This window comes from Algoriphagus faecimaris (assembly GCF_900101705.1).
In the GTDB taxonomy this organism is placed as follows: Bacteria; Bacteroidota; Bacteroidia; order Cytophagales; family Cyclobacteriaceae; genus Algoriphagus; species Algoriphagus faecimaris.
On sequence record NZ_FNAC01000030.1, the window covers coordinates 1 to 57671 of the forward strand.

Consider the following 57671-nt stretch of genomic DNA (forward strand, 5'->3'; position numbering starts at 1 on the left):
AGAACTTGGAGGCGAAAACCGCACAGCATTTAATCAAGGATTACATTGATTCAAACGCTGTGCTTCAAACAGATAAAAGTACCACCTTCTCAGACCTGAGTGATTGTATTGATGTTCATGTCAGAGAAATCTCTGGTACACAAGAAGGCAATTTTAACCTCAAATGGGTTCATATTGCCATCAGTAACTTAAAGAAACACCTGCAGACATACCATATGATCAGCGAACGAATGATGCAGAACTATCTGGATGAGTTTTGTTACAAGCTAAACAGAAGATACTTCGGTCAAAAACTCTTTGACAGACTCATTATTGCTTCAATTTACCCATACTGGCATGATTGCGGATAATCATAAAAAGGAATATGTGAATTCAATTTCATCCTTCTTTCCATTGAGTGAGGATGAGATTTTATTTTTTACTCAAGGCACATCAGGATATAAATTTATTCATTTAAAAGTTTCTTCTGGAGTGTTTGAATTCAAGGTTCCTATTGAAAAAGAGCTCCAAGGGTTGGATTTTGGAAATGATAAATCAATGTCAGTTTTTAATGATCGTGTAACTATTATTTATCCTGTTAGCCAGAAGTTGGAACGCTTTAATTTCTCTTTAGATATAATAGATGATGTCTTTTTGGATTTTGATCAGTTTTCCATTCTTGATTCTGAAGTAAAAGCTTTGCAAAATGATCAAAATAGAATGTTTGAAATGATTCAAAATGACGAAGAAAAAAAAGCTCATTCTTTTTCGGTTGTAGAAATTGAGGATTATTATTTTTTGGACTATTACTTAGGTTCGTTTCGGCAGGGTGATTTCATGAAAACGCTAATCAATAAGAGTACAGGAGAAAATTTGTCATGGAAGTCTTTAACAATCGATGGGGTAGAGGCTGACTTGAATCTACTTGGGACGAATGAGAAAAATGACTTCGTCTTTTTGTTCAACCCAGAAGAATTGGAAAAATTTACAAGTAGGCAGGTTGAATTACTTTCTGAGAGCTTAGGTATCTCAATAGATCAAAACCTCCCACTAATTTTGATAATGTCTCCCAAATAATAAATTGAAGCTTTAATTATTGGCTCTTTTCCAATCAATTCATCCACCGACTCATAAACTCCAAAAAAGCTTCTTTGTGATTGTCGCTGACACTTACCTGATGATTGCCGATATGGATGATGTTTTTCGAAACGGAGTCGATATGGTCCAAGGCCACAATGTAGGAGCGATGTACTCGCATAAATCGACTGGAGGGCAGGAGTTCTTCCATGCTTTTTAAGCTAGTCAGCGAAAGCAGGGGAGAGACTTTGGATTTGAGATGAATTTTCACATAATCCTTGTAGGCCTCGACATGGGTAATGTCGGAGAGCATGACCTTGACCAACTGATATTCTACTTTTAAAAAAATATAATCCGGCGCATTGGCAGCATCATTTTCAACTTCGTTTTTCTTCTCCTTTTGCCGTTCAAAATAATTATAAGCCTTGGTGGAGGCATTTAAAAATTCCTCATAACTGTAAGGCTTGAGAAGGTAATCCAAGGCATCCACTTTATAACCCTCTATGGCAAACTGATGATAGGCTGTCGCGAAAATAATCCGGGTTTGTTCAGCGTTTTTCTTTCCATCCAAGACCCGGGCAAGCTCCATTCCAGAAAGGTCGGGCATTTGGATGTCCATAAAAATCAATTGCACCTCATGCTGATTGATAAATCCCAAGGCTTCGATTGCACTGCTAAATTTTCCCACCAGATCCAAAAATGCAGTCTGCGCGATGTATTTGCATACCAAGTCTAGGGCTAATGGTTCGTCATCTACGGCAATGCATTTGAGCTTCATGAAAGATTCAGCGTAAGGTTAACATAATATTGGTTCTTACTTTCGTCTTTCCCAAATTTGAGCTTGTGTTTTTCAGGATAAAGTAGACTTAGTCTCCGCTGCGTATTAACTAGTCCTATACCACTTTCCTTAGCCTCAGGACTATCGGGATTGATAGGGAAAATAGTGTTTTTAGTCTCGAAGAAGACAGTGTCCCCCATCACCTCTAGTTTGATGTGGATTTCAGATTCTTTCTGGGAACTGATGCCGTGTTTAAAGCAATTTTCCAGAAAAGGAAGTATCAGCATAGGAGCGATACTTTGGTTGTTTTTAGGTTCGTCTATGTGTATGGACAGTTTCACTTTTTCGGTGAACCTCATTTTCATCAGCTCAATGTAATCTCTGATAAAATCTACCTCTTTGCTGAGTAGTGTGGTTTCTTTTTGATTTTCATAGAGCACATAGCGCATCATGCGAGAAAGCTTCAAAAGCGCTTCCTGAGCTTTTTTGATATCAAGATTGGTAAGTGAATAGATGTTATTTAAGGTATTGAAGAAAAAGTGGGGGTTGATCTGAGCCTTGAGATAAGAAAGCTCTGTATTGATTCGCTGCTTTTCCAGTTCCTGCCGATTCACTTCATCTTTTTGCCACTTTTGTACCAAAGCCAAAGAAGTACTGAGTCCTATAGATACGGTGTAAAGCAAAAGCTGAAAAACATCGCCGGGCAACCATCTTTTGTGAGGTACAAATGGTTTGTTAGGATTGAATACCTGATGCATAGCCCGTGGATATTGAATCAACTGCTCAAAGTACACAACCGCAAAGTAAAAAAGTACAGCTCCGATGAGCACCCACATGATGTAGAGGTAATTTTTACCCTTCAAAAGGATATTAGGAACGATTAGCTGTGCATTGGAGTAAAAGACAGCTACCAGAACTACGACCAAAAAGACCTGCTTCCACCAAAAGGCTAGGGGAAGCTCGATTTCTCCCATTCGCCAGGATAGAGGAGAGAGGAGCAATAGAACGATACAAAGCATGATCCATCCAAGGACGTGGACTACTATCGAAAGATTTTTTCTTGAGGTGATCGTGGGCATACGCTTGATTTACAGATGTAAACTAACACAAAGAATGTGCTTCTATCAAGATAAATCTACGAGTACCCTTGATTTGACTGCCAATTCCTGTTTTCATCAGACCAAATCAAGATTTTGCAGATTTCAGCTTTTGAAGGGGGATTTCAAGGGATTTGTCGATGAATCTAGGGTATTCGTCTATTAGAAAAAATAAGCTGAAACAAAGCCTCTTTCTTTGGGGTATCGATAGGGTGAATGCCCAACATATTTGAAAACAAACCCATGAAAAAACTACTCAATCTATTCATTTTAATTTTTGTGCTTACGGCTCCGATGGCCTTGGCTCAAGAGGAAGATCAGCCGGCACGTATCGTAGGCGTGGCTATGGATGCCAAGACAGGAGAGCCTGTAGGTTACGCCACAGCCGCTTTATATAAGAAAGGAGCTGACCTCAGCCTGGCAGGTGCTGTAGCAGATGGCGAAGGTAAATTCTTCATCACCGGTTTTGAGCCTGGAGAATACAAACTCGAACTCACCTTTTTGGGATACGAGACGTTGGTCGTAGATAATATAAAAATCACCTCAACCAAGGGCGACACCAATCTCGGTAACCTTCAAATGTCTGATGAAGGTCTGGCGCTGGAAGAAGTCACTGTACAAGGGCAGCGTGAACTCATCGAGGAGCGCGTAGATCGCACAATCTACAAAGCCGAAAATGATCGTACCACAGCTGGAGGCGATGCCACAGATGTGTTGAGAAGAGTTCCCATGCTTTCTGTAGATCTTGAAGGGAATGTATCCATGCGTGGAAGTAGTAACATCACCGTACTGATAGATAATCGGCCATCGGCAATCGCTGCAAGTAGTATCACCGATGCGCTTCGTCAAATTCCTGCTGATGAAATCAAAGAAGTGGAAGTAATTACTTCTCCTTCTGCTCGATTTGATGCGGAAGGGACCTCCGGTGTGATCAATATCGTAACCAAGAAAAACAACCTACAAGGAATGACCTTGAGCGTCAATAGCGGAGTGGGACTTCGAGGTTCAAACCTCGGTTTGAACGGAAGTGCACGTAAAGGAAAATTTGGATTTTCATTAGGCGGATTTGGTCGCTCTGGATACAATATTCTGGGAAGTTTTGACAATCAGCAGCAGCTCATCGATCCTAACGGAAACCGCTCAACCATTGCTCAATCTGCTGACACCGAGCGGAGAGATCTTTTTGGTAGATATAATTTTGGAGTGGATTATGAAATCGATAAGTTTAATTTCATTACCGGTGCAGTGAATTTTGGTATCAGAAACTCCAGAAACTGGCAGAATGATTTCTTGACACAGACATTTGTAAACGATGACTTAGTCAGAAGTGCTCTTCGTGAGACTAACACCCGAGACGAGTCCAATTCCATCGATGTCAGCTTAAACTACACCAAGACCTTTGAGAAGAAAGGAAAAGAAGTGAGCTTGTTGACTTTGTATAGCCGAAACAATCGAGAGAATTCTTTTGTCAACTCCTTGTTCAATGATGACTTGGAGACCATAGACTCACGATTGAGAAACGACAATCCCAGCCGTAACGAAGAATTTACTGTTCAGTTGGACTTTGTAAATCCCCTAGGTGAAAAAGGTGATCAAATCTTGGAATATGGTGCCAAGAACATCTTAAGAAAAGCGTACTCTGACTTTGCGTATTTTCAAGCAGAGGGAGCTGACGGACCTTATGTGGAGTTGTTGGATCCTACCCTGAGCAATGAGTTTAGCTATGATCAGAATGTAACGGCGGGATACTTATCTTATACCTTCACTTTCTTGGAAAATTACACCTTAAAGCCAGGAGTACGCTATGAGTATACGACGATTGCGGCGGACTTTAAGACAGAAAGAGAAGCAGATATTCCTAGCTACGGTACCCTTGTTCCGAGTTTTAATGCCAGCCGAAGACTAAAAAATGGTAATTTGATCAAGGCTGCTTACAACAGAAGAATTCAACGTCCTTCGCTTCGATTCTTGAATCCAAATATAGAAGCTTCCAATCCGCTTCAGATTTCTCAAGGTAACCCACTTTTGGATCCTGAGATGACTGATAATTATGAATTGGGTTACTCTACCTTTATCAAAGGAACGATGTTAAACTTCACAGGTTTCTATAGAAACACGACAGGTTCTATTCAGGCAGTGAGAAATGTGCTAGAGGATGGCATCATCTCTACTACTTTTGAGAATATCGGGCAGGAGCAAGCGATTGGTACTAATATCTTCGCCAATATCAATATTAACAATAAGTTTTCATTGAATGGTGGATTTGATCTTTACTACGCGATTTTGGACAATGGTCTAACTGACCCACTATTTGCTGCGCAAAATGAAGGCTGGGTAGTCAGTGGACGGATGTTTGGTAATTATACCTTGCCAAAGAATTGGCAAGTGCAGCTCTTCACCTTTGCGAGAGGTCGTAGAGTTCAGCTACAGGGAACTAGTGGCGGTTTTGCAGCCTATGGCTTGAGTATGAACAAGCAATTCAAAGAAAAAAGAGGAAGTATAGGGTTCGGAGTGGAAAACTTCCTAGCTAAAGAATTTATCATTCGAAATGAGACGGTCACTCCAACCATTATTCAGAACAGTACGAATGCGATTCGAAACATGAACTTCAAGATCAACTTTAGTTACCGAATCGGAAAGCTAAGCATGGATGATCGTCCTAGAAAGCGACGCTCTGTCACCAACGATGACTTGAAAGAAGGCGGCGGAGGCGGCATGGAAAACATGCAGAATAACCGTTAATATTTCTGAAAAAATAAAGGCGCTGGAAAAACCAGCGCCTTTTTATGAACCAAAACCATTGATTGATACTTTTTACAGTAAATAGATAGATTGGGTAACAAAAAACCCTGGCTTGATAAGTCAGGGCTTTTTTTGGTCTTGATTCTATTCTTTATATGTCACTTTTTTGATAGCAGCGACTGTTCTTTTCACATTTGGGATAGTAGCCTCGATGTAAGTCGGAGCGTAGCTTAGAGGCACATCCATGGAGTTGACTCTGATCACAGGCGCATCCAAATAGTCAAAGGCATAGCGCTGGAAATGATAAGTCAATTCGGATGATATTGCTGCCAATGGATTGGCTTCTTCGACGATGACTGCACGGTTAGTCTTTTTCAATGACTCCACACAGGTAGCGTAGTCGATAGGCCGAACAGTTCTCAAATCAATTACTTCACAGTCGACACCTTCTTTGGCCATTTCTTCGGCAGCTTCCAAGGCTACTTTCATCATTTTACCGAATGAGATCAAAGTGACATCTTTACCTTTTCGTTTGATATCTGCTACTCCGATAGGCAAGAGGTATTCAGACTCTGGTACTTCTCCTTTATCGCTGTACATCAGTTCGGATTCCATGAAAATTACTGGATCAGGATCTCTGATGGAGGCTTTGAGCAAGCCTTTGGCATCGTAAGGATTGGATGGAACGACAACCTTTAGACCTGGAGTATTGGCAAACCAGTTTTCAAAGTTGGAAGAGTGAGTCGCTCCCAATTGTCCGGCATTACCAGTCGGTCCTCGAAATACAATCGGAACAGAATAAGCCCCACCTGACATGGCTAGCATTTTAGCGGCAGAGTTGATGATCTGATCGATGGCGACTAGGGAAAAGTTGAAGGTCATAAATTCGATAATCGGAATCAATCCATTCATCGCTGCACCTACTCCAAGACCTGCAAAACCGAGCTCGGAGATCGGAGTGTCATACACTCGCTCCGGTCCAAACTCATCCAGCATTCCTTGGGATACTTTATAAGCTCCATTATATTCAGCTACTTCCTCACCCATCAAAAAGACATTGGGATCACGTCTCATTTCTTCAGACATGGCCTCTCTGAGGGCTTCTCGAAATTGTATTTCTCTCATTAGTTTAAGACAAAATTTTGGCTCGTAAAAATAGAAAGGAATCGGGCAATTGCAAAGCTCCTTGGATTGTTTATATGGGAGATGTTTAGCCTAGATAGACGGTTTTGGAATTGACAAACTCTAAAATACCATTTCGACTCAGCTCTCTACCATAGCCGGATTTCTTGATTCCTCCAAAAGGCAGGTGAGGGTGCGAGGCCACCATGGCATTGATAAACACGGCACCAGTTTCGATTTGATTGGCAAGTTTTTCTGCCTTTTCGATATCACTACTCCACAAAGAGGCCCCAAGACCAAACTCAGAGTCATTGGCCAATTGGAGGGCTTCCTCAATACTATTTACACGGAAAACAGAGGCTACAGGCCCAAATAGCTCTTCTTCATAAGCGGGACAACCTTCGGGGATATCAACCAATATGGTAGGTTCAAAAAAAGCGCTACCTTTTTCCGGCTTGTTGCCTCCGAGGTGAATTTTTGCGCCAGCTTTGACAGAATCTTGGATTTGTTCGTAGAGTTCCTCTGCCAAATCAGGTCTTGCCATAGAGCCATAGTCGCTGTCTTCCTCCATCGGATTGCCGAATTTGAGCGATTTGATATGTTCTGAGAATTTTTCTAGAAATTCATCATAAACCTTATCCATGACAATAAATCGTTTGGCAGCAATACAGCTTTGCCCAAAATTAATCATTCGCGCCTTAGCAGCGGTTTCGCTGGCTTTTTCCAGATCGGCGTCATCCAAAATGATAAATGGATCACTTCCGCCAAGTTCAAGGAGCGATTTTTTGATGTGTTGTCCTGCAGTAGAGGCGACTGCCGCTCCGGCTTTTTCGCTACCGGTCAATGTGACCGCTTGGATTCGTGGGTCGGAAATGATCTCATTGGTAGCTTCGGAGCCAATTAATAAGGTCTGAAAGATGCCGTCAGGAAAACCCGCCAAAGTAAATACTTCCTCTATCGCCAAAGCGCATTGGGGCACATTGGAAGCATGTTTAAGAAGTCCTGTATTTCCTGCCATCAGCGTCGGGGCTGCAAATCGAAATACTTGCCAAAAAGGAAAATTCCAAGGCATCACAGCCAATACTGCTCCGATGGGCTGATGGACAATTTTGGCCTTGGCCCCGTCCGGTAAAGTAAGGGACTCAGGCTGGAGAAACTCAGAGGCATTTTCCGCATAGTAATCACATACCCAAGCGCATTTTTCTATTTCTGCACGAGATTCGGTGATGACTTTTCCCATTTCTTGGGAAATGATTGTTGCAAAATAATCTTTCTTGTCTCTCAGTACTTTTGCCGCCTTTCGCATTAAATGGCCACGCTGCTCAAATGTGCTTGACTTCCAAGAGCTGTAGGCTTCATGGCTGAGACTGATTTTTGCTTCTAACTCGCGGTCTGAAAGCGTTTCGAATTCTTTTAAAAGTTTACCGGAAAAAGGGTTAATTGATTTGATTTTAGTCATTTTTGATAGGTTTTCCTTGTTCTTGCCAAGCAGTCAGACCTCCGTCAAGCATGTAGACTTTTTTGAAGCCTGCAGCTTTCATGGCGGCACCTGCTTTAGCTGTTCTTTTGCCTGTTCTACAATATAATAGGTAAGTTTTTGACTTATCCAACTGTTCTATTTTTTGGCTAAAGCTTTCGTCTAGAAAATCAATATTTCCTGCACCCGCTATTTGGCCTTCTGCGATTTCCTCAGGAGTACGGATGTCAAGCAGGACATTTTTCTTTTTGGATTTCATTTTGTCAAATTTTTCTACCGAGACCACTTTGGCCGAGTCGGCTTGAGCAAATGCTTGACTTCCTAATAAACTAGTCAATACGATAAAGGCGGAAAGGAAAATGAGTTTTTTCATGTGTTTATAATTGTTTTTAAATGGTCACTTGGAATCTTTGACGATTAAAATCATCATTGCCCTGTGTGTTTAATGATGATTTTAATCGTGTCGATTTCATGTTTTGTTTTTTGATTTGAGATGAATCCCTACATATTGAAGCAAAATTTAAAACCTTTCGTTTCAAATGGCTACTAAAATCGCGCTGATTTCTGATTCACACAGTTACATTGATCACAAAACGCTGGATTATCTTCAAGAGGTGGATGAAATTTGGCATGCGGGGGATATAGGGGATTTGAAAGTAATGGAGGCGCTACCGGTGGGTAAAAAAGTGAGAGCAGTTTTTGGCAATATAGATGATGCTGAAGCGCAAGAGAAATATCCGGAGTGGCAGGATTTTGAGTTGGAAAATATACGAATTTTGATGTGCCATATAGGCGGCAAACCACCACGCTATGCCAAAGGAGTCAAACCCAAAATCAAATCAGTAAAAGCTCAACTATTTATCTGTGGGCATTCTCACATCTGTAAGGTGGAGTATGACCCTGAACTCAATTGTCTCTACCTGAATCCCGGTGCGATTGGTCAGCAAGGCTTCCATCAAATGAGGACGCTCCTTCTTTTTGATTTGCATCAGGGTAAGGTGGTGGATCTACGTGTGGTGGAGTTGGGTAAAAGAGGGAAGCTTTAAAAAATTGGGCAAAAAAAAAGCGATCATTTGATCGCTAATTTTGATTTGAAGAGATTTATTTCTTCTCAAAAGACTTTTTCAATTCCTCAACATCCACGTTTTTGATCACTGGCTGAGCGCTCAATTGCTTGATTTTGATCACGCGGGTGTTCTGGCCTTGTCTTTTTCTTCTTAGTTTTCTTTTCAGAGTAGTAACTGCCATGACTATATGATTTAATGTTTTTGTTTCGAAACGGACTGCAAAGGTATGCAAACATTTTTTGTTTGCCTACATCAAAGCCTAAGAAATTCAATAGCTTTTACCGAAATGGACATGAATTCTTCATTTTTTCGGTAAATTTGAACTTTAATCACCAAAGAGAAATCCATGCAAAAACCGAGTTTGCCTAAAGGAACGCGAGATTTTGGTCCTGTACAGATGGCGAGAAGAAATTTTATTCTAGAAACTATCAAAGACACCTTTCAGCTTTTTGGCTATCAGCAAATAGAAACTCCGGCTATGGAGAATTTGAGTACGCTGACTGGAAAGTATGGGGATGAAGGAGATCAGCTTTTGTTCAAAATCCTGAACTCAGGGGATTTTTTGAAAAAAGTAGACCTAAATGATCTCAGTGAAGGTGCTGCCGCTACTCTGCCTAAAGTCGCAGAAAAAGGCCTAAGGTATGACTTGACGGTACCCTTTGCCCGATACGTGGTCATGAACAGAAATGAACTTACTTTTCCCTTTAAGCGATACCAAATCCAGCCGGTATGGAGGGCAGATCGACCACAGAAGGGACGATATAGAGAGTTTTATCAATGTGATGCGGATGTAGTAGGCACCGATAGCTTGGTCTGTGAGGCGGAAATTATTTTGATGATCCGAAGGGTTTTTGCCGGATTGGGCATCCAAGACTACAAGGTAAAAATCAACAATCGAAAAATCCTTACCGGAATAGCAGAGGTGATTGGCGAATCAGGCAAGGAAGGACCGCTCTGTGTGGCGATAGATAAGTTGGATAAAATCGGCTGGGAAAAAGTAAAAGAAGAACTCACAGATCGAGGTTTTGCCGAAAATGCTATTTCAAAACTTTCTCCACTCGTTTCGGCTGCAAATGAGTCAAGCGAACCTTTAAGTTTTTTGAAATCTTTCCTAGCTGCGTCGGAAATAGGGATGCAGGGTGTCAGAGAGTTAGAAGAGGTTTTTGAAATCATGCAAAGCATGGGGGAAGACCTCTCACATGTGGAGCCTGATATGGTATTGGCCCGCGGGCTTTCGTACTATACAGGAGCGATATTTGAAGTGAAAGTAAATCAAGTATCAATCGGTTCTGTAAGCGGAGGAGGTAGATACGATAACTTGACAGGGGTATTTGGACTTACTGGGGTTTCGGGAGTAGGCTTTTCCTTTGGAGTGGATAGGATATACGATGTGATGGAGGAGTTGAATTTATTTCATGAGGAGGATAGCCAAGGTACGCAGCTGCTATTGGCTTATTTTGATGAGAAAAGTTTCAGCTATGCCCTGAAAGTCTTGACCCAATTCAGAAAGGCAGGGGTACGGTCGGAAATTTACCCTGACCAAGCCAAAATGAAAAAGCAACTAGACTATGCCAGCAAAAAAGGAATCCCCTATGTGGGGATTTGTGGGGATGAAGAAATAAAGTCTGAGACCATAGCCTTGAAGAATTTGCTGACAGGAAATCAGGAAAGCCTTCCTATTTATGAGGTGATTTCCCGATTTACTGCGGTCAATTGATCTGAAGAATGGAATGAATAGGGATGGTGATGCCGCCTTTGAGTAAAATGAATTGGCTACCTACAGCCCAGACCGTGGTGCGAACTTCATAAATTTGCTCGTCTGAGGACTGGAAAGTGATCCGGACTTTAGTCTGAAGTAGGTTCCCGAGAGTTTGAGACCTTTCCAATTCAAAAAGACGCATTCTGATATCTTCAGGAGACTGCAACACTTCTCTTGCTCCAAAACGTAAATTAGGAATGAATTCCTTTTCGATTTTAATGGTTGTTTGCATTGGTATTGATGTTGGGTTCAGTCTATCTAACTGAATAAATTTCATAAAAGTTACAAAAAATTACCTTATAGATTGTATAACTTAATCTTCACGAAATAATATTTGGTAAATTGCTTTAATTAAGCTTAATCATAAAAAAGAGAAAATATGTTCGACTTCATGAATATGATGAACAAGGTCAAAGAAGCGCAGGGAAAAATCAAAGAAGCCCAAGCTAAGCTTGTTCATCTCACTGCCGAAGGTGAATCCGGGGCAGGGCTGGTAAAAGTGACCGTAAACGGCGAAAGAAAAGTATTGAAAATAGAAATGGACGAATCCCTCTTGAGTCCATCTGATAAGGAGATGCTTAGTGATTTGGTGGTAGCGGCCACTAATATTGCGATGGAAGCCATAGATGTCAAAATCAAAGCAGCAATGAAATCAGCCACCGAAGGCATGATGCCCAATATCCCCGGTATGGACTTGGGAAGTATGTTTGGATGAAAACCTGCGCAATAGTCATTCTCAATTACAATGGGAAGGAAATGCTCCGCCGTTTCCTACCTTCAATTTGTCAGCATTCCAGCTTTGACATTTGGGTGATTGACAATGCCAGTGAGGATGACTCTATTGCTATTTTGACTCGTGACTTTACTCAGGTAAAACTGATTCAGCTTTCCGAAAATTTCGGCTATGCAGGAGGTTATAATTGGGGACTGCATCAGTTGAAAGATCAATACGAGTTTTATCTACTCGTTAATTCAGACGTCGAAGTCACTTCGGGTTGGGACTCAAGTTTGATTGACTTCCTCTATCAAAACTCAGATTATGCGGCGGTTCAGCCAAAGATCTTGTCTGCGCTTCATCGAGATTTTTTTGACTATGCCGGAGGAGCGGGTGGATTTCTGGATTCCCTTTACTATCCCTACTGTAGGGGTAGAATCTGGAACGAAATTGAGCAAGACCAAGGGCAATATGATGATAGCCTTGAGGTAGACTGGGCTTCAGGTGCCTGTTTTGCATTGCGTGCGAAATCATTTCACGAAATAGGAGGCTTTGATGCTCATTTTTTTGCTCACATGGAGGAGATTGACCTATGTCTACGCTGGAGAAGAATAGGCTGGAAAATAGGTTTCACAGCCGAGTCTACAGTTTTTCATTTGGGAGGGGCGACATTGGATCGAGCTAGTCCAAAGAAACTGTATCTGAATATCAGAAACAGTCTCAGCATGATTTATAAAAATGAAAAAACAGTAAAGTTCTGGTTAATTTTTATAGCAAAAGCAGGAATGGAGTTTGCAGCAGTTTTGGGATATCTTTTCTCTGGGAAAGTAGAATTGTCAAAAGCTGTATTCAGTGGGTATCGGGACTTTCTTACATCCCGAAATTTGATAGAGAAGACAATTTCCTCAGAATCAATACCCAAAAAAAAAGGTCCTGTGGACCTGATATTTTGGAATTTTATGATTTTGGGAAAGAAATATTTCCATGAACTTTAATCAAAAAGGACAGGATTATTCATCTTTCGGAAATACTTGCGGATTTTCATCATCATGGCCATGGACACATACATGATCACAGGAGAACCCAAGGTGATGAATGAAGCATAAATGAAAAACAGACGGATGCTGTCGATGGGGAAGTTAAATTTTTCCCCTAGTCTAGAACAAACACCGAAAGCCCGCTCTTCGAAAAACAATTTTAATTTCTGCATGATATTCAGTGGTTTAGTTGCTGCAAATATATTAAAAATCAATTTAGAAATAAGTAAGCAAAATGTCTGCCCCTTTGTTTTCTCCAAAAGTTAATTTTCTTCTTTTTTTTATTTTTCTCCAAATGATCGCTACAGGAGTGGCACAAGAGTATCGTTTTTTGGATGAGGTAAGCCTCAAGCCGGATAAGTTATCTTATTTCAGGGATTCTATCCAATTTTCGGTAGAGGGGAAAATCCCCATTGAGTCGGTGGTGACCCCCAGAAATCCGGAGTTGAAATTAATGATTGTTGCTGGAGATAGGCAATTAGATTTGGGGAGCATTGAATTGAAGAAAAATATTGCTGATTATTCTTACAAGCACGAATACAAGATCGCCTTCGAAATATGGATGGAGTCGGCCCAGCTTAGATTGGATTTTTATCAAGGAAAAAGAAACGCGGATAAGGCATTTGAATCCAGGATTTTAGCCAAAGGGGTCATCACCACGCCGTTTTTGGCAAAGATCGGTAAAGCAAGCCCCGGAGAATCCATCCCTGTAGTGGGCCTTATGATTCCATCGGGCACTCAAGAGCAAGGGATCAGTCGTACTTTTGAGGCGGCTGTGCAATTTGCTCCGGGTAGTGCTGATTTCAGATCTAACTCCGCTAATGAAACTGTTTTTAAAACGCTTCGTCAATTTTTGGTGGCACATCCGTTCGTTGAGTCCATCAAAGTCACAGGCCTACAATCCCCCGAGGCTGCTGAGGGTAGAAACAGCAAACTTGGGATGGATAGAGCGGAAGCTGTACGTGAAGAATTGATCTCCAGAAAAGTTTTTTTGAAGGATTCATTGATCCAAACTACAGCAAGGTGGAATGATTGGTTTGATTTCCGACTGCTATTGAGAGAGTATTCAGGGCTTAATTCAGCCCAAAAGGAGCGTTACTATTCAGTCTTATTGGATGGGACGGATTTTTTGGATCAGCAGGTGAAGCTCAAGCAGATTTCAGGTTTTGAGTCAGTAGCAAGAAATCTTTTTCCAAAATTGAGGTCGGCAAAAATTGAAGTGATCGCCAGGTCGGGAAGTGGTTTGTCTCAATCCGATTTCAATTTGCTACAAACAGAATTGCAATCTTCTTCTTCCCAATCTAGCCTTTCCTATAAAGACTGGACAATAGCTGCTGAGGGAGCTTCAAGACTGGCAGATAAAGCAGAGATTTATGCTAAGATGACAGAATTGTTTGGGGAAGCTTTGCCCTATAATAACTTGGCTGTCATTCGTATGAGAGAAGCTCAGCAAACCTTAGACCGGGATACACAGGAGAAACTTTGGGACGAAGCAGAGTGGCTACTCAATAGGGCGATCAGAATTGAGAAAAACCCTTATTCGTTGCATAATTTAGGTCAGATTTTTACCCTGAGAGGAGCGTATTGGGAGGCTTATAAGTTGCTTTCCGATGCATCTGTAATGACTAGGAATGCTGATTTTTTGATGCAGAATGAAAGTCTGAGAGGAGCCTTGGATATTTTGAGAGGGGATTACAAGTTGGCAACCTTACGATTTGATTACCCTTTTACATCCCCTTCACAGTTTTTTAATAAGGGCTTGGCTTACCTCTTGGCAGATGATTATGGCAATGCTTCGATTGCTTTTGAGGAGTCCATTATCAAAGACAGGTCCTACGGCTATGGCTATTACGGTCTGGCACTTATTGCGATAAACAGTGGGCAGAAGGAGGTTGCATTGATTCATTTGGAGAGAGCGATTCAGGCAAATGAAGAGATTTTTCAAAGGGTGTTAATTGACCCGAGCTTTGATGAAATAAGGGAGGAGCCGGAATTTTTTAGAATTCTCAAAAAATAATTGATAAAAAAGGAATTTGAAGAAATTTTGAAATAAGGGTCAAGAAATAGGTAATTTTTTCGAGAAATGCTCATTTTTAAGTATTTCTGGTTTTGATTCACTCGAAAATGCTTTACATTAGATGGTGAAACAAGAAGTGTTAGAAAGATTCATGCTGTAAACTAATTGCTTTACCAAATTTTATTTCCGCTAAGGAATTTGAATTTTGTTTTAGAATCTTTAACATTGACGATTATGTTGTACAATAAAACCCAAAATACTGCCTATGACCTATTACTCCTAGCAAAACTTCCGCCTCTCTCGTGGCATCGCTAGATGCACTCAAACCTATAGGATTTCATCCTTTTGCAGGTATTCGTACCGTGGTATAATCGCAATAGACCTTCGGAAAGTCCGGAGAACCTTCTATTGCAATTATTTTGAGAATAATCGCAAACGATTGCATATCAATTAACAACAAGTATTTGAGATTAATCTTGTTACCCAATCTATCTATGTTTATGAAAAATCTTTACAAAATTCTAAGTGCTGCATTTTTGCTCTTAGTAATAACCAGTTCGGCAGTCATGGCGCAGCGCGTAGTGACAGGTACCGTTCTGGATGAATTTGATACAGGTCTACCGGGAGTATCGGTCCTCGTGAAAGGGACGACCAACGGTACGGCTACAGATATCGATGGGAAATTTTCCCTAAATGTACCCAACAACGATGCGGTGTTGGTTTTCTCTTTCATCGGTTATCAAAGAATCGAGCAAGTAGTAGGAAACCGTAGCGTCATCGATGTGAAATTAGCACCAGATGAGCAAACCTTGACCGAATTGGTCGTGACAGGTTATACCATCGATAGCCGTAGAGAAACTACCGGTGCTATTGCGACAGTGGATCCCAAAGATCTGACTGTAATCCCTACTGGTAACGTAGAGCAGACCTTACAAGGTCGTGTTTCCGGTGTTACGGTAATTACCAATGGTCAGCCCGGTACTTCCTCTATCATCCGAGTTCGTGGTTTTGGTTCCTTCGGTGGAAACGAGCCATTATACATCGTCGACGGTGTACCAGTGACCAGTACTGATTTCTTGAATCCTGATGACATTGAGTCTACCACGGTATTGAAAGATGCTGCTGCAGCTTCTCTTTACGGTGCTAGAGCATCAAATGGTGTAATTATTTACACTACTAAAAAGGGAAGACGCTCCAATGAAAAAATCCGAGTGGATTATAACGGAATGTATGGAGCAACAAATCCAGGTGTAGGCTTGGATATGATGAATCCTGCTGATTTTGCTCAATACACTTGGTTGGCAGAAAGAAATCAAGCTTTGATCGATGGCGATGATCCAGTGTATGAGCATGATCATTTTGGAACAGGTAATTCTCCTGTTTTACCCTATTATTTAAGTGTAATTCGTCAAAATTCAGATGGGACTCTCCAAAATGTTCCTGGACAGCCAGGCCCACTTTCTGCAACTGAGCTTGCTCAGCAAGAAGCTTGGTATAATGTTGATCCAAACGCAGGTCCTGTTCTCCAGCTGATCAGAGCAGCCACCGGCGAAGGTACAGACTGGTACGATGCGATCACACGCACAGCCCCTCTTCACAGACACTCTATTGGTTTGAATGGTGGATCTGAAACGAGTAGATTCTTTATCGGATTGGGTTACCAAGATCAGGCTGGTATTTTGTTGAATAATAACTTCAAAAGAATTTCACTGAGAGCAAACTCTGAGTTTGATGTGACTAACCGTATCAGAATCGGTGAAAACTTCCAAGCTACTTACCGTCAAGTCTTAGGACAGTCCGGTGGTGCAGGAGGTAGAGGTATTGCCTTGGATGAAAATGATATCTTGAGTGCCTTCCGTATGCCATCCATCATCCCGGTAAGAGATGAATTTGGTGGATATGCAGGTACTGCTGTAGGAGACTTCAATAATCCGCGAAACCCGGTAGCAAGCCGAGAAGGCCAAGCCAATAACAGAAACTTTAATGCCAATATTTTCGGTAATGTTTATGCTGAAATCGATTTGATTGATGACTTGACTTTCCGTACTTCTATTGGTGGTCGTTACAATAATTACTACTTCTGGGGATATAACAGAAGACAGTATGAGAACTCAGAAAATAACTCTGCCTTCGGATATGATGAAGGTTCAGGCTTTGATTTTGGATGGACTTTCACTAATACTTTAGCCTGGAAGAAAACTTTCGATAAGCATGCTTTTGATGTAATTGTAGGTCAGGAAGCCTTGAATACTGGTGCAGGAAGAAATATGTCAGCTGTAGGGCAGAACCCGTTCTCTCAAGATCCAGACTTTATTACTATTACTAATCTTCCAGTGAGTACAAGAATTGTCAACTCTAGTTTATTTAGAGGGGTTAACTTCTCCTCTTACTTCGGACGTTTGAACTATACCTACAATGACAAATATCTCTTCAGTGCGGTAGTAAGACGTGATGGTTCCTCTGTATTTGGTACAAATTCCAGATTTGGTACTTTCCCTGCCTTCTCTGCAGCATGGAGAATTTCTTCTGAGCCATTTATGCAGACGGCTTCTTGGATTGATGACTTGAAGATCCGTGGTGGATGGGGACAAATGGGTAACTCTAACCCAGTACCTGCAACGAACCAGTTCTCTACTTTTGGTGGAGATATCGGAGCATCATCTTATGATATCACAGGTTCGAACTCATCCGCAGTAATTGGATTTAGAAGAACTCGTATCGGTAACCCGAATACGCAGTGGGAAACTGCAGTTACACAGAACGTAGGTTTTGATGGTACTTTCTACAACGGTCGCTTAGATGTAATCTTTGATTGGTGGAAAAAAGACACCAAGGACTTGTTATTCCAATTGCCAATTCCTCAGACTGCAGGTAGCAATGCTACTCCTCCTTTCATCAACATTGGTGAGATGTCAAACAGCGGTCTTGACTTATTGGTGACTACCAGAGGTAACCTTTCTTCACAATTCACTTATGAATTGACAGTAACTGGATCAACTCTGAAAAACGAGATCGTTTCATTGGCGCCTGGATTGGATTTCATTACTTCGATCAACCCATCGTTTAGAGGTATTCAGCCGATCAGAAACCAAGTTGGTCAATCGCTTTCTGCCTTCTTCGGATACAAGCAGATCGGACTATTCCAAAGTGCTGAAGATGTAGCTTCTTCTCCTACTCAGCAAGGTGCAGCTCCAGGACGTTTGAAGTTTGAGGATGTCAATGGCGACGGGGAAATTACTCCTGATGATCGTACGTTCTTGGGTTCTCCAGTTCCTGATTTTACAGGAGGTCTAAACTTCTCTGTGGGGTACAAAGGATTTGATATTGCAGCTTACTTCTACGCTTCTGTAGGAAATGAAGTATGGAACCAGTCTCGTTGGTTTACTGACTTCTTCCAGACCTTTGAAGGTGCTGCGATTTCTGAGCGTTTGAAAAACTCTTGGACTCCAGAGAATCCAAATGCTACGGTGCCAATCGTAGAAAGAACCACCAACTTCTCTACCTCAGAGCAAGCTAACTCGTACTATATCGAAGATGGTTCTTACCTAAGACTACAAAACGTAACGATTGGTTATACGCTTCCTCCTAATTTGTTGGAGAAGTACAATTTGCAGAGAGCTAGAATCTTCGCAGGTGCAAACAACCTATTCACTTTGACAGGTTACACAGGATTGGATCCTGCAGTAGGTGGATCGGCTGATACTACTTTCGGTATCGACATCGGAAACTATCCAGTGACGAGAGGTTATACCTTTGGTGTGAACTTAAGTTTCTAATAGTTAACAACTTATCTTGAATCTAGTTATAGAAACTATAATTGATTAATAAAAATGAACAATTTTAAATTAAAAATCGGAGCCCTATTATCATCCGCAGCGATGATGGTAGCAGTGAGTTGTAGCGATGATTTTCTAGACGTACCACCTACGGGGGTACTGGCAGAGAATCAGCTGTCTACGGTAGCAGGGTTGGAGGCATCTTTGATTGCAGCTTATTCCCAGGTAAATGGTCGAGCAAACCGTTTGGCCTCTGCATCCAATTGGGTGTGGGGTAGTATTCGTGGAGGAGAAGCTAACAAGGGGACTGACCCAGGTGACTTTGCCACCATCAACCCAATCCAGCGTTTTGAGACCAATTCTGCATCAGGAGATATTGGAGCGAAGTGGAATGGTGCCTATGAGGGAATTGCTAGAGCAAACTCTGTTTTGAGATTGATGCAAAATCCAGCTCCAGACGTAACCGAAGCAGACATTACGCGCATTAGTGCTCAGGCCCGTTTCTTGAGAGGTCATTACTACTTCGAACTGAAAAGAGACTACAACAACACTCCTTATGTGGATGAGAACGTAGATTACGGATCAGGTCTAGAAGAAGTAAGCAACAACCAAGATTTGTGGCCATTTATTGAAGCAGATTTCAAATATGCTGTTGACAATCTACCTCCAACTCAGCCTCAAGTAGGTCGAGTAAATCAATACGCAGCTAAGGCGTATTTGGCCAAAGTTTACCTTTATCAAGGGAAATATTCGGAAGCTAAAACCCTTTTCGATGATGTAATCGCAAATGGAGTAACTTCCAATGGCGTCAAGTACGGATTGGTAGATCAGTATCAAAATCTATGGAGAGGTGCATTTGACAACAATCAGGAAACCGTGTGGGCTTATCAGTCAGCAGCAGGAACCGGATCTGTTAATAATGCTAACCCAGAGTTTGATTTGAACTTCCCGTATAACTCAGCAGCTCCAGGTGTTTGCTGTGGATTTTATCAGCCTAGCTTTAGCTTTGTAAACTCCTTCCGTACCGACTCCAATGGTCTTCCATTGCTTGATCGTCAGTACAATGTAGGTGCTAACCAAGTGAAGAATGACATGAATTTGGGTAGTGGAAGTGATTTCACTCCGGATACCGGAAATTTGGATCCTCGTTTGGACCACACAGTAGGTCGTAGAGGAATTCCTTACTTGGATTGGCAAGATCATCCGGGGGCATCTTGGATTCGAAACCAGCCAAATGGTGGGCCTTACTCTCCTAAAAAGTATGTTTACTCTAGAGATGAAGTGGGTTCTTTCCAAGATAACTCTTCTTGGACACCAGGCTACACCGGATTGAATGTGTACATCATCCGATTCTCTGATGTCTTGTTGATGTCTGCTGAAGCAGATATTGAAACAGGTAATTTGGAGACTGCACGCGCTAAAGTGAACATGGTTCGCGAAAGAGCTCAGAATTCTAACCTTGAGCGGGAAGATGGAACCCTTGCAGCCAATTATGTTGTAGGCTTATATGAGTCTCCATGGACAGATGCTACAGTTGCCCGTAAGGCAGTGCGTCTGGAGAGAATGCTTGAATTGGGTATGGAAGGACATCGATTCTACGATTTGGTACGATGGGGTATCGTCAATGAAGAAATGAACGCTTACCTTCAGTATGAAGCGCAGTTCCTTTCTTCAGCATTCGGTGGAGCCACCTTCACAGACCCTTATATCTATAATCCGATTCCTTTGGATCAGATTGACCTAGTAGGATCAGATATTCTGATTCAGAATCCTGGATTCTAAAATTTAACTCTGCGGTATTTACTTTGTAGATACCGCAGAATTTTCTAACCTAATTTATTTTATCATGAAAAAGATCTTAACAATTTTAATCTCGGCTTTTACTATGTTAAGCTGTTCTCAATTTTCTGAAAATTTTGACGGTAGTATCAAAGAGAAGAAGAAAAAGTCCATTTCTGAAGATGGTGAGAATGATGGGGAAAACTTAAGGACTCTATTTACTGAGTGTGGAGGTTTCTTTTTTCCTAGTCAACCATATACTACAATAAATTCTTATTATCAATATCCTGCTCAAAATCTTAACATTGGAAGCCTATTAATCGGCGAAGATTTTTCAATTACTTTCCATGTGTATGATATACCCAATCGCTATACAATTAAAAGTGGAGGAAATACAATTTATACAACGGGTTGGATCGGAACAGCGAATTATCCCGGACCTTGGGGCCAATCTATAAATACGTTTAATTCTTTAAATGTTAATTTAACAAAAAATTATTCAACAACTTATGAGGTAATTGTGGAAACTCAAACCCCACCAAATTATTCGTATTCTCCAAACCAAGATAATTGGGAGGTTTGGGTAACATGCCCTAAAGAGGACGAACCTATACCTGGACCTGGACCAACCCCAATTTGTGAATGTTGTGGAGATTGGGTAGAGGGCAATCATGATGAGTATGCAGAATATAAAACATACGATGTGATTATTGATACCAGTTGTTTAACTAATGGAGATAGTTTCTCATTCTATGTTCAATCACATGAAATACCAAATAGGTTCCAAGTTTTTGAAAATGGTGTTTCAATTTCCGATTCTGGCTGGCTAGGACAAGCTAATTTTAGCGGGCCTTGGGGAGCATCCATTAATAATATTAGCGATACTTCAATGCCATTAGTTACCTTTAATTCAGGCTCAACATATGAGATGAAGGTTGAGACTAAAACCGCTCCAGATGCTACATACTATCCAGCGTTTGATTATTGGTATGCTCAAATGTCTTGTATTTCTGGTGGTGGAGGTATACAATAAAAATTATTTGAGTTTATAATTTAATAGGCTGCCTATAATTTATGGCAGCCTATTAAATTTTTGCTTTCTTTATTTTTCTTATCAAAGTTGGGATTAATCGGATATCTGTGAAAATACCAACTACCTAGGTAAATACGGTATTCTGACCAGTGATCTTACGTTGCTGTTCTCATAAATCCTTACCCAAATCGACTCAATTCCCGTCAAACTAAAAATCAATCTTGCTTCTTCTGAATTTTGTGTTTAAAATGTAAACATGAATATGTCAGGGAAATCAAAAGAAGAGAAAGAGCGGCTCCGGGTGGAGCTGGTAGAGCTGGAGAGGAGGATAAATGCCAAGATCAAGATGATCTGTGAGACTCATCAGAAGCTGCCCTATGATCGGCTAGCTGCTGGACGTGACCTAAAAGAGACTTATATGCTGGCGATTTCTTATTTTGACAAGGGAAACCAAACCGGGCTGAATGAATTCCTGAGGTATTTAAGGGAAAAGGGGATTAAGGTTTAAGAAATGGATCAAGAACAGTGGTTTTTTACAATTGATAACGCCTCAAGTATTTGGATGGCTGGGATGATGACTATTCAGACATTTTTTATTCTAGTCACCGCCTACTTGGCCTTCAAAACGCATGAACAATACTATGAAAAAAAGGTCAAGTCTCATGCAATCAGTATAAAAAAAAATACTCAAAAATTAATTTACATTCAGGACATCATTTTCAACTTAACTGATCCTGTTGATTTTAAGGATTATCAGTTTGATTTGAAGAAAAAAATGAAAGGAGATCATATGCTTATGTATGTTAAATCAGCTAGAAGGCATAACCTCTTTTTAAAGTATAAAAGGGAAATTGAAAAGCTTCAAATGAAAGTGGAAAGGGAATTGGAATTTTTGGGGGATAAACATTTAAAATCAATTAATACTGAAAGGGAAAAACTCTTTCAAGATATAATCAGAAAATTTCTTGTCGTGGAAGGGAAAATTTCTTCATTATACAACGAGAAAGACCTTGAGCCTCAAATTTTGAAAAATCAAGAAAATATAGGGTATAAGGTTTACCAATTGATCCCTGAATTGATCGGGCATGAGGAAGATCAATCTGTATTTGAAATCAATTTGATTGGAGGGGTAAGTGTCCGAAACAGAACTCAAAAGCCTAGGGGATTGAAATTATTGGACAAGCAATTCAATGATTCACTTGCAAAGTTTTATTAAAGCTTTTATTGAAATTATGGAATTTAGAAATAAACGTTGTACCCTCTTTTTTCACACAATAGGATCCTCCTCCTCCGGAAACTCTACCGGCTGCTCCTCAATCAGATTTCCCTGAGCATCGTAGATGGCGAAGCTGGCCAGATCAAAGCGGTCCATGACTTGCTGGAACAGGCCGTTTAGGCTAAACTTCTTGATAGGTCCGCCAAAGAGCTGGACAAAGAATTCAAAATCTTCCTAGCTTGTGATGACCGGAACGAGCTCCTGTCGGTTGATGGGAAGGCCGTTGGAGGTTTGGTCATAGGCCGCCCACTTGACCCGGATCAGTTTGGACTTGGGTCGGTGGATTTTCTGGATCATTACCTGTCCCGAGTTTCGGGATTGACTCCTTTTTATGATGTTTTTGGTTCCTATGACGCTCACTTAAGCACTAAGTGGAAGGCGATGGCCAGAAACCATAATCTATGAGTCTCATCAATAAAATTTCATTGTTCTACTGAAAAAAACTTCCTTTATCTTAACTTTTTTCACTTTTGCCCCAAAAAATACCCAGTACTGGAGGGCCGAGCGTTAAAAAATTAGCCTAAATGGCTAATTTTATAGAGGCGCCAGCTTGCAGGGCTGGATTTATTCTAATAATTCCCTTTCTTGCCTCTAGTAAAAACTAGTTCAAAACCAAAAGACAAAATTTCCTCCTGTTTGGGCGTTAGAGTCTTACAACAATAAATCAGAGAGATACATCAATTGCAAATTGATAAGAATATTAGGGTGGAATTGCAAATCCCACCCAGGAGCTACCAAAATTTGACTACTCCCAGTGGGGGACAAGAGGAAGGCGGAGATGCAAGCATCAAAGAAAGTCAAAAGCAAAATGAGTTGCTTTTGCAGCAGGTGTTACGGGAGGCGTTGGAGCCTGCCTCCAATAAATCATCAGCAGATAGCCCGATGGAAATGGAAGAGAAAAGAAATTTTAACTTGCCAATCAAAACTTAATAAGAGCTAAACGGATTAATTTTACAAAGTGAGTACGAGAGTTGATGTAAATATTGAAATTCTTACTTGGGCAATAGACCGAGCTGGATATGATTTGCCTACATTTTTTGAAAAATATCCACCAATCATTAAATGGTTAGAGGGAGCAAAGCAACCGACTGTTAAGCAATTAGAAGACTTTTCCAAAAAAGTTCATGTACCATTTGGTTACCTTTTCTTACCAAAGCCACCGGAGGAAAAACTTCCAATTCCGTTTTTTAGAAGTAATGGAGCTCAAGCTGAAAAGGTAAGTATTAATGTGTATGATACGATTTTGCTTATTCAGCAACGTCAAGACTGGCTTCGGGATTATCTTCTCGATAATGACAATGAACCCCTTCCATATGTGGGAAAGTTTAAAAACAATTTCAATGCCAATGACATCGTTGCTGACATTCGAAAGGTTCTAACTCTTGGAGAAAATTGGGCTAGTGAATTCAAAACCTGGACTGATGCATTAAACCATTTGGTTGAAATAATTGAAGAAGCTGGAATTATTGTCACTTTTAATGGAGTTGTAGAAAATAATACAAGTAGAAAAATCCCAGTTGATGAATGTAGAGGCTTTGTACTAGTAGACGAATTTGCTCCATTCATGTTTGTAAACAATGCAGATTTCAAGGCAGCTCAAATGTTTACAATTGTCCATGAATTAGCCCATGTATGGACAGGAAGTAGTGCTGGTTTTGATTTCAGAAAAATGCTGCCTGCAAATGATCCAATGGAAAGATTATGCGACCAAGTAGCTGCTGAATTTCTTGTCCCTGAGAAAGCGTTTAATGAGGTTTGGAATGGCAATACGAGTTATTTAGCCAAACATTTCAAAGTGAGTGAGATAGTTATCGCACGTCGTGCTTTAGATACTGGAAAATGGGGGAAACCTCAGTTTTTTTCTTTTTACAATGATTACAAAACTCGGGAGTTTCAAAAAAAAGAGAACCAGTCTTCTGGAGGAGATTTTTTTGCAACTACCAAGAAAAGGTTAAGCGTAACGTATGCGGCACATATAAATCAGGCAGTTAAAACTGGTCAAATTTTATACAGGGATGCTTATAAGTTAACAAGCCTTAAAGGAGACACCTTTCACAATTTTTTTACTAATCATATGTATTAATGAAGGTTTTTGTTGTGGATAGTAATTTTTTTATCGAGGCACATAGGGCTATTTACCCCTTAGATGTTGCAATAGGCTTTTGGTCGAAAGTAGAGCAATTAGCGCAAGAGGGTAAAATTATTAGTATTGACAAAGTAAAAGACGAACTTTATCAGAATAATGATGAGCTCAAAAAGTGGTGTCAAAATAATCTCCCAGAAGATTTTTTTAAAGATACTGATCTTGTATTACCTCAATACGCAAAAATATCAGTTTGGGTAGATTCGAAGAGAGCCCATTTCCTACCTAAAGCGGTGAATGAGTTTTTGGCCGCTGATGAAGCGGATGCATTTCTTGTAGCATATGGAATGGCTGACATTGAAAATAGAATAATAGTAACTAGGGAAGTAAGTGACCCAAAAGCAAAGAAAAGGATTAAAATACCCGATTGCTGTTTAGAGATGGGAGTGGCTTTTTTGAATCCCATCGAAATGTTCCGAATGTTAGGTGAAACTTTTTAAAAAAATCGCTGAAGGACTCGAATTAATCCAATCAGGTTGTTTCTTCTTTAATTACGCTTTTTCTATTATATGACTATTCGTAATGTTGCACGTATGGATAGACGGCTGCAATAACGAGTCTGTCAAATAATTTTTCTCCAAAGTATCTTCTGTTGAGCTTGTAAGCAAATTCATCCAGATAGTTTTGCAGGTATTTTTCTGAAACCATGTGATAAATCCCCAGGAGATTTTTCTTCAGGTTGCTAATCGCCGTGTGAACCCAATTGAGCGTTCCATTCGCTGAATCCTTGGAGGATTTCACTTTGATGTGCTCCTCTACCATTTTTTCCAGATCGACATAGGCTGTGTTTTTGTCTGTAAATAACACCGATGAAGAATCCACGTTAGTTTCCACAAACTGTTCCACCGAATCACTGGTTGCATCCTTAAGCACTTTCAATTTGAAAAAGCCACAATGGCTTCCTTTTTTACCGGATTCAGGATCTTCCAAAGGGGTGGATTCGGAAGCCACTGCGACAATCGCCTGTTTCTGACTGCCTTTTCCCCGCTTTAGCTGCTCCTGAACCCTTTTACGGGTTGCTTTTTCAACATAGGCCTCGTCGTATTCCACCATTCCCTTGAGCAAATAAAGACCGTCCCGCTTGCCCATGACTGCTCTGATCTTATGCATCAGACTGAAAGCTGTTTGGTATCGTTTGAGTCCAAGCTGTCTTTGGAACTCCAAGCAGGAGAAGCCTTTTTTGGTAGCTGACATCAACAGAAACGCAGTAAACCAAGTATGCAGCGATAGATTGCTGGACTCCATCACCGTTCCGGCTTTTAAGGAGGTTCTCCTTCGGCAAACACTGCATTCGAAGAACTTCCTGCCCGAAAACCAGTAGTGCTTTGGAAAGCCTTTGCATGTTTTGCAGTAAATCCCTGCTTTTTGCCGATAATCTTTCAGAAAGATTTCACAGCTTTCCTCGTTTGGAAAATGGTGGATAAAATCTATGATATTCATGGGCTTGTTTATTTTTACACAAGTACCGCTTATCTTCACGACTATGGAAACTATTGTCACTAGCTGTCTAAGAATATTTGGCTACGTGTAGAATTCCGAAGAGTCATATTCTATTAATTTGATGTCATTTGAAAATGTAGTTTGCTGAAGTTTTAAGATAGGTAAATAGAAGACAACATGTAGGGTGAAGGGAGGGATGCTTTTTTCCACCGTAATTCACTTTCTTTTCTGCGATACCTGGATATTCTGGAACATATTGACCCCTAAGACTGGAGGATTTTTAGTTTCAAAAAATGACATCAGGCATTATGTTCGACTGACATTCCGGCTGACAGCCTTTCCCGAACCTCAGGGTTGACCCCCAAAAGTGGGATTTCCACTTGGATTCTAGAGCCTTACCTGTCCCGAACATCGGGATTGATCCCTCTTTTTAATGGTATTGGTTTCTTTGTCACTCATTAAACGCAATTTGAAAGGCGTTGGCCTGAAACCATAATCTATGAGTCTAATCAAAAAAAGTTCATGGTTATACTCAAATAAACTCCCTTTATCCTAAAATTTTTCACTCTTACCCCAAAAATACCCAGTACTGGGTATTTTTTTAATAAAAATTTTCCCTTTCTTGCCATAGTAAAAACTAGTTCAAGACCAAAAAACAAAATTTAATGCTGTATAACTTACTTTATCTTCTAATGATACGCACTTAAATCCTAAAATCTAAAATACTGGATTGGAATTACTCAGACAAACAGTGATGTTTTTACATACATTGACAGCAACACTAAAAACGAAAAAATGAGAAAAACTACCGCCAAAAACTAGGTATTCGTTCGGTTTGAAAATCCAAGCATCAAGCCGCTGTTGCACTGCCTTCCACGACTTTTTTGGGGAGAACGGTAAAGTTCTTATGGGGTACGTTGGCAATATCGTTTTTTTCAGGCTATTTAGAAGGTTAAACATGATCATTCAAAAGTAAACGGTTCGAACTGATATCAGGGCTGGAATTGTCCCGGTTCAAATCGATAGAGCTAGTACAGGTAGACCAAAAGAGGACACAATTCAAACGATTACGTCCTCCTTAAAAATAATTTAATAGTTTTTGAATGTCTAACGTTTCAATATCTTATTTTAATTAAATTGCGAATTAGATATAAGTTATTGATGTAGAAATCTAAAAATCAAGAAAATTTAATTCTTATATTAAGAATATTAATTCTTATTTATGTTATAAAAATGTATTTTAAAATATGATTATTTATAAAAAATGTCCGATTTGTAATTCTCAGGATTTAAGGGGTTATGCAATCGATGTTGTACGAAAAGGACCGCACATTTCAAGGGTACAGTGTAAATCTTGTAAACTTGTTTTTGCAAATCCGATGGCTGACAAAGATGAATTGGATACTTATTATAATCAATACTATGAAAAGGATCACTATGAAGCTATGGATTATAAATCTCTAATTATCTCACATTTTGAACGGATAAAATCTTTGACTCATGCGACTATAAAAAGAGAAACTAGATATTTAAGAGATTTAAATCCAGGAGATAAATTTTTAGATATAGGTTGTGGATTGGGTTTAGGACTCGCTTATGCCAATCGACTAGGCTGTGAACTTTTTGCCACAGAATTAGACAAAGGTGCTTTGGATTTTGTCTCAAACCATTTTCAAGTCAAAACATTTCAAGGAGAAGTTTGGGAGGCTAGATTTCCTGATGAGTTCTTTGATTTTATTCACATTTCCCATGTTATTGAACATGTATTGCATCCAAGAGAGTATATTCAAGAAATGAAAAGGATAATTAAGCCGGGTGGCATAATTGCAATTGGCACTCCTGATATATCGAGTAATTTATATAAAATATATCGTTGGTCTAATTTTTTGAGATTTAATGTTCCTGATGTTATTGACGGTTTAGAGCATACTTTTATTTTCCCTAAATCAGTATTAAGTAAACTATGCCTTGAAGAAGGTTTAATAATTAAAGATCACTATACTCATTCAATTGGTGAAAAAATAACTAATTTACTAAAATATAAAATATCATTCACAAAAAAAATTAATCGTTTAATACAAAATTTTTTCAATGTTAACCAGTGGATTATTTGTAAAAGAAATAATTAAAGTATCTAGGTATTGGAAGATTAACATACTATAAATTTTAAATCTGACTTTTGTTCATATTTAAGATCCTGAAAATAGTAGATTCCTGTTGTTTAATTTTAGTTTAGTCATGTTTTAATTTAAAATTAATTTTAATTATGGTAAAATTTTGAAAGAATACGAGATGTGTAAACTCAAATCAACTCATGATTGGAAGAATTGGTAAGTTACATTTTAAAAAGGCGGAATAATATTTATTATTCCGCCAATAGTATTAATTATACAGAAGAGTCATTAGTTCCATTCTAAAGTAACAGTATAGAATGCAATCCCTCCACCAGACCACCCTCCAGATTGTACTACTTGATCATTTGTCAAAGTTGTGAAATGAAATCCCTTATTTGGATGGTACCATTCGTAAATAGGCATTCTATTTGAAGCTGGACTGGTAAATACATATCCTATAATTCCTTCGCTTACATAGCCTGGGAAACTAGCTCCAAGGTTGGGGTCTAGTGACATGTAATCCACTTGTGTGACATTATGCTTATATTTATATAGCGGGACAGTACCTGGAAATGTATAAGTAAATACGTATCCATTGACGCCATAATAGCTATATCCAGACCCTCCATATTGGTAGGTTGACCAATTTCTTGTCCAATTAAATCCACCCGTGGAAGGTTTTAAATACACATACATTGGTACTTCTCCAGAGTCATATGGATAGACAGTTCTCATGGCTAATAAATCAAGATAAGAAAATGCAATCCATGAATTTTGGGCAGTCCCCCCGTTCATGACAGAATTGGGATCAGAGTTTCCTGTACCCTTTATATTATTTGCTGGGAGAGAACTTGATGATTCACCTAAATTAATATAATTCGTATGTCTAAATCCGATTGTGTGGCCTATTTCATGTGCCATGTTATATTTTTTTATGGATTCAGTAACATTGTTTTGATCATAATAAGTAGGATTTATATGAATCTTATTACCAGGGTTTCCAGAAGTAGGCCAAGAGGCCGATGCTATGACATTTGGTATTTGAGACCATGAAATACCTTGGGGTGCTTGGCTTGTTATTGTGATATCAGGTGTCCCAGATGTAATTATTTGAAACTTTAATCGTAGGTTTCTAATTTTATTATATTCTGAAATGGCTTCAGATGTTGCGTCTCTCCAATTCAAATAAGAACTAGTGGTTGGAATTGTGGAGTCAAATTTAATTTTTATTGTTCGATAATTGAAAGGGGAACTAGTGACTAAGCTTGTATATGCATGTAGATTTTCTTTCGATATTCCCCCTTTTTTCTTGACTTCTTTTGGAGCAAATTCGATATCTTCCCTTCTAAGTATAATGTCTTCATCGATTAGATATGTCTCACCAAATTTTTGGATCAATTTGTAGGAAAAATCGTTTTTTTCGAGAAACTCAATCAATACTTTGTCTTTGCGTGGATCAAATGCTTCAATAGTTTCTAATGATGAAACTTGACTTGGAGCTTCTTCAATTTCTTGACAAGACCATAATGCGATAAAAACAGTTGAGCATATTGCCAACCTTTGACAGATTTTAAATAATTTATTTTTCATTTTGTTTTGTGTTTAAATAATGGTTAAAATTATTGTTATATATACTAAATTATTGATTTTAAAAGTTTTTAATAAAATATAGCTTATTTAGCTCTAGTGTTTTTAAAGAAAATCTAGTGCCAATCCAGTATTGTTTTAAAATACATTTTTTTACTTATAAAGGTGTTTTTTCTTCTTATAAAATATGAAATTAAAGTCTTTTTCTATTTGAAATGTTTAATTTTCGTGTAATAAATTAGAAATAAAAGAGAAATCCAAATTTTTTTTAAAAAAAAATAACTCGGAATGACTGGCTTATACCTTTCCTTTTCTCAGGTTCCCTCGCACACTTAAAATTTGCCATTAAACCACATAAGTGCTAAATGCAAGTACTACACACATAAGCAGGATAAATACCAGGATCACTATTTTAACCCAAAACGGACTATCAGATTCCGTTTTGTATTTCCCTTCCTCATCTCTGGGAAAAATCAGATAGTAAAATTCTTCTATTAGCTCTTTCATAGAAAACTAATTCATTCATAGATGAAATAGACCGAAAAGCGCAGTCCTTCCGAAAAAGACCTTTTTATAATTGAGCGGAGACCCATGGATTGGAAAATCCTGTACAAATACTTCCATCGTTTTTGTACAGGGGATTTAGTGAAATTCCCTAATATTTAAAACAGGGTTTTGTTATTTTCAGTAACTTGGAACCATGAATTTGAGTGAGAAATTATACCATTTGCCAAAGCCTAAGCAAGAAGAAATTGCCAAAGCACTGGAAATAATCCTTGAAGTTGCCAACCCGGAGAAGGTGATCTTATTTGGTAGCTTTGTCAAAGACAAATGGGTGGATGATATTACGGTCGAGGATGGAGTAACTTACCATTACCAAAGTGATTTTGATTTTTTGGTGGTTACAAAGGATAATTCGGTTAAGGAATACGAGTTAAAAAGTAAAATCGAGAACAAGGCTTTAAATAGGGTCAATGGAATTGTAAATGTCTTAGTTCATTCGATTGACTATATCAATGAGGGATTGAATTTCGGGCAGTATTTTTTTAAACAAATTGTAGAAGAAGGAATTATTCTGTTTGATTTAGAGAAGTCAGCTTTTATTTCTCCAACCGAATTGTCCCCTAAAGTCCTTAAGGATAGAGCTGTTGAATATTTTGGAATCTGGTTTCCTATGGCTTCAGAGTTTTTAATTGACGCAAAAGCTGCTTATTCAAGAAATAGCCTAAGAGTTAGTAACTTTCATCTTCACCAAGCACTTGAGCATTTTTATGCTTCATTATTACTCGTTTTTACTGGTTATAAGCCTAAATCACATAACCTACAAAATTTACGAGATTATTCGAAAAATTTGAGTTTTGAACTTTATTATATCTTTTACGATCCGGAAGATTCTGAACTCGAAAGCAAAATATTCAAGTGCTTAAAAAAGGGATACATAGAGGCTAGGTACCATAAGGATTACTTTATCGAACCTGAATTAGTCAAAGAAATGATACATAAACTCGATAAAGTTAAATCTTTGGTTGAGAAGCTTTGTAAAGAAAAAATCAATAAACTTAGTTTATTGGTTTGATTTTTCGGGTAAAAAATTCAATAGTTCATCTACCTTTAATTCCAGGGCATCTGCGATTTGTATCAGGTTGAAAATAGTTGGATTAGCCCCTTCTTTTTCGTACCGATTGATTGTCTGTTTATCTTTTGAACCTAATCTCACTGCAAGTTGGGGCTGAGTAAGACCTAACTCAATCCTACGCTCTTTAATTCTTTTTCCAAGCATTGCACGAAATTCTTCTAAAGGCATTTTCTTCATAAAATGAAGCTGCTAAAAGAATTTTTCATCATGGTCAACATAAATGTTGACTTTTAAGAAAAGCCTTTTTATATTTGACAATAATCATCCTCATTGCCGGTCTGAGAAGCCAAAAACTGTGGATGATGAACAAATTGTTTTTAGACATTGGAAGTGCGGCCTCCTATTTTAAGTTTCGAGGCACGGGCATCTTCTCAGGCCCCAGCAATGGGACAGGGAGGCTGTCACTTCCAAGCCATTATATCTCGGTTTGGAGTCAGGTGTCAGATGGTTCATTCGATCTGATGTTTCCTCTAAAACCCAAAAATCCGATTTGACCAGATTCAAAACTTAACGTACCCTTTTTTCTCGCTGACAGCTCCGGCATCACGGACATACCACTCAGAGCCAGCGGGCGACGATGAGATCAGTATCAGGTAGCGAGAATCAAGTATCAAGATGATTCTGCTGGACTACCTAGCTGATGCTTGGCTGAATTCAATGAATAACTCAGCCAATGTATTTTGCTGCCCTCGCCGGGCATGGTGGAAATTCGATTTCTATGCGCAGATAAATAAGATCTGTATCTCAAGTACTTTGATCGGAGACCCTTCGGCTTGGCCGCCGTGGTGGCTCTCCCGTCTTCGGTCTTCCAACTTAAACCATCGCCATGGAAGCATCATTTCAATCTCACAAACCTGCCTGGGTAAACCTTACCCCCAAGCAGCTCTTCAAAAACCTGATCAAAAACCCGACTTAAACCTATTTTTATTCTCCCGGATCGCTTCCCGAGGGGCTTGTACCACCCAAGGGGACTACCACTCATGATCAGGGGGCGACGTAATCCGTCATTGGGATGGAAATAATGTGGAAATACTATTGAAATACAGTTGAAATATAGCCAGCAAGCTGGCTGAAATAGAAGGTTCTGTTATGGTCTGTATTTCGCGCGACGAAGGAGCGCATATTTCGCTCCGAGATACGAGGAGCCTATTTCGGCAAAGCCGTATTTCGTCAGATGTTTCGACCCTATTTCAGGCCGACAGGCCTTTGTTTCCAAGTGTTTCAGACGCTAAAAGCGGCCCTATTTCATTCCATTTGACAAAAATGATAAGCCCATTCCGCTGCAGAGGATTTTCGCTTATCCATTCAATAATTTATTAATCCATTGATTGATTGACTTATACGGAGTCAGGGTGGGAGACTATTGTTCTTACTTATTGAAATATGGTGGAAGCACGGTAGAAATACTATGGAAATAAAGCCCGCCAGCGGGCTGAAATAGAAGATTCTACTATGGTTCGTATTTCTCGCTCCGAGATACGAGGAGTCTATTTCGGCAAAGCCGTATTTCGTCCAATGTTTAGACCCTATTTCAGACCGATAGGCCTGTATTTCGCCCATGGCGTATTTCACCGAAGGTGTATTTCGCGAAGCGTATTTCCTCCTCTATCTCAATCAATCACAACCCTAAAACGCATGAAAAATTTTATACAATCATGCTTCCTGGAACTGCTATGCCTTTTCAGGAAAGCTAAAAAATCAATTAGAAGTCAGCTCCATCCAATAAGTATGCAATACTTCCATGTAGGTGGATGGCTTATCTCGCTCCGAGGAACGAGGAGCATATCTCACGCCGATAGGCGGGTATTTCCAGCCACAGCTGGCAGGCACGACCAAAGGGAGTGTATTTCTTCCAATATTCCTGATACCCGATTAAAACCTATTTCACTTGCCTTCCTACTATTCCTGGGATATTCTCCATTATCAATGAGTCAGGTTGCTGATTCACCCACGGGAAGCGGTCTTGTTGATGCCAATTCCCATAACCCAGGGCGGGAGGAGTACAGCACTCCCGCCCAAAAGGGGGAGGAGATAGTCCGACTTCAGCTGGAACTTCCCCAAGAAAGCTCCCCGGACACCCTCTGGCTGACTTACTGGGATAAACTATTAGTGGATCATGCTGAATTGACCCCGGGAAAAACGATACCCCTAATCGCCGAACAAGGGGATTTTTTTGCAGGAAATTCCTCCCAAAAAGTTTATCGCTGGACGGGCCCTTCTAAGAAGCAGTTTTATATCAGTGTCAGAAATGATAGAAATTATCTCTTTCAATATTGGACATGGTTCCCAGAGGATCAATTGCGAATGCGTGTTAATTCCGGTACAGGACAAGCACTTTTCCACAGTCCCCAATCAGATTTTTTTGAAGCTCAATATGAACTGGACCGCCTTTCTAAGCAATTCAGCTTCATCCAAGTGCCCCTAATGGTCAGTTCTAATCCTAACCGGATGCTATCAGATTCCTTGACTGCGGCTGTTTATCAGCGCGCGATGAAAAACAAGAGTCCTATTTCACCCTCTATGCTGATTTTAAAACCCGGTGAAAATGAGATGGACATTCTTGCTGATTTAGTGAATAACCCACTTCAGAAAAGTGATTTGATTGAATATGTCTCCGAGTTGAGTGCAGATTTGGAAGAAAACCGGAAAAACTGGCTCAAACAGCGGGCCTGGGCCTATTTCGGAGGTCATTTTTTTCCAAGGATAAAGCTGGGAAAAAGGCTTTTCCATGACCCTGAATTCGGAACAGCTCTTCAGAAAAGGCTGGATGAGTTTTACTTAGCAGAAAACTCCGATGTTTTTGATCCGCTGTATGGAGAGCAAGTTTCTGAACTCATCATGATTCAGGCAAGAATCCAGGGCAAAACCCTGTCAGAGCTAACAGCAGAATACCCCCGGCATTTCCAGGAATTTTTCTGGGCCACTTATGCGCTTGGCAATTTCAATAAACTGGAGGATAAACAAGGCGAGGTGATGAAATTGGCTTTAGGCAACAGTCAAAGCCCCTGGGTTCGGGACCTTTTAATCGATCGCATGAACACGGCACTAGAGGGGAGCAAAGTAGCTGTTAAACCACTGCTGAATTGGGAAGGGAAGCCTCTTGATCTAAAAGAATTTGAAGGTAAGACAGTGCTGCTTTCCTTTTGGATTTCGGGATGCAAGTTCTGTATGAATTACTATGAAAAGACCCTCTTGCCTGTCTTTGAGGAGTTGAAACACCGGGAAGATATTGTCTTTGTATCCGTCAATGCAGACCCTAGTCCAAAATATTGGAAAAAAAATGCAGAATCAGGGCGCTATTCCCATCCCGAAATGATTCAGGCACACCAGAATTCGGGAACCGGGATTTTGGAAACCTTCCGAATAGCTTCCTTTCCCCAAAAACTACTAATCAATTCCAATTTTGAAGTAGCTCTCCTGACAGGCACCCAATACTCCTCCGATACACTGATTGAAAAACTATTAGCGATCAGTCAGAAGATGAATCAATCAGAATCAAAAACCCAATAACCATGAACAAAACGATACTTTCCATGCTACTATGCCTGCTAATCGGGTATAGTCATGCACAAAACGAGATTTTCAGCGGAACCGTGTTATCCGCAGAAGATGATAGTCCATTGCCCGGTGCCTTGATTACCATTGATCAGGACAAGGAGATGGCCATTGCAGATGAAAAAGGCAGCTTCCAGCTTAATCTTTCGAATGGCACTTACCAGTTGAGAATCTCCTATTTAGGGATGAAACCAATGAGCCTAGAGCTGACCATCCCTTGGGAAGGCAGTACAGTGTTTAAATTGGAACCTGATGAATCCAATCTGGAAGAGGTCACGGTATTATCCACAGGTTATCAGGATTTACCTTCAGAAAGAGCTACAGGATCCTTTGCATCCCTAGATAAGGAATTGATCGATAGAAGAGTCAGTTCCAATCTGGTCGACCGGCTGGAGGATGTTACACCCGGATTAATTTTGAACAGGGGGCAAACTACGGGAAACGATCAAATATCCATAAGGGGGAGGTCAACACTATTTGCCAATACGGCCCCCTTAATTATTGTTGACAACTTCCCCTATGATGGTCCTTTGGAAAGCATCAACCCCAATGATGTGGAAAGCATCACGGTTCTCAAGGATGCAGCTGCCGCCTCCATTTGGGGTGCCCGGGCAGGTAATGGTGTAATTGTGATTACCACGCGTTCCGGAACTGTGAGTTCTGCTCCAAAGGTTAGGCTGAACTCCAATATAAATTTTATAGAAGAAAGGGACTTGTTTTATGTTCCGCAGATGAACATGGGAGATTTTGTGGATATCCAGCAGCAGTTATTTGAAAATAATTTCTACCGGTCCTCTGAAAACTCTCCTGCTAATCCCGCATTACCTCCATTGGTAGAAACCCTGATCCAACTTCGGGATGGAGCAATTGATCAGAATGAGGCAGACCGGAGAATCGCCGGTTTTCGAAACAGTGATTTCAGAAATGATCTGGGGCGATACTATTACCGGGGAAGTTTAAATCAACAGCATAGCCTGTCAGTTCAGGGAGGTTCACAGAAAAACACCTATTTCTTTAGCCTAGGCTATGATAAAAACCTGCAGGGAGTAGTTGGAAACGACAATGACCGCTGGACGCTTCAAGCCAAAAATTCATGGAAATTCCTAAAGAACAAACTGACTTGGTCCGTTGGGGCCTACCTGTCCAAATCCGCCTCCCGAATTCGGACAGATGCACCTCAGGCAGACCCTTATACCTCCCTTTCTGATGAGCTTGGAAACCCTGTACCCATTTTCTCCAACTTATCCGAGCGATTCTTGAACAATGCTCAATCCGACAACCCTGACTTATTGGACTGGTACAATGTGCCTTTGAATGAAATCGGAATACTGGATCAGCGAAATGAGCGATGGGATGGGCGATTCCTTACAAGATTAAACTGGAATGTCGCCGAGGGGCTGAATGCCGAACTTTCTTATCAATACTGGACCAATCAGGGACAAAACCGAAACCGAAATCCACTGGAATCCTATTTTGTGCGGGATCTGATCAACAGGTTTTCCCAAATAGATGAGCAGGGAAGACTGACTCGTAATATTCCCCTGGGTGATGTGCTGGACTTGAGCACCAGCCGGAGCTATTCCCATACCCTCAGAGGGTTGATGAGATATCAGAAGCAGCTCAAACAGGACCATCAACTTAGCCTCCTGACAGGCTTTGAAATCCGTGATCTTCAATCTGAATTCAATGCTACCCGGTATTATGGATATAATGATGCACTGGGAACCAGTTCGGTGGTGGATTTGGTCAGCCGCTTTCCTTTGTATTCCAATTCCAGAAGTGAAACGACCATTCCACAGGGAAACAGCCATGGAGGAACGATTGACCGATTTATTTCATATTATGGCAATGCAGGATATACCTATCGCAACAAGTTGGATGTGACATTTAGTATCCGAAAGGATCAATCCAATTTCTTCGGGGTGCGGAGTAATCAGCGTGGTGTCCCACTTTGGTCGGCCGGATTGGGATGGACTCTTTCAGAAGAAAATCTCTTCGGATTTCTAAACGGCACCTACCTAAAGCTGCGGGGAAGTTACGGGTTTAGCGGAAACCTGGACAGGAGTCTTTCGGGACAAATGACTGCCAGTTATTTCAATACCCGATCTTCTTCATTTATTCCCAATCTTCCGGTGGCCAATATCGTCAATCCACCTAACCCGTCCCTGAGCTGGGAGCGTGTAGGAACATGGAATTTAGGCTTAGACTATGAGTCTCGATCGGGGGATTTTAGCCTTACCGGAGAAATTTTTGGAAAGAAAGGTATGGACCTTATAGGACCTTTTGGAGTCCCAGCTGCAACAGGGTTTATTGAGGTGACCGGAAACTTCGCAGAAACCTATACTTCTGGACTGGATATTATAGCCCGGAAGGACTGGATAAAAAATAAATTTAGATGGACCACCCATTTTTTTTATTCCCATGTGAAAGACCGGGTAAATAAAATGGATGTTGACCAAAGCGCCTCTGCACTGCTATCAGCTGCATTCAGTGCCAGACCTGTCCCCATAGAAGGAAATCCATTATTTTCCATTTATTCCTATGAATGGGCTGGTCTGAATCCGGATAATGGGAATCCCCAAGGTATAGTGGACGGGGAACCCTCAGAAAATTATCGGGACATCATTACAGGGGCAAGCCCGGAAAACCTTGTTTTTCACGGACCTGCGAGACCAACCCATTTTGGTGCTATCCGAAATGATTTTACCTGGAAAGGCTTTCAGCTGTCGATCAATGTTTCCTACCGCTTGGGGTATTTTTATCGAAAGCGCTCGATAGACTACTTCTCCCTATTGCGGGGTCAAATTGGACATGGTGATTTTGAAAACCGATGGAGAGTGCCGGGAGATGAGGCAAATACTTACGTTCCATCCCTTCCTGAAAATGCAAATTCACTTAGACACTTATTTTATTCCAATTCCGCTGCTTTAATATTCAAAGGGGACCACATCCGATTGCAGGATATCCGTCTGTCTTATCAACTGGATCGAAGCTCAAATTTATGGATGCCTTTTCAAAGAGCAGAAATCTATTCCTATGTGAACAATGTGGGGCTGCTTTGGAAAGCAAGTCCAGACGAATTGGATCCTGATTTTCAGACACAGGCTCCTTTGAGAAGTTTTGCCATCGGTCTTAGAATCGATTTTTAAAATATAAAGGGGTAAAAGGAACTAGTCAATACGGTTTGATTATGGTTTTACCGAAATGTCTTTCCCGGCAGCAGACAAACTGCCACCCCAGTTTCTAAAACATTAATCCTATTAAAAATGAAAAATAACATCATCTTAAATGCAGCATTGGCGTTTTTACTATTTAGTTCCTGCGAAGGCTTTCTGGATGAAAAACCCGATAAATCCATCTTGGTCCCTGAATTAGCGGCTGAATTTGATGCTCTAATTGACAATTTTGACGCTGTTAACTATTCACCTGTAATTCCATTTATCTATTCGGACGACTATTATGCCGACCCTTCAGGATATCAGCGATTTAATCCTTGGCAGCAAAATGCTTATCAATGGGATATTGATCCTTTTTTGCCAACAGAAATCCCTCTTGACTATACCCTTATGTATCAGACTATTTTCAAAGCCAATGTATTGGTTGACGCAGTAAAGTCCAATCAGGAGTGGTCATCGGCCGATAAAAACAGACTGCTGGGAAAAGCACTGTTTTGGAGGGCAAAATCTTATTTTGAATTGGCCGTGTTGCACCTGCCAATTCCAGGGCTACAAGAAGTAGAAGGAACCTTTGAATTGCCACTTTCCTTATCGCCGGATTTAGATGAAGAGTATGTCTGGGAGGGTGCAGAAACCCTGTTTGGACAAATCTTAAATGACCTTGAATCTTCTCTCCCTTTATTGCCGGAATTAACAGATTTGCCAACACAGCCATCCAGAAATTCCGCTTTGGCATTAATGGCCAGAATTTCACTTTACCTCGGAAAATTTGAAGAAGCCCAATCCTTTGCTCAGCAAGTAATTAGCAGTGGGGTAGAGCTTTTGGACTATAGGGAATTGGATATGTCCCAAACCTATCCTATTCCGCTATTTAACCCAGAGACTATTTTGTTTACCTGGATGGCACCTCAGGGGGTTATTTCTGGACCAAATGTAGCCAGAGTAGATTCTCTGTTGTTAGCCCAATTTGATTCCATGGATTTAAGGAAAGAATTGTTTGATTTTGTGAATGAACAGGAGGCAAGATTCAGGGGAAGTTATACCGGGAACTTTGATATATTCACAGGTATCGCTTTCGATGAAATTTTGCTCATTCATGCAGAAGCTTCCGAGAGACTGGGAAATTCAAGCACTGCACTAAGATCCTTAAACAGATTGCTGGAAAAAAGAATCTTGGATTTTCAGGAATTGGAGCAAAATGATGTGAATAATTTACTCGAAAGAATACTTGAAGAACGGAGAAAATCATTGGTTTTTAGAGGTCAGCGATGGGCTGACATGAAAAGGTTGGCCTATGTGGATGGTAGAGACTTTGGGACTGAGCGGCTTCAGGATGGAGAAACTGTGGAATTTAGCGGAAACTTGGAGCACTATCAAATGCGTATTCCTCAACGGGAACTGGATTTTAAATAGGGAAAAAAATGGCCGGATTTGCACCGGCCATTACCTGTTTGATTCAAGGATCAAACTTCATAACTATTGCGCCAGCTCCAAATTATCTGGATCATTGACTACAAAAACCCGATCAGTTTCTCCAGAAATCGGGGATCCCATTCCAAAAGGCTGATCAAACAGACAGTCTTTTGTTGGGTCTGTATTACACTCATAGGTATCAGGCCCGGGATCAGTGTTAGTTACGTCATACCAGATGCCGTTTTCCTCCCCAAATTCCCCTGTGAGGGTTTGAGGAGAAGTAAATGCAACAGCCGCAAACGCCGCCAACACAAAAGCTAGCAACGGAAGTTTACTCATCAGTTTATTCATAATCATGCGCCCTTTTTTAACAGATCAAAAAGAGCGAAACCGTTTGGGGTTCCTTCGGAAAGCAACTAATCCTGCTTCCCTGGGAACGTGGTTAAAGCGCCTACTCTGTTTCAAGGGTTTTCGGCTTCCCCCTTTGGGTTCATCGGTTTTGGCTTGCTTCTCACCCAAGCCATCGAGAAGAATGAACCCATTCATTTCTAATCTCATTTTTTGCAGCCTAAGCTCACAACTTCAGGCTGCCGGGCCAGTTCCAGCACTGGCCCTTTTTTTAATCCTAATCGTTGAGGTCTTCGTCCCCGAAGCCTATTGGTCTGATTCACATTCCATACAGCGGGAAAGCAGACCTCGAAGGTTTTTATGTCAACTATCCAGGCAGGCTCGGTCCTCCCTTTTCTCTTTTCCCTGTTCCCTGTTCCCTCTTCCCTCAATCACTATTCGCCTGTTCCCTGACCTTTGACCTGGTTCAAATCTTCAGATTTATCTGCCGTAGGTAGACTCGTTCCTAATATTCCCTACCTGGCGTATCTTTTTAACCTCCAATCTTCCAAACCTCCTATCTTCCTAACTTCCCACCTCTCTACTTCTCAACCCATACACCGCCAGTCCAATCAATCCCAAATTCAAGAAAAAATGCTCCGCCCATCCCAGGCTTTCGATGATCCCCGCACAATTGCAGGGAACCCTAGGAAATGCTCCCACCCAAATCAATCCCACATAGGTGATGAATACTGTCAGAACCAACAAACTACCGAGGTATCCCCACCACCGAGTGGCTGAAAAGAGTAGGAGCAGGGCGATCAACAACTCAACTCCAGGTACCATATAAGCCAGTACCTCCGCTAACTCCCCCGGAAAGGTCTGATTATGAAATGCCTTTCGGCTGGACTCAAAGCGGATGATTTTTTCAAACCCAGGGAAAGCCCATACAATCACCAAGATTGATCTCACTATACCTTCTTTGATCCCATTGATTGCCATTTTAATTTGCTCTTGTTAGTGAATTAAAGTTCTAAACTCTTCACCCTAAAAAGCAAGAAAATGGTACAGTTAACACGATATAGGTATAACTTACCTTCCCAAGGGTGTAATTGACCAAATGGGAGTCAGTTTGTCAGTCTAGTCTATTCAAAGCAGCAATCAGCCTGCTTTATGGCCTAGGTCTTTTGATTTGGCCCTTGTCCACCCCCTCTTCGGAATTTGAAATTCCGAGGTATTTTAATGGAATTTACGATAGCTATTAGGTGAATTCTGAAAATCACCATTCCTGTTTTTCATTAGGGTCAAAAATGCAGCTAGCGAAACCCATTTAGCTTTTTTTTATCCGGTGAAGAACTTTACCAAAGCACGAAATTTCAGAATTACCACCCACATTCTATTGTTTTCTTTCCATATTCTTAAATCTTGCCAGCCTCCTTCATAAAAAAAAATCTAAAAAACCAAGAAAATGGTATAACTAACCTAAATATGGCATAATTAACCCTCTACAAGGAATATTTGGATAAGGTCCAATCCTTTCATGGGAGATTGCTTGAGAAATTCATGTATTCCATATTCTGATCATTCACCAACAGAAAAGTAAAGACATCAAATTGCCTATCAGTTTGAATTTTCAATTTGAAAGCCATGGCCATTCACCAGGCCCTGCAACTGAAAGTCGGGAGCCTAGAAATCGAATAATCTGTCATTTGAATACAAAGCAGAATAAGCTTATAAAATCATAAAAATAAATATCATACATGATTCTATTATTTGAATTTGATCATCGATAAGTGACCATTGGTACCTGAAAATTGAACATTTATCCCCTAAAATTTTCACTTTTCCTAATAAAAGTTTGACTAACAATTGTTTATTGGTATATTAGTTCTGTTGCAACAAGTTTCTTTTTCGAAAAAGTGATATCGGTAACAGCCTTTTGCTGTACGAATTGGCTGTTTATGTTCAATTGTGAATAAACATGAAGCTGGATTGCAGAATTATCATCTATGCTCAGGATATCATGAAATTTACGGGGAGAAGTAGGTCATATGCCTACAAATCCCTCAATCAGGTGAAAACCTACTTCGGCAAGTCTAAAGGCAGCTTGGTAACCTTCCAAGAATTTGCTGACTTTCATGGTATTCGGGTTGAGGAGATAGAAAACATTTTGTTTGAGAATACCCCAAATAAAAAGGACCATCTTTAAGATAGCCCTTCATCTGGAGTAATCTCCACCGGAATTACGATCCGGTATTTTGCTTTTAGCTTTTTGTGCCTGGAATCCGATTAGTCCCCTAAACTAACCCTTTCCAAAATTGTCCCTTGTTCAACAGGAGGGATCAGACCCGTGTGAAGGTGGTCAGGCACTCTCTGAAAAAACTGGTGGTAGTTTTCCCGGACTTTTCAGGTAGCCTTTCCTTAAGACTTACTCGTTTCGCAGATTGGAGCAGAGTAAGGCATTCATTGATAGATTGTTTATTGACCATAGTTTTTAATTTATGTGCCATGGAAACTATTCAAATACCTCGAAACCAAAAAGAAATTGGTATAACTTACCCGAATTCGGGTATAATTAACATTGACTCCTGGTTTTTAAAAAATCCTATTCTCGTTCTATTTATTCTTTGGACTACCTACCTTGTTTTGGATTTATTCACCACTTTTTTATTAGGGATAAAAATAACCGATTGGAAAACACCCTCCTACAACTACCTAGTTAGCTTCTTGATCGTTTTTGTTTATTTCAAAATTCTGACATCCCCGTTCAAATTAGCACAGATTTTTTTGATAAACCTCGCTCTGGTCCCTTGCATGATTCTGCTGTTTATTTATGCTAAATACCTCTTGTCACTTTACCCATCAGGGGAATTTTCAAACCTATTTCATCTTGCTGTAATAGAAACCCTTAGAATTATTCAATTCCTTGGCGTAACCACGGCTTTCGTGATCCTTTTTCGGAAGTCGCAAACAAAAATCAATTACCAGAAACTTCTCCTCAACCACTTTAACCTCAAACTGAGTCCTCACTTTACTTTAAATAATTTTACACTACTGGCTTCCCAAATTTCAGGATCCAACCCGAAATTTTTTCTGGATTTTCTGGAAATGACCAATTTGCTCCGATATAGCTTTAAGGATCCAACTCAGCCCAGCTTCTTGAAAGAAGAAATTATGGCAGTAAATCAGTATCTCTACTTTCAAAAAAAGCGATTTCCAAAAAGTAATATTCATACCTTGATTGACATTCCGGATAATGTTCTGTCCTACCAATTTTCCAAGCTCTGTTTACTCACTTTTATTGAGAATATTTTTAATCACGGTAATTATACAGACTTAAAGCAGCCTTGCTATATCATAATAACCGCTAAACAAAATGGGGATTTTTTTCAGCTGATATTTTCCATCTATAATAAAATCGCTGCTGAAAAGGATTTGCCCCATACCGGTACTGGATCTGAGACGGCCTTTCAAATCTTGACACATGACTTTGGAAAGAATTTGTTTTTTTGCCAAAATAAGTCTGAAGAAGACTTTTCTCTTCTTATGGTAATTCAATTTGGAAACCAATATCAATGATTTGCCAGCAAGGAATAATTTCAAACGCCTTCTCCCTAAAGCAATTGTAAGTTTTATTAATCCGAAAATATGAAACCTAAATTCCTAAAAAAATTGTACCGAGTAGGGTTGATTGATGACGAGGAACACCCTTTAAAAGTCCTTTCCAACTTAATTGGCATGACTGAAAGATACAAGGTTTCGTTTACTGCCACTGAACCTATGATAGGATTGGAAAAAATCCTGAGGGGAGAGGCAGATATTCTTATTACAGATATCAGAATGGACCAAATTGGAGGATTGGAGATTTCCAGAAAATTAATGGAAACAGGAATTCCTGTAATTTTCTGCTCAGGGTATAGGGAATATGCAATTGATGCATTTAGAGTAAAGGCGATGGATTTTATTGAAAAACCACCTATTTACAGTTTAGTTTGTGAAGCCCTGGACAAAGCAGCTGAAAAATTCGATGATTATTCCATCACAAAGGGCTATTGTCTCAATGAGGTGATTTTTTTAAAAACCAAATTAGGTCCCCAAAAAAAAGCCCTTAAACCCTTACAGATTTTGTATATCGAACAAAAAGCCAAAGTAAGTCAAATTGTAATGGAGGATGGAGAAATAATAGAACACCCTAGTTCATTTAAGGAATTACTCGGCCAACTTCCCTTTCCCTATATCATGAGGGTTCACCATTCCTATGCGATAAATCTTCGCAAAATCAAGATTGTCAATCCCAAAGAATGTCAATTGGTTTCCGGTGAAATTGTACCCATTAGTAGATCTTACAAAATGAACCTAGATACCTTTATCGAAAGCAACCTACTTAACTTAGGAAGAACTTTAACTTCAGATCAGAGTGATCAAAATTCTTGATTTTTGTCACCTGAAACTGCCACTTTCTTGGCGCCCCCGCTCCCACGCTCCTCGGAATTTGTAATTCCGAGGATATATCATAGGATTTGCAATCCGAATAATAGAAAAGGATCGCAACTTAAGCGCTTGCCAAAATCGAAAATCATCATTGGGAATTCATTATTTTTTGGGGAGTTGGTTCCATTGAATTTTTGCCGACCTACTCGGCATAGGCACCTTGCCTCCAGCCACGACTAAGGCGTCGGGCAGACCCTCAGCTTTTTTCGCTGATACTAGTCAATCTTTTTTCAAAAAAAATCTCTCTAATCTCTATTCCCAGTTCCCAGTTCCCTGTTTTCAATTTAACAATTAAGCAGGTCAAGAATTGGGCAATTCTAGCATACCTCCTTGAAGTATTGCCACACTTTTTAGCATTCTCATTCTTGTGCCGAGCTTAGTAGGAGTATTATTTCTAGATTCATTAGTTGGTTAATTATACCGATATCTGGTTATCTGTACCCAAAATTTGGTCATTTTCATCACCTGACATAGGATTGGAAAAAACTTCCTCCTATGGACTTCATTTACCGATCCCCTTTATTTGATTTTAATATTTACAGCGATGAAGAGATTGAAAAAAATTGGAATTCAATTTTTGCTGCCATTCTAAACGCCTCTCCATCCCTGGCAGCTCAATTAGTCGGCAAAAAACCCGCTGAATTAGAAAACAAGGTGAGGAGAAAACTCCAAAAATACCTGATCAGAGGCCGATTTAGGCCAACTCCCTTTGGATACTTCGCAGGAGTAGGTCTTGGGGTTTGGTCAGATGATACCTGCATAGATAGAAAATCGAGTAAACGGTCGGTTGAAAGTTCAAGGACAATACCTTGTACTGAGAAACAGCTACTCATAGATGAATTTTTCTTCACAGAGGAAGTCGCTTTACGGCATGGTTACTTTTCCGCAATTACTTATTCACCCCAATCCAGATGGCAGGAGGTCAAAGTGAAGTATCACCCTGTTTTGGATCATATAATTCAGAGATTTAAAGGAACCCGCTTAAATTTTCAAACTTTCGATAAGGATTTGAGAAAAATCGACCCTAATTTTTCATCTGAAGATAGCATTCTCCTTTGGACCAAAATCAATGATTTGGGATGGGTATATCCAACCGAAAACAAACCATTGATCTTGGAGAATGGAGTGGATGTGTTCTTATGCGATAAATTTCAATTGGATAAAGAGATAGAGAAAAAACTCAGAGGATTTATCGAACAAGCGGGCAACTTATTTGTATTTGAAAAATCGCAGTATCTCACATCCTTCACCCAGTGGTTTGGCAATCAATTCGACGATAGATTCCTTTGCCTATCAGAATTAACCAAAAATCCTGCATTTCTTGGAAATTCCTTCTTCCAGAAACAAACCGAGTCGAATGACAAGCACCCTTTTTCATTTCAATCGGAATCATTCGATTTGAAGGGATTTCATGGAATTCAAAAACTGGAAAAAGAAATCCATGATGTACAAATCCTCTTTCGGCTGGACAAAAGCAATCAGCCTATTGTAGAGAATCTGGTTATAAATAGGCCTTTTGTTTACACGGGTAGATTCAGCAAAATCAGTGAAATAAGAGAATATACCAAGAAAATCAGAGATCAAATTTTTGTCGACCAAAATAAAATCTATGCACATCTTGAAATTCTGGAATCTCCAGAAATCAACTACATTTCAGACACCACTCCTTTGCTAAATTGGAAAATCAGCCCTTTTCTTTCTACTGACCAAAACGCCCTGTCATTTGGTGATTTATGGATCGGACAGGGGAATGATCGGATATTGCTTTTTCATAAAAAATCAGGAAAAGAGGTTGTTCCGGTGATTTTTCACCCACTCAACGTTGAGCAAATTACACATCCCACCCTTCGGTTGATTTGGGAAATAGCACATCAGAGAAGATATCGATTTCGCTATTATGATGAGAATCTATTGAAAGGTCAAGTTAAACTTCCGGAGCTTAAATGGGGAGACCTTTGCCTTCAATCAAAAAGATGGTTTTTAAAATGGGATACCTCCATGGAGCTAAGCTCACTTAAATCAATATTATTTGAATTAAAAATTCCTCCTATCATTTTGGCCGGTCTTATGGATAAGGAACTTCTACTAGATCTCCGAATGACAACGGACCTGGAAATTTTATGGGAAGAATTGCGGACAAAAGGAGAAATTATTCTCACAGAGGCAAAATGGTATGATGAAGACCATCCTAGAGGAAACTCAACACCATACCCACAATTTGTTTTTAGATATTCAAGGGAGAAGGTAGAGAAAGACAACCGTGATTATTTAAACCCCATTTTTTTTGCCGCGCAAGATGCAGTATATTTTTTATTACGAATTGCCCCCTTGGATTTGGAAGGGGTTTTAAATGATTTTGGGGACTATATGATCAGATCCCCTTTTGGAGGACATTATTCCCGCTGGTATTTTATCGTCTATAGCAAAAAATCACATTTGGAACTTAGAATCCGGTTTTTAGGTATTCCCAACCATCTTCACCATCGATTATTATCATGGTTTTATAATTTCGCCAAAAACCGAAATTTGAATTGGAGTTTAGGCAATTATTATCCGGAAATATCCAAATACGGGAAAAAAGGATATTCCATTTCAGAGCAATTATTCGGGATGGAAAGTGTTTTTTTGCTGGGACAAAAAAACTCGAATTCTTTCATTTTGGAGGACGCTAAAAGTAAAGAAAATCTTATCGTCGGAATATGGACTGACATCTTAAAAAGATCAAGGTTCATCAAAGCACATTTTTCTACTTTGAAAGAGCTGATTTATAATGTCGATTTTAAGGAGGAAAAATTAAACGATTGGAAAAAACGATTTACCATTTTGGATTTAAACCCAATACCAGAGGAATTTCCCCTCGAGTATTACAGGGCTATTTTCTTGCGACATCCAAGATTCAATAAATCGAGAAAAAAAGAATTTAATCTCATCATTAACCATATTCACATGATGTGCAACCGATTCTTTTTATTGGATTCAGCAATTCAAGAGAAAAAAATATGGTATGGACTCTATCGGCAGTTAGGCAAGTTCCTGTTCACCAAATCCCAGAACGCATTGGAATAAACTCCATTTTGATCAATCTCTGACAGGTTAAATTTCCCTGATTAGTATATCTAATCAATTTTTATTTAACTCCTCGGCTCATCGAGGCTGACTTCCATAGGATTCCCGGGCCGAGGTTGGGTTCTCTCCTCAGGACAGTATCATCCGATATTTGTTGGAAGCCGCCGAATTCCTCTCCATTTACATTGACCGTCAGAGAGTTACTCTTATTCCAAGACATATTTTGGTTTATTCATTTTTAACCGCCATTTACAATAAGTAAGCCTGGCAGGATTTTGTATAAAAAGCTGTTATAATCTGAGTTAAACTAGAAAAAAATATGTTTTTTGTTTAAAAAAGTTTTCTGTGAAAAATAATTCAAATTTTTTTAAACTTTTTTTGGGGGGAAAAAGACAATGTTGGCAAATAAAATTTGGCTTAAATTTCTCATATTTTGCTGTTTTGATATAATTTTTAAAAGTTAAAATGTCTTTTTAAAAATGGAAAACATGAAATATAAAATTTCAAAGCTGTACTTATACTTTTTATATATTTTTTTTGTTGAAAATACCAGTCAAAATAGGTTAAATGCATTTTATCACAGAATTAAATTTTGATAATCATTTTTTTATTAAAATAAAATACCCAGTTCTGGGTATTGACAGGAGATTATTAAAGAACTTTTATTTGCTGAAAATTAAATCCTGTCAGATGAAGAAAAATTATTGCTTTTCAATTGGCTTTTTAGCTTTAATGATCTTTCATATTGTTAGTTCTTTGGGATTTGCTCAAAGCTTACCTTCTGATGTAAGCTCCCAGATTAACAAAATCACTCCCAAGTCTGCTCAAAACTCACCCAATGCTGCCAGCATTCAGAAGTATGGGGATTTTAATGTCAATCTTTTCACAGGGACTCCCGAAATTTCCATTCCACTTTTTGAAATTGAAGCTGGTCCAATCAAAGTCCCTATTACCCTGAGCTACCATGCCAGTGGAATCCGGTATTCTGATCGGGCTTCATGGGCTGGATTGGGATGGACTGTACAGGTAGGAGGGCAGGTTACCCGAAATATTATTGGTAAACCTGATGAATCAAGTTTCTTAACTTTGAGCAATAATTATTCTGTTGATCCATTTGCTTATTGTGATAATATAGATTACAAGCAATACACGGCAGAAGGAAATAATGACCGTGAGCCGGATTTGTTCTCATATTCCTTTCCGGGAGGATCTGGAAGATTTTTATTGAGACAAAACGGTGAGTCTCCACTATTATTTCCAGAAAGTGCGATCAAGGTGGTCCGAAACCCTAATTATTTTGATATAACAGATACGAGAGGGCATCAGTATCGGTTTGGTAGCAATTGGGATAATTCAAAAAATGCCAAAGAATTATTAAGCAGCTCTACAGGTTCCACAAATCTGTCTGGGGTTGTGACTTGGTACCTACAGGAAATTAAAGCTCCAAATTCCGACGATTATGTCTCGTTTACTTATCAAAATGTAGGTACGGTTTATAGCACTGAGATTGAAACAAACATCACGCTTATGGATGAATGCAATACCTCAGATGCTGTATTATTACCTTGCCAAACTTACAATCCCGTCACTACACTGGTCCAGACCTACAGTTCAATTTCGCAATTCGGAGTTGAGGAAATATTCTTTAAAACCGGAAAAGTGGTTTTCGTTTTGGGAAATGATCGAACAGACTTACCTGGTAGTTCAGATGTGGAGCGACTACAAAGAATAGAAGTTTATTCCAAACTAAACGGGAATTATACCCTTGAAAAATCCTTTGTTTTTATGAACAACGGGAATTTCAAACTTGCTTCCAATAACGGGGATGCCAAATTAAAACTGGATGGGCTTGAAGTTAGAGACGGATCAAATACACTGATTCAAAAATATAATTTCACCTATCAGACCACTACATTTTCATGGGACCAGGTCACAGGCTCCCACCGTCGGGATTTGTTTGGGTTTTACAACGGAAAAACTTCCAATACCAATTTAATTCCCCAGGAGACAGTCCAATACCACCCTGTTACAAGTCAACCGCCTACAACAATTTCTATTGGAGGAGCAAACCGAACAACTGATACGACTTTTTATAAGCAAGGCCTATTGAAACGGATTACATTCCCCACAGGAGGTTATACCGAGTTTGAGTTTGAACCGCATAAATACTCGGATTTGGGAACCACAAAATATGGATCCGGTCTAAGAATAAAAAAAATCACCAAAAATGACGGGCAAAACAATTATTTCACCTTATACAAGTATGGCAATAATGAAGATGGGCTAGGTCACAAAAATCATGATGTAAGGAACTTTCATTTTTTAACTACCCAGTATAAGCGAGACATTGTACCCAATACTCCGAATCAAAGACAATATCGGGTAAGGTCTTGGGTATCAAATTCGGTAGTCGGTGCTGGATTTGATGACAGTCCTGTAGTCTATACCAAGGTAACGGAATATGCCAATGGTACCAATGCAAATGGAAAAACGATCTATGAATTTGATAATAATGTCTATATCGGTGATGGAGTTTACACAGTTCAGTTTTCTAATAAGACATGGAGAAATAAGAAAAGTTGGGAGAGAGGTAAGCTTACCAATATCAGTAAGTATGATAGTCAAAATAACCTGAAAGAATTAACAGAAAAGACCTATACGAAATTCAAGGGTCAATCTTTATTGGTAGGTCAGGCAGCTACCCAAGTCATATTGGGGGAAGAGGTTGGTAACTTTTTTCAGTACTGTACAGGTGGCGGGTATCCTTTTGATGGCTATCGGTATATGATTGCCAACATTTCCCAAGATGTAGGGGTCTATTTGGAGACCAGTAGCAAACAGACGCTTTATTATGGAGGTGAATCTATAGAAAAGAGAATAACTCGGGAATTCCATCCTACTTATTTACAACTCAGTCAGGAGGAGTCGAATACCTCCCCTAATCCGGGATTTACTCGTAATGTCATCAGATATAATTATGACATAATCAATCCGAGTTCATCTTACAGTGGTAAACCAGAAGCGCTAAAGCAACTTTTACTTAAAAATGTTTTAACCCCGGTAGAAGAATACACGGTGATTAGAGAACCCAGCAGACACATCAATGTCATCGCTGGAAAAGTAACAGAGTTTGCAATCATATCAGGAACCAATTGGTATCAGCCCAAAGATATTTATTTCTTGGAAACAGCCTCTCCCATAGGAACAACTAGTTACGCAACTGTCCAAACCTCTGGATCGACTAATTTAAGTCTTGACAGTCGATACAAGTTAAGAATGACCATGAATGGATATGATTCTAGGGGCAACCTGATTCAATATTCCCTGGCCAATGGAATGACAAATTCCTTTCTATATGCATATGATGGCAGTTATGTAATTGCCGAAGCCACGAATGCAGCGGTTGGAAAAATTGCATATACCTCTTTTGAAACCAATGAAAAAGGAGGATGGACTTACTCAGGTCCGGAATCTTCTGTAATGCTCGGCGAGGCCAAAACAGGAAGGAAAGTGTATTTGCTAAACAACGGCTCCATTACAAAGTCAAATTCAGGCGAATATAAACTGAGTTTCTGGGTGAGAAAGAATTCTTCTGCAACTCCAAGTTTGACGATAAATGGCAGTTCCTACTCAGGAACAATTGATAATATTTGGAGACTGGTTGAAATCAGTGGATCAGGAAATGTAACGATAAGCGGTTCGAATACCCTGGTTGACGAATTAAGGTTTTATCCTAAGATCAGTCAAATGATTACTTATACCCATAAACCTCTGACAGGTGTAAGTTCGCAAATGGATCCCAAAAATCAGGGATTGCATTATTATTATGACCCATTCGGAAGGCTTTCCACCATCAAAAATGATTATGGGCATATTCTAAAGCATTACGAGTATTCTTATATCGACCCCTAACAGCAATTAATAGAGGCCAAACCTTAGTGAAAATAATTTGGATAGGTTTTAAAGGGCATTTTATGATTAGAGTTCAGCTTTGATCATCCTTTTAATAATCAACCGAATCCAATCCTGAATAAAAAACAGAGAACAACCCTGATGAAATACAATCTTATGAAATCAACCCTGACACTCATTATACTCTATTTTACTTTTTCACTAGTATGCCATTCCCAAGTTTCAGCCCAGTTGGATACGCTGTCCAAAGCAGATCAAAAACTGATTGGTATTTGGAGGTATGATTTGGGCAACCAAAAACAACAAGCTGAATTACTGGATAAAGAAAAAAGCAAGGATAATACATCCCAAGAAAAACTATGGAAAAAGATTGATTCATGGTCTTGCTTTCTTGATGAAGAAAGAAGATATACGCTCTCCTGGGTGGAAAATGGGAGTTTGTTTCAGGAATTTGGTACTTGGGAGTTTGACCCCGAAAAGATGACGATTTCATTGATTGGAGAGGATACCAAAAAAGAATTCAGGGTGAACTTTGCCGAGGTAGGGATGATATGGATTCCGGAACCCAACTCAAGGGAAGATTTTAATATGCTTTTACTTAAAAAACTGGGCCAATGAAAAAATATATTCTTTTTCTCCTATTGATGGGTTTTTGCCAATTGCTTACTGCCCAGATCGTCGGAAGCTCTTCCTGTATGGATGTCATTCCCTCTGCTCCTTCCAAGGTGATTTATAGTAATACCCAAACTATTATGTCTGCCAACATTGCGCCTTCTGGCTTTTCTTATCGTTGGTATGATTCAAATGGTTCAACCCAAGTATCAACCAGTCAATTTTTCGCAACTCCGATACTTTATGCAAGCAAAACCTATTTCCTAGCCTATTACCACAATTCCACGGGATGCCTTACCGTAAAGGTGCCGATCCGCGTTGATTTATATCAAGAGGATAGAAACTGGGTTAGAGAATATGTAGCCAGAGATACGGTTGTTGCGGACTTTGGACTCCGAAACTCCTCACAAACCCAATCCTTTAAATCAACCACATACCATGATGGATTGGGTAGGGAAATCCAGCAAGTAGCCATCAAGGCAGGAAATACGGGTAGTGATATCATCACACCGATAACCTATGATTCTTATGGGCGGCCTTACCGGGATTATTTACCGGTCCCAAATAATTCTACTTCAATAGGATTGTTTAGACCCACCGCCACTAGCCTTCATAGCAGTTACTATAATACCACCTACAGTGACAGCAGGGGATATGCAGACAAAACCTATGAGGCTTCTCCCTTAAATCGGGTATTGAAGCAGGGAGTACCCGGGACTCCGTGGGTGGGTCATGAACTGGAGTTCATCGAAGGGACCAATTCATCAGGTGATAGTGTGAGGGTTTGGACTGTCGGATCGGCTGGACTACCGGAATCCACTGCAATTTTCCCCGCCGGTACACTTTCAAAAAACGAAACAAGGGATGAGGATGATCGTCGTGTGATTGAATATATGGACAGGCTGGGTAGACTAATTTTAAAAAAAGTACAGTTTTCTGATAACCCCACTTTGCATCATGACGGCTGGCTTTGTACCTATTATGTCTATGATTCTTTTGGTCGATTAAGGGTGGTCATGCCTCCTAAAGCAATCGGTACCTTAAGGAATTCGAATAAGTGGTACGGTTCCACCTGGAATTCATTAAAATTCAACCAATACTACTTGTATTCCTATGATGCCAGAGGAAGGGTGATTACCAAAAAGTTGCCAGGCAAGGCTCCAGAGGAATATGTTTATGACCTGCAGGATAGGCTTGTGGCCTCTCGGGACAGTCTATTGATAGTACAAGGCAAATGGCATTATCGTAAATATGATGCATTGGGAAGGGAAGTGATGACAGGACTGGTTGCCAATACTCAATCCAGATCATCTTTACAGACGGATTTGGATGGAATGGGATCAAACAATGCGGTGATCAATGCTACCTCTGGAAAAACCGGATCAACCAATGCCGGAGGTTTTCCAACCAGCAGTGAAGGTGATGTACTGACAGTTACCTATTATGATCATTATAATTTCAAAAAAAGTACCCTCAATTTCTCCCAATTACCCGGATACCCCGCCTCCAGTTCTCAAACCCATGGACTGGTGACCGGCAAGCTGGTCCGAAATCTGAGTTCAGGATTGCGGCATGAATCTGTATACTTTTATGACGCTCAAGGCCGCTTGATTCAATCACTTGAAGAACATCATCTGTCAGGTACTTTGAGGGCTTCGACCAAATTTGACTTTGAGAATAAACCCGTACAAACCACCAGCCAACTGACCGGTCCTTCCTCTCAGACCATCATCAAAGACTATCATTACAACAATGTGGGAATGATTAAAAAAATCACCCATAAAATCAATTCAGGCCCCACAGTTACCTTGGCGGAATTTAGCTATGATGAGCTGGGTAAACTGACCAACAAGGTTTTTCCGGTTGCGGCAAATGCCTCCACTTCGTTTACCTATAATATCCGTGGCTGGTTGAAAAAAATCAATAATCCGCAAACGGTGAATGGAACAGGAGCGGTATTTGCCCAAGAACTCTTTTACGAATCCGGGGGGACGAGTCCGCAGTTCAATGGGAATGTTTCCAAAATTGAATGGAAGGGAAAAGACGATATCAAGCGAATCTATAACTACACTTATGACCCTGTTAGTCGCTTGAAAACAGCCACCTACTCAGTTCCTTCTGCGACAAGCCAAAATGGGCGATATAATTTGAGTAATATCAATTATGATCAAAATGGGAATATCACCAGTATGAACCGATCCAACCAACTGACGGGTACTACCTTTGGATTGGTGGATCAGCTGACCTATACCTACCCCTGGAATGGAAACAAACTGACTCAGGTGGCAGATGCCATAAGCTCCACAAGCTACCTGTCCAAGGACTTTAAAGAGCGGAGCAGCAGCAGCTATACCTATGATAAAAACGGCAACCTGACCAAAAACCTCGATAAGGAAATCAACAGTATTACTTATAATCATTTAAATCTTCCTCAGGTGATCACCTTTACGGGAACCAATCGGAAGATAGAATACCAATATAATGCAGAAGGCATAAAGGTACGGCAGGTCAATACGAACGGTTCCACAGTCACCACCCTAAACTATCTTGGGGAATTTGTGCTGGAGGGATCTGCCATGAGCTATATACTTCACGATGAGGGAAGGGCGGCTTATGAAGGGGGAACCTATCACTATGAGTTCTTTATCAAAGATCATCTGGGCAATGTGCGTCAGGTGGTTCGGGCTCCGTTATCAGGAGCCAGAATCGCCACTATGGAGCCGGAGAAGGCAGAAGAAGAGGAGCAATATTTCCAAAACATCAAAGAATCCAGACAAGGTTCTGCCGAGCACAATAAGACACCCGGTGGATATGCCACAGCATGGCTCAATGCTGACCGCGGAAGGATCCTTGGACCATCCCGGAGCCAAGAAGTACAGGAGGGGGATAGCGTGGAACTTGGTGTATTTGGAAAATATGTAGACCCCAAGAAGTTCAGACTAAGTCCGGCGACCTTTGCCCGAACCGGGATGGACCGCAAGATCATCCGCACACTCGGGGAGTACGGGCAAAACCTGGCCGCCTCCCCCAACGAACTTGCGATAGCCAATGTCATTGCGCTGGTGATTACCGAACTTCAACAGAAACCTGCCCCCGAAGCTTACATGGGTTACGCTTTGTATGATGCCGATAGTAATCTGTACGAACAAGGAAAGGTAGTTTTGAGCAAAAGAGCCAGAAACAAGCATGAGGAACTGATTGAGAAGATCGCAGTGAGGAAGGATGGCTACATCGAAACATTCTTGGTCAACGAGACAAGTGAAAACGTCTGGTTCGATCAGTTCCGGATCATGAGTACTGGTCCCTTAATCGTACAGGAGACTCATTATGATCCCTGGGGTGTTGAACTAAGCGGATTGGGTTACCAATATGGCGGAATCAAAATAAATCCGTATTTATACAACGGAAAAGAGGCAAACGGCCACTTGGGAGTGAATATCTATGATTACGGGGCGAGGCTCTATGATCCGGCGATCGGTCGGTGGTTTGTGATCGATCCTTTGGCAGAAAAAATGACCCGCCATTCTCCGTTCAACTATGCCTTTGACAATCCGATCCGCTTTATCGATCCGGATGGGATGGAGCCTTACTCCGCGCTTGGGGAGGTAAAGACTTCCGGGGAGAGTATGAGTATGGAGGATGAAACCGAGAAAAGTGTGATGAATGGGGAGGAGTCAGGGGGTGATGAACCTGTTATGGTCAATATTGGTTACGGGGAAATTAGCTCTGATATGATTACCACAGGGATTGATTTTATGGGTAATTTTCAAAGTGCTAATTCAAATAAACCAAAGCTGACTGATGTTTCCGATAAATTTTATGATCAATTAAATAAAACAAATGAATTTTTTTCAAGTCAAGCGAGTAGATTTGAAAATCTAGCAAAAGAAAATGGGTGGAATAAATACGAGCTTTTGAAAGCAAAACTTGAGTTCTTTAAATCACAAGTTGGAACTGGAAAGCCATTTGATATTAAACAACCTGGTAAATCCTTCAGCCAAGAAGAAATCGGGTCAAAGGCTATATTTAATGGAAGTGAATACAATTTTGATGACTTTGGAAATATGAACTATGGACTGGCAGCAAGGGCATTTGGATTGAATTTGATTACAGCAATTGCAGGGGCTGGATATAACCAAACCTTTCAAACAAAAACCCCTGATTTTTCAAATCCATTGGGCTTTTTTGATCACAAAAGGGATACAATTATGATTATTAAAGGATTTTATATTCGGCCACAATGAGAAAAATTATATATATATTCATGATGTTATTAGTTTTAATGTCATGTAAGAAAAATACTCGGATCAAATTCAATGATTCAATTAATGAAGTATCAAGTTCAATGTTAAATATTGCTGATTTTATTGAGATGAATTCAAAGACAGGAATTAAAAATATTTTCGTTGACAACAATGATATTTTTTATATAAACAATACAAGTATTGGATTATTTAAGGAGTCAAATTCTGAGGATTTGGTGAATTTATTCAAAGGCAAATATACAAGAATCGAAATGGAGTTTCTTTTAAGAGATTTTAATCAATTAATGAGAAATGATATTTCATCCGTATTTATTGATCCCGTATATAACCAAATTTTTTTTACATATAACCGAAGTCCTGAAAATTCTTATATTCAAATGCGTTTATTAACATTTAATATTGACTTCGAGGGGTTTGATGATAATTTTGAGGTTCTAGATACCAAGGAAGACTTATTTTTAATTGCCCCAAAATAAAAAGAATAAGTCTGAAATATGAATTAGAGTTTTAGTCCATACTTGGAGTGGGGTATGATTGATTTTTTGGGAAGTCGTCTCCTAGACGTAATTTCATTTAGGGCCTTCTAGGAAAATAAAAACTGAGGATTTAGAGAAGTTAAGCTAGCTTTAAAATTTAGGAGGAAACAAGTGTAAGGAATTATGAAAAAGACGGCTAAAAGGCATGCCCATCGCTTAGCCTATACCAGCCAAAGCCAGCTTTCGTTCATCGGATTTGAAACTCTGTTTTACTATGGGTTATGAGCACAGGTCCGCTTATTGTCCAAGAAACGCACGGCGCCCGATGAGCTTGCCTCCAGAGGGAGGCGAAGCAATATCGGAAATCCCTGGGGTCTGGAATTGACAGGACTGGGATATCAGAATGGAGAGGACCGAGCGTTAAAAATCAGTCCGGTGGACTGATTTAGCGAGGGTCCAGCTTGCAGGGTGGGAGGAATTTTTATCTTTGTAATGAGGGCTAATCTAGCGAAGTGCCGGCTTGTAGGTCAGGTGGCAAACGGCCACTTGGGAGTGAATCTGTACGATTATGGAGCGAGGATGTACAGCCTGTCCCGATGAACTTGCCTTCCGATAGGAAGGTTAAGCGATATCGGGAACCCTGCCCCGATTCATCGGAATCAGATGGTTTGTGATCGATCCGTTGGCAGAAAAAATGACCCGCCATTCTCCGTTCAACTATGCCTAT

47 protein-coding genes (1 of these 47 running past the window's edge) are annotated in these 57671 nt (G+C 40.0%); 30 read left to right on the plus strand and 17 right to left on the minus strand.

Going from position 1 to position 57671, the window contains the following annotated elements; translation table 11 throughout:
* Both BLQ57_RS14500 and BLQ57_RS14505 read left to right on the plus strand, forming a co-directional pair.
* Positions 1-350, plus strand: a 350-nt coding sequence (locus tag BLQ57_RS14500) for an IS1595 family transposase (protein WP_139162639.1), incomplete at its 5' end; no start/stop codon positions are given.
* Positions 313-1056 carry a hypothetical protein gene (locus BLQ57_RS14505; RefSeq protein ID WP_139162746.1) on the plus strand — a complete coding sequence of 248 codons (744 nt, stop codon included), beginning with the start codon at positions 313-315 and terminating at the stop codon, positions 1054-1056. The genes BLQ57_RS14500 and BLQ57_RS14505, both read left to right, overlap by 38 nt.
* A gap of 34 nt (positions 1057-1090) precedes the next feature.
* Here BLQ57_RS14505 and BLQ57_RS14510 read toward each other — a convergent pair whose 3' ends face one another.
* Positions 1091-1834, minus strand: coding sequence for a LytR/AlgR family response regulator transcription factor (locus BLQ57_RS14510; RefSeq protein WP_087940187.1), 744 nt, complete (start codon positions 1832-1834; stop codon positions 1091-1093).
* Positions 1831-2913 carry a sensor histidine kinase gene (locus tag BLQ57_RS14515; protein ID WP_240507832.1) on the minus strand — a complete coding sequence of 361 codons (1083 nt, stop codon included), beginning with the start codon at positions 2911-2913 and terminating at the stop codon, positions 1831-1833. The genes BLQ57_RS14510 and BLQ57_RS14515 overlap by 4 nt, the downstream gene beginning before the upstream one ends.
* A 261-nt stretch (positions 2914-3174) precedes the next feature.
* Between BLQ57_RS14515 and BLQ57_RS14520 the strand changes: the two genes are divergently transcribed.
* Positions 3175-5673, plus strand: a complete 2499-nt coding sequence (locus BLQ57_RS14520; protein WP_087940231.1) for a TonB-dependent receptor domain-containing protein — start codon at positions 3175-3177, stop codon at positions 5671-5673.
* A 144-nt stretch (positions 5674-5817) separates the two neighbouring features.
* On the opposite strand, the gene BLQ57_RS14525 is transcribed toward BLQ57_RS14520, so the two are convergent.
* From BLQ57_RS14525 to BLQ57_RS14535, 3 genes are all read right to left on the minus strand, one after another.
* Positions 5818-6798 (minus strand): pyruvate dehydrogenase complex E1 component subunit beta, encoded by a 981-nt coding sequence (locus tag BLQ57_RS14525; protein WP_087940188.1) that lies wholly within the window; start codon positions 6796-6798, stop codon positions 5818-5820.
* 85 nt (positions 6799-6883) lie between these two features.
* The gene (locus BLQ57_RS14530; protein ID WP_175444675.1) at positions 6884-8254 is read right to left on the minus strand and encodes an NAD-dependent succinate-semialdehyde dehydrogenase; all 1371 of its coding nucleotides are present in this window, start codon (positions 8252-8254) and stop codon (positions 6884-6886) included.
* Positions 8247-8645: a rhodanese-like domain-containing protein gene (locus tag BLQ57_RS14535; RefSeq protein WP_087940189.1), complete on the minus strand. Its 399-nt coding sequence runs from the start codon at positions 8643-8645 to the stop codon at positions 8247-8249. The genes BLQ57_RS14530 and BLQ57_RS14535 overlap by 8 nt, the downstream gene beginning before the upstream one ends.
* A gap of 166 nt (positions 8646-8811) precedes the next feature.
* Between BLQ57_RS14535 and BLQ57_RS14540 the strand changes: the two genes are divergently transcribed.
* Positions 8812-9318, plus strand: coding sequence for a metallophosphoesterase family protein (locus BLQ57_RS14540; RefSeq protein ID WP_087940190.1), 507 nt, complete (start codon positions 8812-8814; stop codon positions 9316-9318).
* A 55-nt stretch (positions 9319-9373) separates the two neighbouring features.
* On the opposite strand, the gene BLQ57_RS21200 is transcribed toward BLQ57_RS14540, so the two are convergent.
* Positions 9374-9520: a hypothetical protein gene (locus BLQ57_RS21200; RefSeq protein ID WP_169712767.1), complete on the minus strand. Its 147-nt coding sequence runs from the start codon at positions 9518-9520 to the stop codon at positions 9374-9376.
* A 165-nt stretch (positions 9521-9685) separates the two neighbouring features.
* Between BLQ57_RS21200 and hisS the strand changes: the two genes are divergently transcribed.
* On the plus strand, positions 9686-11056 hold the full coding sequence (hisS, locus tag BLQ57_RS14550) for a histidine--tRNA ligase (RefSeq protein ID WP_087940192.1): 1371 nt from the start codon (positions 9686-9688) through the stop codon (positions 11054-11056).
* Here hisS and BLQ57_RS14555 read toward each other — a convergent pair.
* Complete coding sequence (locus tag BLQ57_RS14555) at positions 11049-11330, minus strand: hypothetical protein (RefSeq protein ID WP_087940193.1); 282 nt, start codon at positions 11328-11330, stop codon at positions 11049-11051. The genes hisS and BLQ57_RS14555 overlap by 8 nt on opposite strands.
* Positions 11331-11477: 147 nt before the next feature.
* Here BLQ57_RS14555 and BLQ57_RS14560 point away from each other — a divergent pair, with 147 nt between their 5' ends.
* Together BLQ57_RS14560 and BLQ57_RS14565 are read left to right on the plus strand one after the other, a co-directional pair.
* Positions 11478-11813: a YbaB/EbfC family nucleoid-associated protein gene (locus BLQ57_RS14560; protein WP_087940194.1), complete on the plus strand. Its 336-nt coding sequence runs from the start codon at positions 11478-11480 to the stop codon at positions 11811-11813.
* Positions 11810-12808 (plus strand): glycosyltransferase family 2 protein, encoded by a 999-nt coding sequence (locus BLQ57_RS14565; protein WP_087940195.1) that lies wholly within the window; start codon positions 11810-11812, stop codon positions 12806-12808. Before BLQ57_RS14560 ends, BLQ57_RS14565 begins: the two co-directional genes overlap by 4 nt.
* Here the strand turns inward: BLQ57_RS14565 and BLQ57_RS14570 are convergent.
* Positions 12805-13023 (minus strand): PspC domain-containing protein, encoded by a 219-nt coding sequence (locus tag BLQ57_RS14570; RefSeq protein ID WP_087940196.1) that lies wholly within the window; start codon positions 13021-13023, stop codon positions 12805-12807. The genes BLQ57_RS14565 and BLQ57_RS14570 overlap by 4 nt on opposite strands.
* Positions 13024-13145: 122 nt before the next feature.
* Here BLQ57_RS14570 and BLQ57_RS14575 point away from each other — a divergent pair, with 122 nt between their 5' ends.
* From BLQ57_RS14575 to BLQ57_RS14600, 6 genes are all read left to right on the plus strand, one after another.
* Complete coding sequence (locus tag BLQ57_RS14575) at positions 13146-14867, plus strand: TPR end-of-group domain-containing protein (protein ID WP_139162747.1); 1722 nt, start codon at positions 13146-13148, stop codon at positions 14865-14867.
* Positions 14868-15361: 494 nt separating this feature from the next.
* On the plus strand, positions 15362-18643 hold the full coding sequence (locus BLQ57_RS14580; RefSeq protein WP_087940198.1) for a SusC/RagA family TonB-linked outer membrane protein: 3282 nt from the start codon (positions 15362-15364) through the stop codon (positions 18641-18643).
* A gap of 54 nt (positions 18644-18697) precedes the next feature.
* Positions 18698-20425 (plus strand): RagB/SusD family nutrient uptake outer membrane protein, encoded by a 1728-nt coding sequence (locus BLQ57_RS14585; protein WP_087940199.1) that lies wholly within the window; start codon positions 18698-18700, stop codon positions 20423-20425.
* A 64-nt stretch (positions 20426-20489) separates the two neighbouring features.
* Positions 20490-21455 carry a hypothetical protein gene (locus BLQ57_RS14590; RefSeq protein ID WP_087940200.1) on the plus strand — a complete coding sequence of 322 codons (966 nt, stop codon included), beginning with the start codon at positions 20490-20492 and terminating at the stop codon, positions 21453-21455.
* 256 nt (positions 21456-21711) lie between these two features.
* Positions 21712-21963 carry a hypothetical protein gene (locus BLQ57_RS14595; RefSeq protein WP_217639528.1) on the plus strand — a complete coding sequence of 84 codons (252 nt, stop codon included), beginning with the start codon at positions 21712-21714 and terminating at the stop codon, positions 21961-21963.
* A gap of 3 nt (positions 21964-21966) precedes the next feature.
* Positions 21967-22671, plus strand: coding sequence for a hypothetical protein (locus BLQ57_RS14600; RefSeq protein ID WP_087940202.1), 705 nt, complete (start codon positions 21967-21969; stop codon positions 22669-22671).
* Positions 22672-22905: 234 nt separating this feature from the next.
* On the opposite strand, the gene BLQ57_RS21575 is transcribed toward BLQ57_RS14600, so the two are convergent.
* A complete protein-coding gene (locus BLQ57_RS21575) occupies positions 22906-23028 on the minus strand; it encodes a hypothetical protein (protein WP_262481083.1) in 123 nt (40 codons plus the stop codon).
* Positions 23029-23472: 444 nt separating this feature from the next.
* Here BLQ57_RS21575 and BLQ57_RS14610 point away from each other — a divergent pair, with 444 nt between their 5' ends.
* From BLQ57_RS14610 to BLQ57_RS14620, 3 genes are read left to right on the plus strand one after another with little or no spacing between them, the layout of a single operon-like run.
* Complete coding sequence (locus BLQ57_RS14610) at positions 23473-23661, plus strand: hypothetical protein (protein ID WP_139162748.1); 189 nt, start codon at positions 23473-23475, stop codon at positions 23659-23661.
* A gap of 28 nt (positions 23662-23689) precedes the next feature.
* Positions 23690-24814: an ImmA/IrrE family metallo-endopeptidase gene (locus BLQ57_RS14615; protein ID WP_087940205.1), complete on the plus strand. Its 1125-nt coding sequence runs from the start codon at positions 23690-23692 to the stop codon at positions 24812-24814.
* Positions 24814-25314: a DUF4411 family protein gene (locus tag BLQ57_RS14620; protein WP_087940206.1), complete on the plus strand. Its 501-nt coding sequence runs from the start codon at positions 24814-24816 to the stop codon at positions 25312-25314. Before BLQ57_RS14615 ends, BLQ57_RS14620 begins: the two co-directional genes overlap by 1 nt.
* A 73-nt stretch (positions 25315-25387) precedes the next feature.
* Here BLQ57_RS14620 and BLQ57_RS14625 read toward each other — a convergent pair whose 3' ends face one another.
* Positions 25388-26314, minus strand: coding sequence for an IS1595-like element ISAfa1 family transposase (locus BLQ57_RS14625; protein ID WP_086558033.1), 927 nt, complete (start codon positions 26312-26314; stop codon positions 25388-25390).
* 1247 nt (positions 26315-27561) lie between these two features.
* On the opposite strand from BLQ57_RS14625, the gene BLQ57_RS14630 reads away from it, so the two are divergent.
* Positions 27562-28443, plus strand: a complete 882-nt coding sequence (locus BLQ57_RS14630; protein WP_087940209.1) for a class I SAM-dependent methyltransferase — start codon at positions 27562-27564, stop codon at positions 28441-28443.
* A 273-nt stretch (positions 28444-28716) separates the two neighbouring features.
* On the opposite strand, the gene BLQ57_RS14635 is transcribed toward BLQ57_RS14630, so the two are convergent.
* Entirely contained in the window at positions 28717-30018 is a 1302-nt protein-coding gene (locus BLQ57_RS14635) for a M57 family metalloprotease (RefSeq protein WP_087940210.1), read from the minus strand.
* Between the two features lie 342 nt (positions 30019-30360).
* Entirely contained in the window at positions 30361-30522 is a 162-nt protein-coding gene (locus BLQ57_RS21205; RefSeq protein WP_169712768.1) for a hypothetical protein, read from the minus strand.
* Positions 30523-30814: 292 nt separating this feature from the next.
* Here BLQ57_RS21205 and BLQ57_RS14640 point away from each other — a divergent pair, with 292 nt between their 5' ends.
* On the plus strand, positions 30815-31591 hold the full coding sequence (locus BLQ57_RS14640; protein WP_169712769.1) for a HEPN domain-containing protein: 777 nt from the start codon (positions 30815-30817) through the stop codon (positions 31589-31591).
* On the opposite strand, the gene BLQ57_RS14645 is transcribed toward BLQ57_RS14640, so the two are convergent.
* The gene (locus BLQ57_RS14645) at positions 31580-31828 is read right to left on the minus strand and encodes a helix-turn-helix domain-containing protein (protein WP_087940212.1); all 249 of its coding nucleotides are present in this window, start codon (positions 31826-31828) and stop codon (positions 31580-31582) included. The two genes, BLQ57_RS14640 and BLQ57_RS14645, sit on opposite strands and share 12 nt — an antisense overlap.
* A 1521-nt stretch (positions 31829-33349) precedes the next feature.
* Positions 33350-33481 (minus strand): hypothetical protein, encoded by a 132-nt coding sequence (locus tag BLQ57_RS21580; RefSeq protein ID WP_262481084.1) that lies wholly within the window; start codon positions 33479-33481, stop codon positions 33350-33352.
* Positions 33482-33577: 96 nt separating this feature from the next.
* Between BLQ57_RS21580 and BLQ57_RS14655 the strand changes: the two genes are divergently transcribed.
* The 3 genes from BLQ57_RS14655 to BLQ57_RS14665 all read left to right on the plus strand — a co-directional run bounded on the left by BLQ57_RS14655 (position 33578) and on the right by BLQ57_RS14665 (position 39795).
* Positions 33578-35161, plus strand: coding sequence for a TlpA family protein disulfide reductase (locus BLQ57_RS14655; RefSeq protein ID WP_087940214.1), 1584 nt, complete (start codon positions 33578-33580; stop codon positions 35159-35161).
* 2 nt (positions 35162-35163) lie between these two features.
* Entirely contained in the window at positions 35164-38355 is a 3192-nt protein-coding gene (locus BLQ57_RS14660) for a SusC/RagA family TonB-linked outer membrane protein (RefSeq protein ID WP_087940215.1), read from the plus strand.
* 117 nt (positions 38356-38472) lie between these two features.
* Positions 38473-39795: a RagB/SusD family nutrient uptake outer membrane protein gene (locus BLQ57_RS14665; protein ID WP_087940216.1), complete on the plus strand. Its 1323-nt coding sequence runs from the start codon at positions 38473-38475 to the stop codon at positions 39793-39795.
* Positions 39796-39858: 63 nt separating this feature from the next.
* Here BLQ57_RS14665 and BLQ57_RS14670 read toward each other — a convergent pair whose 3' ends face one another.
* Together BLQ57_RS14670 and BLQ57_RS14685 are read right to left on the minus strand one after the other, a co-directional pair.
* Complete coding sequence (locus BLQ57_RS14670; protein ID WP_139162749.1) at positions 39859-40134, minus strand: hypothetical protein; 276 nt, start codon at positions 40132-40134, stop codon at positions 39859-39861.
* 573 nt (positions 40135-40707) lie between these two features.
* Complete coding sequence (locus BLQ57_RS14685) at positions 40708-41124, minus strand: MauE/DoxX family redox-associated membrane protein (RefSeq protein WP_087940220.1); 417 nt, start codon at positions 41122-41124, stop codon at positions 40708-40710.
* A gap of 979 nt (positions 41125-42103) precedes the next feature.
* Here BLQ57_RS14685 and BLQ57_RS14690 point away from each other — a divergent pair.
* From BLQ57_RS14690 to BLQ57_RS14705, 4 genes are all read left to right on the plus strand, one after another.
* Positions 42104-42331: a hypothetical protein gene (locus BLQ57_RS14690; protein WP_087940221.1), complete on the plus strand. Its 228-nt coding sequence runs from the start codon at positions 42104-42106 to the stop codon at positions 42329-42331.
* Between the two features lie 605 nt (positions 42332-42936).
* Complete coding sequence (locus BLQ57_RS21695; protein ID WP_217639529.1) at positions 42937-43701, plus strand: histidine kinase; 765 nt, start codon at positions 42937-42939, stop codon at positions 43699-43701.
* Between the two features lie 69 nt (positions 43702-43770).
* The gene (locus BLQ57_RS14700) at positions 43771-44556 is read left to right on the plus strand and encodes a LytR/AlgR family response regulator transcription factor (protein WP_087940223.1); all 786 of its coding nucleotides are present in this window, start codon (positions 43771-43773) and stop codon (positions 44554-44556) included.
* 552 nt (positions 44557-45108) lie between these two features.
* Entirely contained in the window at positions 45109-47679 is a 2571-nt protein-coding gene (locus BLQ57_RS14705; protein ID WP_087940224.1) for a lantibiotic dehydratase, read from the plus strand.
* Positions 47680-47740: 61 nt separating this feature from the next.
* Here the strand turns inward: BLQ57_RS14705 and BLQ57_RS21215 are convergent, their stop codons facing one another.
* Positions 47741-47899, minus strand: coding sequence for a hypothetical protein (locus BLQ57_RS21215; protein WP_169712771.1), 159 nt, complete (start codon positions 47897-47899; stop codon positions 47741-47743).
* A 470-nt stretch (positions 47900-48369) separates the two neighbouring features.
* Between BLQ57_RS21215 and BLQ57_RS14710 the strand changes: the two genes are divergently transcribed.
* From BLQ57_RS14710 to BLQ57_RS14730, 5 genes are all read left to right on the plus strand, one after another.
* Positions 48370-51591 carry a hypothetical protein gene (locus BLQ57_RS14710; RefSeq protein WP_139162750.1) on the plus strand — a complete coding sequence of 1074 codons (3222 nt, stop codon included), beginning with the start codon at positions 48370-48372 and terminating at the stop codon, positions 51589-51591.
* A gap of 156 nt (positions 51592-51747) precedes the next feature.
* Positions 51748-52209: a hypothetical protein gene (locus BLQ57_RS14715; RefSeq protein WP_217639530.1), complete on the plus strand. Its 462-nt coding sequence runs from the start codon at positions 51748-51750 to the stop codon at positions 52207-52209.
* Positions 52206-56447, plus strand: coding sequence for a DUF6443 domain-containing protein (locus tag BLQ57_RS14720; RefSeq protein WP_087940227.1), 4242 nt, complete (start codon positions 52206-52208; stop codon positions 56445-56447). The genes BLQ57_RS14715 and BLQ57_RS14720 overlap by 4 nt, the downstream gene beginning before the upstream one ends.
* Before the next feature lie 20 nt (positions 56448-56467).
* Entirely contained in the window at positions 56468-56944 is a 477-nt protein-coding gene (locus BLQ57_RS14725) for a hypothetical protein (protein ID WP_139162752.1), read from the plus strand.
* Between the two features lie 694 nt (positions 56945-57638).
* Positions 57639-57671, plus strand: partial view of a colicin E3/pyocin S6 family cytotoxin gene (locus tag BLQ57_RS14730; protein WP_087940233.1) — the 5' portion only. It continues 627 nt past the right edge of the window; the window shows 33 of its 660 coding nt (coding positions 1-33); its start codon is at positions 57639-57641; the stop codon falls past the right edge of the window.

Coding starts and splice junctions, on each gene's coding strand:
- BLQ57_RS14510 (WP_087940187.1), bottom strand. CDS start 1,834: ATGAAGCTCAAATGCATTGCCGTAGATGACGAACCATTAGCCCTAGAC.
- BLQ57_RS14515 (WP_240507832.1), bottom strand. CDS start 2,913: ATGCCCACGATCACCTCAAGAAAAAATCTTTCGATAGTAGTCCACGTC.
- BLQ57_RS14520 (WP_087940231.1), top strand. CDS start 3,175: ATGAAAAAACTACTCAATCTATTCATTTTAATTTTTGTGCTTACGGCT.
- BLQ57_RS14525 (WP_087940188.1), bottom strand. CDS start 6,798: ATGAGAGAAATACAATTTCGAGAAGCCCTCAGAGAGGCCATGTCTGAA.
- BLQ57_RS14530 (WP_175444675.1), bottom strand. CDS start 8,254: ATGACTAAAATCAAATCAATTAACCCTTTTTCCGGTAAACTTTTAAAA.
- BLQ57_RS14535 (WP_087940189.1), bottom strand. CDS start 8,645: ATGAAAAAACTCATTTTCCTTTCCGCCTTTATCGTATTGACTAGTTTA.
- BLQ57_RS14540 (WP_087940190.1), top strand. CDS start 8,812: ATGGCTACTAAAATCGCGCTGATTTCTGATTCACACAGTTACATTGAT.
- BLQ57_RS21200 (WP_169712767.1), bottom strand. CDS start 9,520: ATGGCAGTTACTACTCTGAAAAGAAAACTAAGAAGAAAAAGACAAGGC.
- hisS (WP_087940192.1), top strand. CDS start 9,686: ATGCAAAAACCGAGTTTGCCTAAAGGAACGCGAGATTTTGGTCCTGTA.
- BLQ57_RS14555 (WP_087940193.1), bottom strand. CDS start 11,330: ATGCAAACAACCATTAAAATCGAAAAGGAATTCATTCCTAATTTACGT.
- BLQ57_RS14560 (WP_087940194.1), top strand. CDS start 11,478: ATGTTCGACTTCATGAATATGATGAACAAGGTCAAAGAAGCGCAGGGA.
- BLQ57_RS14565 (WP_087940195.1), top strand. CDS start 11,810: ATGAAAACCTGCGCAATAGTCATTCTCAATTACAATGGGAAGGAAATG.
- BLQ57_RS14570 (WP_087940196.1), bottom strand. CDS start 13,023: ATGCAGAAATTAAAATTGTTTTTCGAAGAGCGGGCTTTCGGTGTTTGT.
- BLQ57_RS14575 (WP_139162747.1), top strand. CDS start 13,146: ATGATCGCTACAGGAGTGGCACAAGAGTATCGTTTTTTGGATGAGGTA.
- BLQ57_RS14580 (WP_087940198.1), top strand. CDS start 15,362: ATGTTTATGAAAAATCTTTACAAAATTCTAAGTGCTGCATTTTTGCTC.
- BLQ57_RS14585 (WP_087940199.1), top strand. CDS start 18,698: ATGAACAATTTTAAATTAAAAATCGGAGCCCTATTATCATCCGCAGCG.
- BLQ57_RS14590 (WP_087940200.1), top strand. CDS start 20,490: ATGAAAAAGATCTTAACAATTTTAATCTCGGCTTTTACTATGTTAAGC.
- BLQ57_RS14595 (WP_217639528.1), top strand. CDS start 21,712: ATGAATATGTCAGGGAAATCAAAAGAAGAGAAAGAGCGGCTCCGGGTG.
- BLQ57_RS14600 (WP_087940202.1), top strand. CDS start 21,967: ATGGATCAAGAACAGTGGTTTTTTACAATTGATAACGCCTCAAGTATT.
- BLQ57_RS21575 (WP_262481083.1), bottom strand. CDS start 23,028: ATGATCCAGAAAATCCACCGACCCAAGTCCAAACTGATCCGGGTCAAG.
- BLQ57_RS14620 (WP_087940206.1), top strand. CDS start 24,814: ATGAAGGTTTTTGTTGTGGATAGTAATTTTTTTATCGAGGCACATAGG.
- BLQ57_RS14625 (WP_086558033.1), bottom strand. CDS start 26,314: ATGAATATCATAGATTTTATCCACCATTTTCCAAACGAGGAAAGCTGT.
- BLQ57_RS14630 (WP_087940209.1), top strand. CDS start 27,562: ATGATTATTTATAAAAAATGTCCGATTTGTAATTCTCAGGATTTAAGG.
- BLQ57_RS14635 (WP_087940210.1), bottom strand. CDS start 30,018: ATGAAAAATAAATTATTTAAAATCTGTCAAAGGTTGGCAATATGCTCA.
- BLQ57_RS21205 (WP_169712768.1), bottom strand. CDS start 30,522: ATGAAAGAGCTAATAGAAGAATTTTACTATCTGATTTTTCCCAGAGAT.
- BLQ57_RS14645 (WP_087940212.1), bottom strand. CDS start 31,828: ATGAAGAAAATGCCTTTAGAAGAATTTCGTGCAATGCTTGGAAAAAGA.
- BLQ57_RS14655 (WP_087940214.1), top strand. CDS start 33,578: ATGAGTCAGGTTGCTGATTCACCCACGGGAAGCGGTCTTGTTGATGCC.
- BLQ57_RS14660 (WP_087940215.1), top strand. CDS start 35,164: ATGAACAAAACGATACTTTCCATGCTACTATGCCTGCTAATCGGGTAT.
- BLQ57_RS14665 (WP_087940216.1), top strand. CDS start 38,473: ATGAAAAATAACATCATCTTAAATGCAGCATTGGCGTTTTTACTATTT.
- BLQ57_RS14670 (WP_139162749.1), bottom strand. CDS start 40,134: ATGAGTAAACTTCCGTTGCTAGCTTTTGTGTTGGCGGCGTTTGCGGCT.
- BLQ57_RS14685 (WP_087940220.1), bottom strand. CDS start 41,124: ATGGCAATCAATGGGATCAAAGAAGGTATAGTGAGATCAATCTTGGTG.
- BLQ57_RS14690 (WP_087940221.1), top strand. CDS start 42,104: ATGAAGCTGGATTGCAGAATTATCATCTATGCTCAGGATATCATGAAA.
- BLQ57_RS21695 (WP_217639529.1), top strand. CDS start 42,937: ATGATTCTGCTGTTTATTTATGCTAAATACCTCTTGTCACTTTACCCA.
- BLQ57_RS14700 (WP_087940223.1), top strand. CDS start 43,771: ATGAAACCTAAATTCCTAAAAAAATTGTACCGAGTAGGGTTGATTGAT.
- BLQ57_RS14705 (WP_087940224.1), top strand. CDS start 45,109: ATGGACTTCATTTACCGATCCCCTTTATTTGATTTTAATATTTACAGC.
- BLQ57_RS21215 (WP_169712771.1), bottom strand. CDS start 47,899: ATGTCTTGGAATAAGAGTAACTCTCTGACGGTCAATGTAAATGGAGAG.
- BLQ57_RS14710 (WP_139162750.1), top strand. CDS start 48,370: ATGAAGAAAAATTATTGCTTTTCAATTGGCTTTTTAGCTTTAATGATC.
- BLQ57_RS14715 (WP_217639530.1), top strand. CDS start 51,748: ATGAAATCAACCCTGACACTCATTATACTCTATTTTACTTTTTCACTA.
- BLQ57_RS14720 (WP_087940227.1), top strand. CDS start 52,206: ATGAAAAAATATATTCTTTTTCTCCTATTGATGGGTTTTTGCCAATTG.
- BLQ57_RS14725 (WP_139162752.1), top strand. CDS start 56,468: ATGATGTTATTAGTTTTAATGTCATGTAAGAAAAATACTCGGATCAAA.